The following is a 46,404-nucleotide window of genomic DNA, read 5'->3' on the forward strand; positions in this document are numbered from 1 at the left end:
CCCCCCCCCCGGCCCCCCTCCCCGCGCACACCCCCCCCCCCGCCCCGCCCCCCCCCCCGCCCCCCCCCCCCCCCCCCCCCCCCCCCCCCCCCCCCCACTACCGGCTGGCTTTACTGGTGAAGCCCCTGCCGAGCATGGCTCAGCACTACATTGAGCAGCCTTGGCGGGGCTGGCGTACCATCGCGCCTCCCTCGCATCACCTGCCCCAGCCTGTCCTGATGACCCCGCAATCACACCGCGTGCAAGGCCTCAACAATGATGAAGTGGCTGCCGACTGGCCTGCCATCAATGCGACCGAGCTTGCCTGGCTGAATGATCGCTACCCGCAGTTGGCCCCAGGCAGCACGCTGCTATGGCACAGCCCGCGACCGATGTCGGCCGCCGCCATCGCCGCCGGCCCACACGGCAATATCTTCATCAAACGGCACCACCGACGGGTGCGCAGTGCCGCCTGCCTGCTGGAAGAGCATCAGTTCATCACCCACCTCGCCAAGGCAGGGCTGCCGGTTGCCCAGCTCCTGCATGGCCACGATGGCCAGACTGCCATTGAGCACGGCGACTGGACCTACGAGCTGCATGCCGTAGCCGATGGCCAGGACCTGTACCGGGATGCCCCTTCGTGGACGCTGCTGACCGAAATCGAACGCGCGCAAGCCGCCGGCCGCATGCTGGCCACCGTGCACCGCGCCTCCGCCAGTTATCAGGCCCCCCAGCGCAGCACCCACCTGCTGGTCGCACGTGATGAGTTGATCCGCGCAGAAGACCCCATCACGGCGCTCAAGACCGACCTGCGCAATCGACCCGGTCTTGCCCGCTACCTGTCGCGCATTCCCTGGGAGCAACAACTGCAGCGCAGCGTCCTGCCCTGGCACACCGGACTGGCAGCGCGGCTGCAGGCCGAGCCGCCGTTGTGGGCCCACAACGACTGGCATGTCTCCAACCTGCTGTGGGGCCACGGCGACAACGCGATGCAGGTCAGCAGCGTGCTCGATTTCGGCCTGGCTTCTCCCACCAGCGCCCTGTTCGATCTGGCCACCGCCATCGAACGCAACGCCGTGGCCTGGCTGGAGCTGGAGCGCGGCGCCGAGGCGGTACGTATCGATATCGCATTGGCCCTGCTCGACGGCTACCGCGAGGTGTTGCCCTTGTCTGCCGAACGGGTACACCTGCTGGCCGACCTGCTGCCAATGGTGCATTTCGACTTTGCACTGTCCGAAGTCGAGTATTTCGAAGGTGTCACCGGCTCCACCGCAAATGCCGATGTCGCCTGGCAGCCATTCATGCTTGGCCACCCCGAGTGGTTCGCCAGCCCTCCCGGCCAAGCCCTGCTGCAGGCCCTGCACGCGGCCGCCTGAAGCGGCCCGACTCGCAAATCGTTCGCATTTGTAGTGAAATGCGTCCCTGAAGCGGGGGTGCCTGGCGTTGCCAGGCTGAGAGAGTCCCTTGGAACCTGATCCGGTTTGCACCGGCGTAGGGAGCTTTGAGCAGCAGCCGTAGCGCCGTCATTGGCGCTGCGCATGCGCGCCTTCGCTTCGTCTCCCTTGTTGCCTGAAGACGAATCGAATGAACCGCTGCCTGCGCCCCACGCTGTTGTCTCTCGCCCTGAGCACCGCCCTGCCGCTGTACGCCAGCGACACCGGCCTTGATGCCGCTGCCGCACACTCGCCGACCGAGCTTGCCGCCGTACGCGTGCAGGCCCGTCAGCCGGAAGCGGACAACCCCCGCGTCAACAGCTTCGGCAGCGGCGACTGGAAAAGCACGCCGGCATCGATGAACGTGCTGGACCGCGACTTCCTCGACCACCAGCAGGTGCGCTCACTGTCCGAGCTGGCCAGCAATGACGCTTCGCTGGGCGATGCCTACGCCCCGGTCGGCTATTACCAGAATGTCGCCATCCGCGGCTTCGCGCTGGACACGGCCACCGGCTACCGTTTCAACGGCATGTCGATCGCCGGCGAACAGCGGCTGGCACTGGAGAATCTGCAGGCCGTTGAAGTCCTCAAGGGCGAAGCTGGCCTGGCGGCCGGCGTGATGGCGCCAGGCGGCATCATCAACTACGTCGGCAAGCGGCCAGCCGAAGTACGCACCGTCACCTTGGGTACCGACAACGAAGGCTCGCGCTACGCCGCCATCGACGTCGGCCATTGGCTGACCCCGCGCATCGGCCTGCGCTTCAACGCAGCCTGGGACGACAGCAGTTCCTACATCGAACATGCCGATGGCCGCCGCAACTTCTATTCGCTGGCGACCGACTGGCTGATCGGTGAGCGCGGCAAGCTCGAAGTGGATGCCAACTACCAGACCAGCGCGCAGCGTTCGGCCTCCGGCTACCAGCTGCTGGGCGGACGGGAACTGCCGACCAGCGTGGACCGTGAACAGTTACTTGGCTATCAGCCGTGGCAGAAGCCGGTGGGCATCGCCAGCACCAACATCACCGCGCTGCACACCTATGATTTCAACGCCAATTGGCAGTCACGCGTTGCCCTCAGCCACAGCCACACGGTGATCGATGACAACGTCGCATTCGCCTACGGCTGCTACTACGCCGCGCAATGCGCCGATGGCAGCGTACCCGGCAACTACTTCGCCCCCAACGGCGACTACGACATCTACGACTACCGCAGCCCGGACGATACCCGTCGCAACCAGGAGCTGCGCGCCGAGCTGCGCGGCAGCTTCAACACCGGCAACATCGGCCATCAGCTGACCATGGGTGCCGACCAGTTCCGCCGCACCGTGGACAAGCGCCGCAACGTCAACGAATACGTCGGCACGGTCAATATCCACGACAAGCAGCTACCCGTGTTCGAGCCCTCGCCGCTGATACCTAGCGCGTCCGCACGTCGCCTGGACAGCCGCCAGACCGCTGTATTCGCACTGGACCGCATCCAGCTCAATGAAGACTGGCAGTGGCTGGCCGGCGGCCGCTACGTGCGTCTGGACGAACGCGCCTACGACAAGCGTGGCAACCCACAACGCCGCAGCCGCCTATCGCGCTTCCTGCCGCAGACTGCGGTGATGTGGAAGGCCAGCGACAGCATCAATGCCTACGCCAGCTACGTCGAAGGCATCTCGCTGGGCCAGGAAGCACCGTTCTGGACCGCCAACGCCGACACCTTCCTGCCGGCAGTGCAGTCGCGCCAGCTCGAAATCGGCGTGAAGTATTCCAGCAGCGAGCAGCTGACCCTGGGCGCGGCACTGTTCCGTACCACTCAGCCTTATCAGTACGCTAAGCCCGATGGCAGCGACGTCGGCTATACCTTCGTAGAGGAAGGCAAGCAGGCCCACGCCGGCCTGGAACTGACCGCCAACGGCCAGCTCACCGATGCGTTGCAGATCGTCGCCAGCGCCAGCGTATTGCAGGCACGTGCGCGCGACACCGGCACGCCGAGCTACGAAGGCCACCAACTGGTCAACGTACCCAAGCTGCGGGCCAGCGTGCACCTGAGCTATGCACTGCCCTTCGTTGAAGGGCTGGATCTTACCGGCGGCTGGCGCTACGCATCTGCCAATACCGCGCGCGCTGATGGTGCGGTACGCGCACCGAGCTACAACGTGTTCGACGCCGGGCTGCGCTTCAAGCACCAGCTGCAAGGCCACGCAGTGAGCTGGAACCTGTCGGTGGACAATCTGTTCAACCGCTTCTACTGGCGCGACACCGGCAGCAGCCTGGGCGACTACTACCTGTTCCCGGGCGCACCGCGTCAGGCACGCCTATCGGTGAGCATCGCGCTGTGAGCAGCACCACGCTCGAATGGTCGGCCGCGCTATGCAGCATCCTTGGCGTCTGGTTGATGGCGCAACGGCGAATGGTCGCCTGGCCGGTCGGCCTGTTGTCGGTAGCGCTGTATGCGCTGGTGTTCGCCGAAGCCAAATTGTATTCGGACACGCTGCTGCAGCTCGCATTTGCTGTCTTCCTCGTCTACGGCTGGATCAACTGGCGACGGCACGCCGCCGACGAAGGCAGCGTGCGCATCGTGCCCTTGTCACGCAGCAAGATGCTGCGTGACCTGGGCATCGGCCTGCTTGGTGGCATCGCGCTCGGTGCCGGCATGCACAGCTTCACCGATGCATCACTGCCGTGGCTGGACGCGATGCTGACCGGATTGAGCCTGGTCGCGCAGTGGTGGCAGGCACGCCGCCACACCGCCACCTGGTGGCTATGGATCGTGGTCGACGTGGTGTACGTAGGCGCGTATCTGTTCAAGTCACTGCATGTGACCGCGGCGCTGTACGTGTTCTTCCTCGGTCTTGCCGTGATCGGGTTGCGTGCATGGAGTGCAGCGGCCCACACCACCGCTGCGGAACCTGCAGCGCACGGCGCGCGCTGAGCAGCGTCACGCATTGCCAGCTGCCGCCGATGTCGGCAGCAGCTGGCTGAAGGTAAATCGCGGACAACAAAAAAGCCCCGTCAGGGGCTTTTCTTTACCTGCAGATATCACATGGAATCTGCTGGTCATTATCTGGAGCGGGAAACGAGACTCGAACTCGCGACCTCAACCTTGGCAAGGTTGCGCTCTACCAACTGAGCTATTCCCGCGGATTGAATGCAGCACCTGCGAAACAGAGAACCGACATTCGAGATGGATCGCAAGACTGGAGCGGGAAACGAGACTCGAACTCGCGACCTCAACCTTGGCAAGGTTGCGCTCTACCAACTGAGCTATTCCCGCAGGCTTGCTACATCTATTTACGCATCAAACCACGAGTAAACATGGAGCGATGTTTGAAACTGGAGCGGGAAACGAGACTCGAACTCGCGACCTCAACCTTGGCAAGGTTGCGCTCTACCAACTGAGCTATTCCCGCTTGGGAGGCGAAATTCTACATGCATTGGCCACGGTGTCAACAGCCTGTTCACTTTTTGACTGCACTATTGCGCGCGGCCTTTTCGTCTTCACGCAGGCTCGGCCAGGCCGCACGCAGGTACTGCAGCGCAGACACCAGAGTCAGCAAAGCGGCGATGGCCAACATCCAGTCACCGATGTGGAAAACCGGCTCGCCCATCCAGATGGTTTTGTACGAGGTATTGGGCGACACCGAGTACAGCAGGCACAGCAGCGCCACCATCTGTGCAGTGGTCTTGACCTTGCCGATCATCGCCACCCGCACCTTGGCGCGCTGACCAATCTCGGCCATCCACTCGCGCAATGCCGACACCGCGATTTCACGGCCGACGATCACCGCCGCCCAGAACGCCATCCACGGCGTCGGGTGCCCCTGCACGATCAGGAACAAGGCCACTGCCACCATCAACTTGTCCGCCACCGGATCCAGGAACGCACCGAATGCCGAATGCTGCTCGTACTTGCGCGCCACCCAGCCATCCAGCCAATCGGTGATCGCCGCCAGGCCGAAAATCGCCGCCGAGGCGAAATTTGTCCATGCATAGGGCAGATAGAACACCAGCACCAGCACCGGGATCATCATGATCCGCAGCAATGTCAGCCAGGTGGGGATGGTCAATTTCATTACAGCATTACTCCGCCGCCGGATCGGGTACCGACAGACCATGAAGGTTAGCGTAGATACGTGCAGCAAGGGCGGCATTGATGCCTTCCACGCGGGCGATTTCAGCCTCACCAGCCGCCTTCAAACCGGCAATACCGCCAAAATGCTTGAGCAGGCTGGCGCGCCGACGTGGACCGATGCCGGGAATATCTTCGAGTTTGCTGGTCATGCGCGCCTTCTGGCGACGCCCACGATGACCGGTAATGGCGAAGCGATGAGCCTCGTCACGCACCTGCTGGATGAACTGCAGCGCCGGTGACGCGGCGCCAGGGCGCAGCTCGCGCCCATCAGGCAGCACCAGCGCTTCGTGGCCGGCACGGCGCTCCACGCCCTTGGCCACGCCGACCAGCATCACCCCTTCCACGCCCAGGTCAGCCAGCGCTGCCTGTGCCTGTGCCAACTGTCCGGCGCCGCCGTCGATCAGCAATACGTCTGGCAGCACCCCACCCTCTTCCACTACGCGGCGGAAACGCCGGTCGATGGCCTGGCGCATGGCGGCGTAATCGTCGCCCGGCTCGATGCCGCTGATGTTGTAGCGACGGTACTGCGCGCGCACCGGGCCGGCAGCATCGAACACTACGCACGAGGCCACCGTGGCCTCACCCATGGTGTGACTGATATCGAAACACTCCACGCGCTTGACCGGCTCGGCCAGGCCCAGCATCTCGCGCACCGCTTCGCTGCGTGCCTGCTGCGCGCCGGCACTGTCCATCTCGGCGACCAGCGTGATCTGTGCGTTGCGACTTGCCAGTTCCACGTATCCCGCGCGTTCGCCACGCACGTTCCACTTCAGGGCCACCTTGCGCTCGGCCGATGCACTCAGCGCGGCCTCGATCATCTCCGCATCCGGAATCTGCCGATCCAGCAGCACTTCAGCTGGCGGCTCATGTTCGACGTAGTACTGCGAGACAAACGCGGCCAGCACCTCTTCGGCACTGTCCTCGCCGTTGGTGCGCGGGAAGAACGCGCGCGTACCGAGATTGCGGCCATCACGGAAGGCCAGCAGCATCACGCAGGCACTGGCGCCCTGGGTTGCGCAGGCCAGCACGTCCAGATCGGCGGCGCGGCCATCGACATACTGGCGGTTCTGCATGCTGCGCAACGAAGCGACCAGATCACGCAACCGCGCGGCACGCTCGAACTCCAGCGTGTCACTGGCCTGCTGCATGGCCTGCATCAATTCGTCGGCGAGCTGGTCACTCTTGCCCTCCAGGAACATCGCCGCGCGCCGCACCGATTCGTCGTACTCGGCCTGTGGCACCAGTTCCACGCAGGGCGCGCTGCAACGACCAATCTGGTACTGCAGGCAGGGCCGCGAGCGGTTGCGGAACACGCTGTCCTCACAGCTGCGCAGTTTGAACAGTTTGTGCATCAGGTTCAGCGTTTCACGCACCGCGCCGACGCCCGGATACGGCCCGTAATAGCGCCCGGGCACCGCACGCGGACCGCGATGCAGGGCGATCCGTGGCCATTGCTCGCGGGTCAGCAACACCTGCGGATAGGTTTTGTCATCACGCAGCGAAACGTTGTAACGCGGGTTCAGCGACTTGATCAGCTGGTTTTCCAGCAGCAGTGCTTCGGCCTCGGTGCGGGTCACGGTGACATCCATCCGCGCCACCTGCGACAGCATCATCATGATGCGCCGGCTCTTCGGCGAGCCGTTGAAATAGCTGCCTACGCGCTTGCGCAGCGCACCGGCCTTGCCCACGTACAGCAAGGTGTCGTCGGCAGCGTACATCCGGTATACACCAGGCGCGGTACTCAGCGCCGCCGCGAAGGCCTTGCCATCGAACTCATTGGCAACGACGTCGGTCATCCTTCAATCGGCACTTCACTCAGTTCGCCGCTGAGTGGATCAAAGCGCAGTACGGCGTGCGCGTCGGCCTCGGCAATCCAGATTGCGCCGGCGGCCACCGCCAACGCGGTCGGGCCATGCAGACGCCGGGGCAGATTGACCGTGGACAGATCACCACCACCCAGGCGCAGGGTACGCAGCGAGCCATTGCCTGCATCGGCAATCCACAACAGCGGCGAATCCGGCCCCATTGCCAGGCCCAGCGGGTACTGCAGGCGTGCACGCAAGCGCGGGCCATCAACATTACCCGACTCCCACGGCCCCTGCCCGACCAGGGTCTGCACCAGGTCACCACGCAGTTGCACCGAACGGATAGCCGAGCCCAAGGCGTCGCAGACATACAGCGCCTGCTGGACTGCGACCAGGCTGCTGGGCTGTGCAAATGCCGCCAGATGACCGCTGCCATCGCGCACTTCCGCCGCGCCGGCACCGGCCCGCCAGCGCAGCTCGCGACTGCCCAGGTCATAGCTCCAGATGTGGTTGTCACCGGCCATCGCGATATGGACCTGGTTGTCGGCCACCGCAACTGCCGCCGGGTGATTGAGCGGGCTGTCCCAGGGCTGGGCCAACACGCCGGCACGCGGATCACCGGCACGACCGTTGCCACACAAGGTGTCCACCTGGCCGCTGACCAGATTGATACTGCGCAAGGCGTGGTTGCCGGTGTCGGCTACATACAGTATTTCGCGCACCAGGGCCAAACCCTGCGGGCGATTGAAGGCCGCCTCGCCGGTGCCGCCATTGATCAGGTCGGCGCTGCCCAGACCGAACTGACGCAGCACCCGGCCAGCATGGTTGCACTCGAGAATCCGATGATGGCCGGTGTCGGCCACATACAGGCGGTCGGCCGTTGCCACCAGGCCAGCCGGGAACAGCAGCGGCAGGCGCGGCTCGGCGTTGATCTCACGGATGCCGTAGCCGTCGTCGTCCAGCGCACGCATCACGCCTTCGCCCAGGCTGTTCAAGGCCCGCTCCAGGTCGCCAGCTGCGCCGACCAGGCGTTCCTGCTCCTGCCCATAGGCATCGAGCATCAGCAAGGTTGGCCAGGACTGCACCTCGAAGCGGCGCCAGGCGTCCCATTGCGCATCCAGCACGATGGGCGCACTGATGCCCTGGCGGCGCAGCAATTTCAGCGCATGTTGCGGCTCGCGCTCGAATTCGAAGCGCGGCACCTGCACCACCAGCAGCTGCACCCGGCCGGGATTGCGTGCCTGCCAGCGCATGACCTCGGCCAGCCGCTGCATGCACCAAACAGACGCGCCGTTGACGAAGGCCAGCACCAGCGGGCGGCCGCGCATGTCCTGCAGGGTTGCAGGCGCAGCGTTCAGCCAGATAGCGGACGTAGGCAGTTCCGTTACGCGGTTGTCGTTCATGCAGGGATTATGCCGGAGTCATCGCGCCGCGACAGGCGACGCACTGTGGCCTGGGCCGCAGTATCGAGCAGTGCCCAGCTGTGTTCGAAATCTGCCACGTCACCGTAATAGGGGTCCGGCACCACATCGGCCCCGTCAATGCCCGCCCACGGCAGCCACAATACCGCACGCGCCTCGAACCCAGCCGGCGCCAGCTCCCGGGCGTCGCGCAGATTGTCGCCATCAGCGCACAGGATCAGGTCGTATTCCTCGAAGTCCTCGGCCAACAGCTGGCGGGCGCGCTGAGCCGCTATGTCCACGCCGCGCTGGCGCGCGCAGGCAACAGCACGTGGATCGGGACTGCGGCCAGCATGCCAATAGCCCGAAGTACCGGCCGAGTCGACCTGCACCCAACTGCCCAGTCCTGCTTCGGCAATCCGTGCACGCAGGGCTCCTTCGCCCATCGGCGAGCGGCAGATATTGCCCAGGCAGACCACCAGCAACTTCACTGCACCGCCCTCATCTGCGCCTCGGCGCGATGCAGGTCTTCCGGGGTATCGATTCCCGGCGGGAACGGCGCCGGTGACAAGGCCACCGCAATGCGGAAACCAGCCTCCAGCACCCGCAGCTGCTCCAGCGATTCGATCTGCTCCAGATTACCGGGCGGCATGGCGGCAAACTGCTGCAGGAAACCGGCCCGGTAACCGTAGATACCGATATGCCGCAGCCACTGCCCTGCAGGAAGCACATCGCGACTGCTGGCAAAGCCATCGCGGTGCCACGGAATCGGCGCACGGCTGAAGTACAGGGCATCACCCTGCGAGGTCCGTACGAGCTTGACCACATTGGGATCAAACAAGGTCGGCGCATCCTCCACCCGCGTTGCCAGCGTCGACATCGGTGCGCCGCTGTCGGCCAGAATCCTTGCCACGGCCTGGATACCCGCGGCAGGGGCGAAGGGTTCATCCCCCTGCAGGTTCACCACGATCACATCGTCGGCCCAACCGGCCTGCCGCGCGCATTCGGCCAGACGGTCGGTACCGGAGGCATGTGCAGGATCGGTCATCGCCACATGAATGCCGGGCAGCCCCGCCACCGCCTGCGCGATGCGCGCATCATCGGTTGCCACCCAGACCTCGCGGGCACCGGCGGCCAGCGCTCGGCGCGCCACGTGCAGCACCATCGGCTCCCCGGCGATCAGCGCCAAGGGCTTGCCCGGCAAGCGGGTGGAAGCATAGCGGGCTGGAATGGCTACAACGAATTCGGGAACAACGCTCATCTGAACTCCTTTCAACACGCTCGACAACGGCAGCCCTCAGCCGCGGGAAAGCTTACCCAGGCGGTCCAGCAAGGCTACCCAGAATGCCGCCGGCAACTCGGCCTGCAACGGCACCGCGTAATGCCAAGCCGTAGCGAAACGCTGGCATTTGACGGCGTCTTTTTCGGTCATCAATACCGGCAACTCGCTACCGAAGGAAAGATCCTCCGGCGTGTAACGATGATGGTCGGCAAAGGCATGCGGCACCACGCCGATATCGCGCGCGCGCAGCATCTGGAAGAACCGCTGCGGATTGGCGATACCTGCCACCGCGTGCACACGCAGCCCGGCAAATGCCCGCAGAGGCTTGTCGCGGCCGCCCTTCAGCGGCCGTGCGACATCGATGGACAAACGCATCGCCCATTCGCCAAAGCCCGAGTCCTCCGTGGGGATGGTCGCATCACTGGTCTGCCCAAGATTGACCACCCGGAAGTCGCAATGCGCAGCACGCGAGACCGGTTCACGCAGCGGGCCGGCCGGCAGCAACCGCCCGTTGCCATAGCGGCGCACTGCATCCACCACCTCGATTTCGATATCGCGCGCCAGCCGGTAATGCTGCAGACCATCATCGCAGACCACCACATCGCAGCCAGCGTCCAGCAAGGCCTTGGCCGCGGCAACCCGATCCTTGTCCACCCGTACCGGTACGCCGGTTTTCCAGGCAATCAGCACCGGCTCATCGCCGCCCAGGCCCACGTCCATATCGGCGGTGACCCAGCGCGCCGTATCGGCCTGATCACGACCGTAGCCGCGGCTGGCAACACCGGGCTTCCAGCCCGCTGCACGCAGGCGATTGACCAGCTCGATGGTCAACGGCGTCTTGCCGGTACCACCGGCGGTGATGTTGCCAATCACGATCACCGGCAGCGGCACCTGCCGGGCGCGTAGCCAGCCACGGCGGTACAGACTGCGGCGCAGACCGGTTACCGCACCATACAGTGGTGCCAACAACCGCGCCGGCAACGGCACCGGCGCATCGCCATACCAGTAGGCGGGCGTTTGCGGTCCTTGCTTGGCCATCATTCCTGCCTGTCGCGGAACTGCATGCTATGCAGGTGTTCGTACAAGCCACCCATTGCCAGCAATTCGGCATGGGTGCCGCGCTCGACAATGCGCCCCTGGTCCATCACCAGCACCTGATCGGCGTGTTCGATGGTGGACAGGCGATGGGCAATGACCAGCGTGGTGCGATCGGGCATCAACTTCTGCAGTGCGTCCTGCACCAACCGCTCGGACTCGTTGTCCAGCGCAGCGGTGGCTTCGTCCAGGATCAGGATCGGCGCGTCCTTGAGCATTGCGCGGGCAATCGCCAGACGCTGGCGCTGGCCCCCGGACAGGCGACCGCCCTTTGCCCCGACCGGTGCATCCACGCCCTGCGGCAGCTGCTCGACGAACTCGCTGGCATTTGCCCCATCGATCGCCCGCTGCAACTGCTCGGTGCTGCGCTGCTGCAGTTCGCCATAGGCGACGTTCTCGGCAATGCTGCCATTGAACAAGGTGACCTGCTGGCCAACCAATGCGATCTGCCGGCGCAGATCGGCCAGCTTGTAGTCCTGCAGCGGATGGCCATCGAGCAGGATTTCGCCAGCCTCGATTTCATAGAAACGCGGAATCAGCTTGATCAGGGTCGACTTGCCACTGCCCGAACGGCCAACGATGGCGGTGACCGTGCCTGGCTTGGCGATGAAACTGATGTCTTCCAGTGCCGGCTTGGCCTGGCCCGTATAGCGGGCAGTGACGTGCCGGAACTCCAACAGGCCTCTGGCGCGCTGGAGCGGCAGATTGCCCGCATCCACTTCGTCTTTGGCGTCAAGCACATGGAACAGGCGTTGCGCCGAGGCGATGCCACGCTGGGTCATGTTCTGCACGTTGGTCAGCTGCTTGAGCGCCGGAATGATCGCCAGCATCGCCATCAGCAGGCCAACAAAGTCGCCTACCGTCAAACGCCCCGCAGCTGCTTCATGGCCCGCAATAAGCAAGAGTGCAGCCAAGCCGACCGCGCCGATCAACTGCACCATGCTCGACGAAATACTGCGCGTCGCCTCAACCTTCATCGCCAGCCGCAGATTGGTATTGGCCAAGCCGGTATAACGATCCAGCTCAGCCGGTTGCGCACCGTAGATCTTCACTTCCTGATGGCTGGACAGCGCTTGGTCCGCAGCCTGCAGGAGATCAGCACCGCTTTCCTGGATGCGGTGGCTGATACGCCGGTAGCGCTTGGCCACCATGTTCATCACCCAGGCCAGTGGCGGCGCCAGCACGAAGATCGCAAGCGTCACTTGCCAGCTGTAGTACAACATCACCGCCAGCGAACCCAGCGCCTGCAGCGATTGCTGCAGCACTACCTTCATCGCATCAATCGCCGCCTGCGCCACCTGGTCGCTGTCCGAGCCCAGCCGCACCAACATCGATGGCACTGGCTCGGAGTCGAAACGCTGCCCTGGCAGGCGCAGGTACTTGCCCAGCACCAGCACCCGGAAATCACGGGCAATGCTGCGCGCGGCCTTGCCCATGCCCATATCAGTCAGATAACCGGCGACACCGCGCAACAGGAACAACCCGATGACGGCCAACGGCATCCACTGGTTGATGTCCTTCGGATTCACCAGACTATTGGTGATCGGGCTCATCAGGATCAGGAAGCCACTGCCCGCACCAGCCTCGATCAACATGCCCAGGCCGGCCATCAACAACAGCGGCCGATAGGGCTTGGCAAAGCCCAGCAGACGTCTGTAGACCTGCCAGGCCGAATCGTTATCACTCATTGTTTGGTTTCCGGTGCGGTTGCAATCGCGATCCGGCGAAAACCGAGTTGACCCAAGGCATCCTGCGCGGTGACTACAGCCTGGTAGGGCGTGCGTGCGTCAGCGCGCAGCAAGACGCTTTGCTCACGGTCGGCACCGGCCAGTTGCGCGATGATCTGCTTCAGCGACTCGATGTCGGTGCGCAGCACTTCCTGATCGTTGACGAAGTAACGGCCATCGGCATTGACCAGCACGCTCAGCGAACTCTGCGGCGCGCTGGTCTTCTGGTCGCTGGCCGTGGGTAACTGCACCTGCAGCGTGGAGCGCGCATCGAAGGTGGTGGTGACCACAAAGAAAATGATCAATACCAGGATCACATCGATCAACGGCACCAGATCGATATGCGGCTCATCCTGGGTGCGATTGCTACCAATCCGCATGGGCTCAGGCCTTCTCGGTTGCCGCCGGGCGCGGCGCGGCAGCCTTGCTGGCTGCCATTACTGCCGGACGACCATCAAGTGCGTCCAACAGCGCACTGGCTTCCTGCTCCATCTCGATCACATAGCCATCGATCAGGCCACGGAAGTAGCGATGGAACATCAACGCCGGGATCGCGACCATCATGCCGGTTGCGGTACACACCAATGCCTTGCCGATGCCGCCAGCAAGCTGCCCCACATCGCCAACGCCGTGATCGAGGATGCCCAGGAACATCTGGATCATGCCGACCACCGTGCCCAGCAGGCCCAGCAGCGGGCCTGCGGAGGCAATGGTGCCCAAGGCATTGAGGAAACGCCCCATCCGATGTACCAGATGGCGGCCAGTGTCTTCGATGCGCTCGCGGATCTGGTCACGCGGGCGGTTACGTGCCTCAAGCGCGGCCGCAAGCAACGCACCCAGCGGTGAGTTGGCGCGCAGGGAATCAATATGCGAGGCATCCAGCTTGCCGCGCGCGGCCCAGTTGCGGACCTCCTGGCCCAGCCCCGGCGGCAGTACTTCGTTGCGGCGCAGACTCCAGAAACGCTCCAGGACGATCGCCAACGCCAGCACGCCCAACAACAGCAACGGCACCATCGGCCATCCGCCGGCTTTGACCAATTCCCACACGTTTCAACCCTCCGGCGCCGTGGCCGCGTATTTGATGTCAGATAGGATAGCAGCCGCCCGCACCCGCTCAGCGGCGTCCCATAGCCTTGAACGCCAGATTCTGCGCTCCCGCAGCTGTAAACCCTCCCTGCCCAGCCATACCTGCAGCGCCCCGCTCCCGGCCGTGTTCAGCACCTCGGCCCCGGAACGCTGCCAGCGCGCCACCACATCCTGGCGCGGGTGACCGAAGCGATTGCCATGACCGTTGGAGATCAACGCCAGACGCGCGTCGGTTGCCGCGACAAAACCGGGGCTGGAAGAGCCGCCGCTGCCATGGTGGGCGACCAGCACCACATCAGCACGCAGCTTTGCCGGCGCCTGTTTGAGCAGGCGCTGCTCGATGACCTCGCCAATGTCGCCGGTCAACAAGGCCGTTCCATATGCGCCCTGCACCCGCAGCACGCAGCTGGACTCATTCCCCAGATAGGGAAAACCCGGTGTGGGGTGCAGAAATTCAAACAGTACCCCATCCCATTGCCAGTTCTGACCTGCCAGGCAGGTCGATTCGGCACCAGCACCCAAGGCCAGCCCCGGCGGCATCAACACCTGCGCAGGAGGCAGAACGCCCTGCACCGCCGCCAACCCACCGGCATGATCATGATCGCCATGGCTGACCACTACCCGATCCAGGCGCGGCACGCCCAAAGCACGCAATGCAGGCACCACCACCCGCTCGCCGGCATCAAAGCCGTCAGCTACCGCCGGCCCGGTATCAAACAGCAAGGCGTGATGGCCGGTGCGCAGCAGCACTGCCAACCCCTGCCCCACATCCAGCGCAACCAGCTCGAACTCCCCCCACTCGGGCCTGTCACGCCATGGCAGGCACAGCGGCAACCACAGCAGTACCGCCAGGCACTTGCCCGGCACCCCAGCCGGCAGCAACAGCCACATTGCAGCCAACAGAGCCAAGGGCAAGGCAAACCACACCGGCTCGGGCAGCCACCACAATGAATAGCCACCACTACCCAGCATCTGGAACAGCGGCCAACTCAGATCGAAGCACCATGCCGAGGCCCGCCAGGCTACGCCGCCGGCGCCACTGCACATCGCCTCCAGTGCAGTACCGACAAGCGCCAGCGGCACCACCACCAGACTCCACCAGGGAATTGCGACCAGGTTGGCCAGCGGACCGATCGCCGAGGCCTGACCGAACAGCATCACCGTCAGCGGCAACAGGCCCAGCGTCGCAACACGTTGCGCCGACAAGAACCCGCGCAGCCAATGTGTGCGCTCGGGCAGACACCATAGCAACCACGCCACCCCGGCGAAGCTGAGCCAGAAGCCAGCGGTCAACACCGACAATGGCGCCAGCCAAAGTACGGCCAAGGCGGCCAACGCCAAAGCGCCGGCAACATCGACCGGCCTGCGACCAAGCCTTGCCAGCACCACCACCGCAACCATCAGCACGGTGCGCACGGTTGGCAAGCCGAACCCAGCCACCGCCGCATACGTCGTTGCCCCGAGCAACGCACCAGTGGCCACAGCTTGCGGGCGCGGACAATAGCGACCGCACCAAGGCAGCAAGCGCCAGAGCCCTGCCACCAACCACGCCGTGCACAGTGCGACCATGCCGACATGAAAGCCCGAGATCGCGATCAGATGGGTCAAGCCGGTCGCGCGCAGCACCTGCCAATCGCCTTCGCCGAGACCGCGTGTATCGCCTAGCGCCAGCGCCTGCACATAGCGCGAAGACGCAGCCGGCACCTGCGCTGCGATCCGCGCGGCCATGCGCTCGCGCCATGCCCCCAGTCCAGCAGCTGTCGCCAACCGTTGCGGTGCAGGCGATTGGCGCACGACCGCGCTGGCGGCAAGGCCCTGCGCCAAGGCGTGTCGCTCGGCGTCGAAGCCACCGGGGTTGACCAGTCCGCGTGGCGCACGCAGACGCAGGTTCAATCGCCAACGTTCACCCGCGTGCACCTGCATTCGCGGACCGGGTTCGGTCGCACCGAAATCGTCGTACCAGGACACCTGTACCGTCTGACCGCGCAGATCCGTCGCCAGATCGGTGCTTGCATCCAGGCGCAGTTGAAAGCGGGTACGGCGGAACTCATGCTGGGGAAGGCTGCTTACAACGCCAGTCAGCATGACTTCCTGCGCCTCCCTGTGAACGGCCAGCTGCTGGTCCAGGCCCCAACCTGCATGCAGGCAAGTCCAGCCCAAGCCGGCCAGCAACGCACCCAGCCAGCGCCAGTGTGGGGCTGCGAGCCACAACAGCAGGCCTGCCAACAATGCTGCCCAGCACAGCAACGCCGGAGGTAACGCCGGCGCCAGAACAGCCATGCAGATACCGGCCAGAAAACACGCGGCCACCGCCTTTCCGGCGAAGGCGACGTTTGGGTGATGTTGTATCGCGTTGCCTGCACTTCGCTGAGTTGCCATATCCACCCCCGCTTGCGCCTTGAGGAATGCTGGCAGGCTGGTGTTCGCACGCCATAGGCAGAAGCGGGTGATGGCGGATCAGGGATAGTGGGCGCCTAATGTAGAGCGCAGCAATGCTGCGCTGGGGCAGGCCCGCAACAGCCCTGTAGGAGCGGCATCAGCCGCGAAGCTGGCAGCAATGAAACAACGGCCATGCCTGCAATCTGGCTTATGCCGCTCCTGCAAAACCCGAGGGATTACCGGGAAGGCCCCTGTCGAGCATGACTCGGCACTACGGCGCTCCCGCGCCACACCCTGTGGGAACGGCGTCAGCCGCGAAGCTGGCAGCAAAGAAGCGCCGGCCATGCCTGCGATCTGATCGACTATCACCTTCGCGGCTGATGCCGCTCCTACAAAACCTGAAAGGCCCTTGCCAAGCATGGCTCGGCACTACATCGCTGATCCGTTGCTGTTTTCCGGGCAAAAGAAAAGCGGGCACGAGGCCCGCTTTTCTTCTCAGCGATAAACCACCACAGCCTTACTCGGCCGGGGTGCCCTCGCCTTCTTCAACGGCCTTCATCGACAGGCGGATACGGCCCTGCTTGTCGACTTCCAGCACCTTGACCTTGACCACATCGCCTTCCTTCAGCACGTCGCCAACCTTCTCGACGCGGTCGCTGGAGATCTGCGACACGTGGACCAGACCGTCCTTGCCCGGCAGGATGGTGACGAATGCACCGAAGTCCATGATCTTGGCGACCTTGCCTTCGTAGATGCGGCCCGGCTCGACGTCCGAGGTGATCTGCTCGATGCGGGCCTTGGCGGCCTGGGCAGCGGCGTTGTTCACCGAAGCGATGGTGATGGTGCCATCGTCCTGGATGTCGATCTGGGTGCCGGTTTCCTTGGTGATGGCCTGGATGGTGGAACCACCCTTGCCGATCACTTCGCGGATCTTGTCCGGGTGGATCTTGATGGTCAGCAGACGCGGCGCGTAATCCGACAGCTCGGCGCGCGGCGAGGTCAGGCCATGGGCCATTTCACCCAGGATGTGCAGACGGCCAGCCTTGGCCTGCTGCAGTGCCTGCTTCATGATCTCTTCGGTGATGCCTTCGATCTTGATATCCATCTGCAGGGCAGAGATGCCCTCGGCGGTACCAGCGACCTTGAAGTCCATGTCGCCCAGGTGATCTTCGTCACCCAGGATGTCGGACAGGACGACGAAACGCTCGCCTTCCTTGACCAGGCCCATGGCGATACCGGCAACCGGCGACTTGACCGGCACGCCGGCGTCCATCAGGGCCAGCGAGGAACCACAGACCGAAGCCATCGACGAGGAGCCGTTGGATTCAGTGATTTCCGACACCACGCGAATGGTGTACGGGAAGGCTTCCAGCGACGGCATCACCGCCAGCACACCACGCTTGGCCAGACGGCCGTGGCCGATTTCACGACGCTTCGGCGCACCGAAACGACCGCACTCACCGACCGAGTAGGGCGGGAAGTTGTAATGGAACAGGAAGTTTTCCTTGTACTCACCGGCAACGGCGTCGATCACCTGGCCATCACGGGCGGTGCCCAGGGTGATGGTCACGATGGCCTGCGTTTCACCACGGGTGAACAGCGAGGAGCCATGGGTTCGCGGCAGCACGCCGGTCTTCACCGCGATCGGGCGGACGGTGTCCAGCGCACGGCCGTCGATGCGGACCTTGGTGTCCAGCACCGCGTTACGCATGGTGCTGTATTCCAGCTCGCCGAACTCCTTCGACAGCTCGGCCGGGTTCCAACCTTCAGCGGCAACGCGGCCAGCCAGGGTCTCGACCACGTCCTTCTTGATCGCCGAGATGGCGTCACGACGCTGCAGCTTGTCACGCACCTGGAAGGCTTCGCCGAGCTTGCCGCCGACGGCTTCCTGCAGGGCGCTGATCAGCGCGGTGTTCTTGGCCGGGGCAACCCAGTCGCTCGGCTTGGTGCCGGCTTCAACGGTCAGCTCGTTGATCGCGTTGATGACCTTCTGCATCTCGCGGTGACCGAAGGTCACGGCGCCCAGCATCACGTCTTCCGACAACAGTGCGGCTTCGGATTCCACCATCAGCACGGCATTGGCGGTACCAGCGACCACCAGCTCCAGCTGCGATTCCTTCAGCTCCGACACGGTCGGGTTGAGGATGTACTGGCCGTCCTTGTAACCGACCTTGGCAGCACCGATCGGGCCCTTGAACGGGGTGCCAGCCAGCGACAGTGCGGCCGAAGCACCGATCAGGGCGGCGATGTCGCCGTCCACTTCCGGGTTCAGCGACATCACCGTGGCGATGATCTGCACTTCGTTCTTGTAGTCTTCCGGGAACAGCGGACGGATCGGACGATCGATCAGGCGCGAAATCAGCGTCTCTTTTTCGGTCGCACGGCCTTCACGCTTGAAGAAGCCACCCGGGATACGGCCACCGGCGTAGAACTTTTCCTGGTAATCGACGGTCAGCGGGAAGAAGTCCTGGCCTTCGCGCGCGCTCTTGGCGGCGACGGCAGTGACCAGCAACACGGTGTCGTCCATCTTGACGATGACTGCGCCGCCGGCCTGACGGGCGATTTCGCCGGTCTCAAGCGTGACGGTGTGTTTGCCGTACTGGAAGGTTTTGGTGATTTTTGCCACGGGGGATCCTTGAAATGCTTTCTTAGATTGGTCCGATGCCAACCCATGCTGGCAGCGGCTGGCCGGGCGGTTCCGGCCGTCTACTACGATTTTGAAGCGCTTAAAACAAAGCCGCGGCGCATCGCTGCGCCGCGGCGGATATCGATTAGCGGCGCAGGCCGAGCTTTTCGATCAATGCTTTATAGCGTGCGACATCCTTGTTCTTCAGGTAGTCGAGCAGGCTACGGCGGCGGTTGACCATCTGCAGCAGACCACGGCGGCTGTGGTGATCCTTCTTGTGTTCCTTGAAGTGGCCGGTCAGCAGTTCAATGCGAGCGGTCAGCAGGGCGACCTGGACTTCCGGGGAGCCGGTATCAGCAGCGCCGCGCTTGTTTTCTTCAATGACTTTCTGGGTGTCGATCGACATGGTTTTTCTCTTCAGATGCGGGGCCGGCAGGAACGTCACATGACGCACCGCGCAGCTCGCCGATTAATAGGCTGCCCACTGATGCGGACAGTTGCCCTTTCAAGGGCCGCAAAATTGTAACGGTCACAACCATCCGGGACAAGGCGGGAGTGCCCTTGAAGGTACTGTCCGCCGTTGCCCGTTCAGAGATTGAAGCGGCGCTGCGGGCCCAGCCGCCCGCCCTCTTCCACCTGGCCCAGGCCCAGCGGTTGGCCACCTTCGCCATAAACCACCACCAGGCCAATCGGCCAGGCCGGATTGCGCAGGCGCTGACCCAGGCAGAACCGGGCCGCCTGGGCAGCATCCAGCTCGACCCGGGCGAACTGGCTCAAGCCCTGTTCGATCGGCAGCAGCCAGTCAAGCAAGGCGGCTTCGTCACCGGATTCAGCCACCGCGCGCAGCGCATCCAGGCCAATCATCTTCGGCGTCATGAACGGCTCTACCCACAACCGGCGCAGCGCGGTGACATGCGCGCCACAGCCCAGCAGTTCGCCGAGGTCGCGGGCGATGCTGCGGATATAGGTGCCCGAGCCACAGGTCACGCGCAACGACAGACACTCGCCCTCACGGGCCAGCACTTCGATTGCCTGCACCTGCACTTTACGCTCGGGCGCTTCGATGGCCTCGCCGCGACGGGCCTTGGCATACAGCGGTTCACCGCCCTGCTTCAATGCCGAATAGATCGGCGCACGCTGCACGATGGTGCCCGTCAGGCTGGCCAAGGCCGCCTGCAACTGCGCATCACTGAATTCAGGCACCGGCCGCTCGCGCAGCACCGCACCATCGGCATCATCGGTATCCGTGGTACTGCCCAGCTTGATCTCAGCGTCATAGGCCTTGGCCGAGCCCAGCAACAACCCTGCGATCTTGGTCGCCTCGCCAAAGCACAGCGGCAACAGACCGGTGGCCAGCGGATCAAGGCTGCCGGTATGGCCACCCTTTTCGGCGCGGAACAGACGACGCGCAACCTGCAGCGCCGTGTTGGAGCTCATGCCGGCCGGCTTGTCGAGCAGAACGATGCCGTCCAGGCGGCGGAATTGGATTCGGGGACGCATGCAACACCATAGGCAGGCTGGCGTGCATTCGGCACACCGGGCAGAAACGGGAACGCCGCCTGCGCCAATGCGCAGGCCAGACATGACAACAGCCCTTTCGGGCTGCTGCGGTTACTCTTTATCGGTGCCTTTGTCGGCGTCGGCCTCAGGCTCCGCCGGCGGCACCAGGTCGCGCAGCAGATTGTCGATGCGCTCACCACGGTCGACCGAATCGTCGTAGTGGAAATGCAGTTCCGGCACGTGCCGCAACTTCATCGCCTTGGCCAGCGACATACGCAGCTCAACCGTCAGCTCACGCAGCCCCTTCATCGCCTCGTCCGCACGTTCCGGCATCAGCGCGGTCACGAAGATCTTGGCATGGGCCATGTCACGGGTGACTTCCACGTCCGACACACTGACCGAAGGCAGGCCGAATTCACGCACGGCAGCATGCACCAGCGTGCCCAGATCACGGCGGATCTGTGCAGAAACACGGTCGGTACGATGGAAAGTCTTAGGCATCAGGCAAGTATCAGCAATAAAGAGTGAATTTCAATGAAACCGGAAGGGAACCACCCGCTGCAGCCGCATTCACGGCCACAACTCGCGATTCCCCGATCCGGCTGCTGGAGGTTCCGCTCGTCAGGACCCGCCTCAGCGAATCCCGACTCCCGACACCTCGATCGCAGCCGTTACAGCGTGCGCGGCACTTCGATACGTTCGAAGCACTCGATCTGGTCGCCCGGCTTGACGTCGTTGTAGGCCTTCACGCCGATACCGCACTCGGTACCGTTGCGAACTTCTTCGACGTTTTCCTTGAAGCGACGCAGCGATTCCAGCTCGCCTTCGAACACCACCACGCTGTCGCGCAGCACGCGGATCGGCTTGTTCCGCTTCACCACGCCTTCGATGATCATGCAGCCTGCAACCGCGCCGAACTTGGAGCTGCGGAACACGTCGCGGACCTGGGCGATACCGATGATCTCTTCGCGGATTTCCACGCCGAGCAGACCGGAAGCCACCTGCTTCACCTGGTCGATCACGTCATAGATGATCGAGAAGTAACGCAGGTCAACGCCGTTGGATTCAATGATGCGACGTGCCGAAGCATCCGCACGCACGTTGAAGCCGATGACGGTGGCCTTGGAAGCCACGGCCGAGTTGGCGTCCGACTCGGTGATGCCGCCAACGCCGGAGTGGATCACGTTGATGCGGATGTCGTCGTTGGACAGTGCGACCAGCGCCTGGCTCAGTGCCTGCACCGAACCCTGCACGTCAGCCTTGATCAACAGGTTCAACACCTGTTGGCCTTCGCCCTTGCCCAGCTGCGCCATGATGTCTTCCATGCGGCTACCCGCAGTGGCGACCAGGCGCGATTCGCGGCGCTTGGTTTCACGGGTCTGTGCAACGTCCTTGGCCAGACGCTCGTCTTCAACCACAACGAAGTCGTCGCCAGCTTCCGGCACACCGGACAGACCCAGCACCTGCACCGGAATCGACGGGCCGGCTTCGCCGACCTGGCTACCGGTTTCGTCGAACAGCGCACGCACGCGGCCATACTGAATGCCGCACACCAGATAGTCGCCCTTCTTCAGGACGCCCTGCTGCACCAGCACCGTCGCGACCGGGCCACGGCCCTTGTCCAGCGAAGATTCGATGACCACACCACTGGCGCGGCCGTCAGCCACGGCCTTGAGTTCAAGCACTTCGGCCTGCAGCGAAATCGCATCCAGCAGGTCGTCGATGCCCAAGCCGGTCTTGGCCGAGATTTCCACCATCTGCACGTCACCACCGAAATCTTCGGCCACGACCTGCTCAGCAAGCAGTTCGTTCTTGACGCGCATCGGGTCGGCCGAAGCCTTGTCGATCTTGTTGATTGCCACCACGATCGGCGCGTTCGCGGCGCGGGCATGCTGGATGGCTTCCTTGGTCTGCGGCATCACGCCATCGTCGGCGGCAACCACCACCACCACGATATCGGTCAGCTGCGCACCGCGGGCACGCATCGAGGTGAACGCGGCGTGGCCTGGGGTATCGAGGAAGCTGATCACACCCTTCGGCGTGGTCACGTGATACGCACCGATGTGCTGGGTAATGCCGCCGGCCTCACCGTTGGCAACCTTGGTGCGGCGGATGTAATCCAGCAGCGAGGTCTTGCCATGATCGACGTGACCCATGATGGTCACCACCGGCGCACGCGGCACGGCTACACGCTCATCAGCATCGCTGATGGCCAGCAGCGCGTCTTCGGCGTCGTTGTCACTGGCACGTACCACCTTGTGGCCGAGCTCCTCGACAACCAGTGCAGCGGTGTCGTGGTCGATCGACTGGGTGATGGTCGCCATCACGCCCATCTTGAACAGCGCCTTCACCACCTCGCCACCCTTGAGCGCGAGCTTCTGCGCCAGATCGGCGACGGTGATGGTGTCGCCAACGGCGACTTCACGCACCACCGGTGCGGTCGGACGTTCGAAGGCATGGCTGCCGCCACCGCTACGCGCTGCGTCATTGCCACGGCGGCCCTGCGGTGCACGCGCACCTGGACGACCGCGCGAATTCGTGTTGCTGCTGTTGCCGCGACGGGCACGATCAGAGGCCGACAGGTGCAGCTGGCCGCCGAAACGGTTGCCATCCCCACCTTCGTTGCGCTTGCCCGACTTTGCATTGGCATTGGCGTTGTTGCCACGCTCTTCGCGGGCAGGCGCGCGGGCCGGTGCAGCAGCGGCCGGGCGTGCGGCGCGCGGCGCCGGCGCTTCAACTTCGGGTGCCGGCTTTGCAGCAGCGGCCTTGGCGGCGGCTTCAGCAGCAGCCTTCTCAGCCTCAATGCGCGCGGCTTCAGCCTCCTCAGCAGCCTTTTTGGCAGCGATGCTTTCGTCGCGAGCGCGATCCTTCTCGGCCAGCATGCGCTGCTCGTCGAGATTGCGCTGACGCGACTCTTCGAGCTTGCGCAGGATGTCCGCACGCTCTTCGTCCGGCGTCATCGCAGGTTTGCCACCTTCCGGCTTGGTGTAGGTGCGCTTCTGGCGCACTTCCACATTGACGGTGGTCTTGCTGCGGCCAGCATTGACGGTCACTTCCTGATGCTTGCGGCGATTCAGGGTGATCTTCTTGGCTGCGGCTTCGGCGTCTTCGACCGGCTGCTCTTCCTTGCCATGCGAACGGCGGAGGAAGCCAAGCAGCTTCACTTTCTCGGTACTGGTCACGACCTGGTCGGGACCGCTGAACTTCATCCCGGCCTGGGACAGCTGTTCAAGCAGTTTCTCGACCGGCGTGTTGACCAGTTCGGCGAGCTTGCGGATGGTGGTTTGCTGCGACATTCGGATCCTATGATCTTGTTTGCGCCCCCTCGTCACGAACGAAGGCAGCGCGGAGTCTACGCCCTGAGCGGCTCAGGGCACTGTTCATCGCTGGCTCATTCGCCGCGCTCCAGGCGGGCGATCTCCTCGGCGCGGGCTGCCAGGACCAACGCCGCGGCGCGCTCCAGATCCATGCCCTCGATGCCGAACTCCAGAACCTCGTCGGCAGCCAGATCCGAAAGGTCCTCACTTGTGCGCACGCCGTGGCCAGCCAGCGCGTACGCGGTCGCCTCATCCATGCCCTTCAATGCCAGCAGGTCTGCTGCCGGCACACCGTCGTCAGCACCCTCTTCCACCGCCAGCGCTTCATTCAGCAGCGCATCGCGGGCGCGGGCGCGGAGTTCCTCGACGATGTCTTCGTCGAAGCCTTCCACCGCCAGCAACTCGCCAACCGGTACGTAGGCGATTTCTTCCACCGTACCAAAACCTTCGGACACCAGGATGCCGGCGATTTCTTCGTCCACTTCCAGCTTGTCCATGAACAGCTGGCGGGCGACGCCCTGCTCGGCTTCCGACTTGGCGGTCACCTGGTCCTGGGTCATCACATTCAGCTGCCAACCGGTCAGGCGACTGGCCAGACGCACGTTCTGGCCGCCCTTGCCGATTGCCTGGGCCAGACGGTCTTCCGCCACGGCCAGGTCCATCGAATGCTTTTCTTCGTCAACGATGATCGACTGCACTTCAGCCGGCGCCATCGCATTGATGACGAAGTTGGCCGGGTTGTCGTTCCACAGCACGATATCCACGCGCTCGCCATTGAGCTCGTTGGACACGGCCTGCACGCGCGAACCGCGCATGCCGATGCAGGCGCCGATAGGATCGGTGCGGCTGTCATGGGCCAGCACGGCGATCTTGGCGCGGTCGCCCGGGTCACGTGCACATGCCTTGATCTCAACCAGGCCCTGGCCGACTTCCGGCACTTCCAGCTTGAACAGCTCGATCATGAACTCCGGCGCGGCACGGCTGATGAACAGCTGCGGGCCACGCGGCTCCGAACGCACTTCGGCCAGGTAACCGCGCACGCGGTCGCCGGCACGCAGTACGTCACGCGGAATGCCCTTGTCCTTCGGAATGAAGGCTTCGGCATTGCCGCCCAGATCGACATAGATGTTGCCGCGCTCAGCGCGTTTGACCACACCGGTGACCAGTTCGCCAACGCGGTCCTTCCATGCATCCACCACCTGCTGGCGCTCGGCTTCGCGCACACGCTGGACGATGACCTGCTTGGCAGCCTGCGCTGCGATACGGCCGAAATCGGGGTTTTCAATCTGCTCTTCGATGTAGTCGCCGACTTCAACGCCGTCGGCTTCATCGATAGCGTCCATCAAACGGATCTGACGGTCCGGCGACTCCATCACCACGTCATCAGCGACCACTTCCCAGCGACGGAAAGTTTCGTAGGTGCCGTCCTTGTGGTTGATCGAAACGCGCGCCAGGACTTCTTCCTCGGCATAACGCTTCTTCGCGGCAGAAGCCAGTGCGGCCTCGATCGCGTCAAAAATGACTTCACGCGGCACGCCCTTCTCGTTGGCGACTGCGTCAACTACCAGCAAAAGTTCCTTGCTCATCGGCTCACTCCGCGCGCGGCTTTTTGGCCGCCGTTTCGTTATTGGAATTATTCTTGGTCTTGCCCTGCTTGGGGGCCGGACCCGTCGGTTTGGTCGGCGCCAGGCCCAAAGCGGCCCAGTCCGGAATGATGCGTGCCTTGTCGATGTTGTCGAACGAAGCCACGAACGGCTTGTTGTCGACCACGAAGGTCACCGTGCCCTGCTCCTGGTCAACCGCGACGATTTCGCCCTGCAGGCGACGACGGTTTTCCTGCGGCAGCTTCAGGCCAACCTTGGCGGATTCACCAATGGCGCGCTCGAACTGCTCCAGCGAGAACAACGGACGGTCCACGCCGGGCGAAGACACTTCCAGCGTGTAATTGCCGCTGATCGGGTCCTCGACGTCCAGCTGCGCGGAAACCTCACGGCTCACCCGCTCGCAGTCCTCGACATTGACCATGCGCTCAGGCTGCTCAGCCAGCGGCACATCGATATACAGGCGCAACGTTGCGCCGCCCGGGGCCGGCAGATATTCGGCGCCAAGCAGCTCGAGCCCCAACGCCTGCACGGTGGGGCCCAGCAGATTCGCGATTTCAGTAGCCTTGTCGCTCACAGCCAGCCTTGATTCGTAAGTTAGAGAACGGTTGTCACCCAACCGGGGTTTCTGATTTCCAGAAACAGCAAAGGGCCCACATGGGCCCTTTGTCCGTTTGGATCCGATGACCGGATCCCGGTTGCAAGAACGGAAGCAGCCGTTCTTGCGAGCCCAACTTTTGCCTCATCAACACATCGTGTTGCAAAGACCGAAGCTGGTAGCGGGGGCAGGATTTGAACCTGCGACCTTCGGGTTATGAGCCCGACGAGCTGCCAGACTGCTCCACCCCGCATCAGAAGCGGAATTATGAAGTAACCAAGCCGATAATGCAAGACTTATTTACTTCGCGTTTCTCTCAAATAGCTAGAGAAACCCGGAAAAACCCTTCCGGTTGAATCACTTATCGGGTGATTCCGACCTCTCCGCTGGGCGGCGAGGTCGTCAACTCAGGAGATGAATAATACACACTTCGCGCAGATTTGTAACGTCTTTTATTACAAATGTGCAAAAGAATTGCGCATCCACTCCATGATCGGGCCCAAACCGAGCGGCAGGAACAGCAGCAGCACGGAATTCACACCCAACACGATACCCAGGATACGGTCGTTGTTGCGCGGCAGCGGCTCGCCTACCGGCTCATCGAAGTACATGACCTTGATGACGCGCAGGTAGTAGAAGCAACCGATCACTGCACACAGCACACCGACCATGGCCAGCCACAGCAGGCCACCGTTGATGGCCGCGCTCAGCACCGACAGCTTGGTCCAGAAGCCCAGGAACGGCGGGATGCCGGCCAGCGAGGCCATGATGCACAGGACCAGGCCCGCCATCCACGGGCTGCGGGCGTTCAAGCCCTTGAAGTCTTCGATGTTCTCGGCCTCAAAACCGGCACGCGACATCGCGATGATCGCGCCGAACGCCGCGGTCGACATGATGGCGTAGGCGATGGCGTAGAACAGCGCGGCCGAATAACCCGCCTCGCCGCCACCGGCGATACCCATCAGCAGGAAGCCAATGTGCGACACGGTCGAGTAGGCCAGCATGCGCTTGAGGTTGGTCTGGGCGATGGCCATCAGGTTGCCGATGACCAACGACAGCGCAGCCAGGCCGGCCAGCACGTACTGCAGTTCGGCCGACAGCGGGCCAACACCCATTTCCAACAGGCGGTAAGCCATGCCGAACGCCGCCAGCTTCGGTGCCGAGCTGATGAACAGCGCGATCGGCGCCGGCGCACCCTGATAGACGTCGGGCAGCCACATGTGGAACGGGGCAGCACCCAGTTTGAAGGCCACGCCGGCAACCATGAACACCGCACCGGTCAACAGCAGCAGGCGCTCATCGGAATGGGCGATGGACGCGTGGATCACATCCAGGTGCAGCGAGCCGGTGGCGCCATAGATCAGCGACATACCGTACAGCAGCAGGCCCGAGGCCAACGAACCCAGCACGATGTACTTCATGCCGGCTTCGGCGGCGAGCTTGTTCTCACGGTTGCTGGCAACCAGCGCGTAGGAGCACAGCGCCAGCAGTTCCAGGCCCAGATAGACCATCAGCAGGCTGCCGGCCGAGACCAGGATCATCATGCCGGCGGTGGCGAACAGGATCAGCACCGGGATTTCGCCCTGGTACAGATTGCGCTCGCGCAGGTAGCTCCAGCCATAGATCAGGCTCAGGCCACTGACCAGCACCACGACGGTCTTCATGACGTCGGCGGCGTTGTCACGGATGAACATCCCGTGGAATACCTCGCCCTGCCCGCCCACGCCGTTCAACAGCATGATGAAGGCGACAGCGAGGATCGCCACCGAAATGAAGTGGGTCCAGACCTTGTGTTTGGTGCTGATGAACAGATCAAGGATCAGCAGGGCAAAGGCACCGCCAATCACTACCAGTTCGGGCAGCAACGGCAGCAGGTCGGTCGTGGTCAACGGCAGAGGCGTCGGCGTGGTCATCATCAAATCCTGGAATCAATACTCTCGACGAGCCGCTTACAGCAGCTTGCTTGAAGCGATCTGCATCGCCAGATGGGCGATGGACGGCTCCATCAGATCGGTCAGCGGCTTGGGATAGAAGCCCAGCACCAGCGTACCGACCGCAAACACGGTCATTACCAGCCACTCGCGACCATTCATGTCCTTCAGCTCGGCGACGTGGGCGTTACCCACTTCACCGAAGAACACGCGCTTGTACAGCCACAGCGAATAAGCAGCACTGATGATCAGCGTGGTCGCGGCGCCCAGGGCAACCAGCGGGTTCCACTGGAATGCAGCCAGCACGATCATGAACTCACCAACGAAGCCACTGGTACCCGGCAGGCCGGAGTTGGCCATGAAGAACAGCAGTGCGAACGCCGCGAACCACGGCATCACATTGACCACGCCGCCGTAATCGGCGATGCGGCGGCTGTGCATGCGGTCATACAGCACGCCCACGCAGGAGAACATCGCGCCGGACACGAAGCCGTGCGAAACCATCTGCACCATGGCGCCCTGCAAACCCAGACGGGCGGCGTCGGCGTTGCCGGCGTCACGCACCAGCCACAGCGCGGTGAAGGTGCCCAGGGTGACGAAACCCATGTGCGCGACCGACGAATAAGCAATCAGCTTCTTCATGTCGTCCTGCACCATCGCCACCAGGCCGACATAGATCACCGCCACCAGCGACAGCGCGATCACCAGCCAGGCCCACTCGTGGCTCGCGTCCGGAACGATCGGCAGGTTGAAGCGCAGGAAGCCATAGCCACCGATCTTCAATGCGATCGCCGCCAGGATCACCGAACCAGCGGTCGGCGCTTCAACGTGCGCGTCCGGCAGCCAAGTGTGCACCGGGAACATCGGCACCTTGACCGCGAAGGCGATCAGGAACGCGAAGAATATCCAGGTCTGTTCCTTGCCCGACAGCTGCAGCTGATACAGGTCGACCAGCTGGAAGCTGCCGCCCTTCATGTACAGGTAGATCAGCGCCACCAGCATCAGCACCGAGCCGAGGAAGGTGTACAGGAAGAACTTCATCGCCGCGTAGATGCGGCGCGGACCGCCCCAGACACCGATGATCAGGAACATCGGGATCAGCATGGCTTCGAAGAACACGTAGAACAGCATCGCGTCGGTGGCGGCAAAAATGCCGACCGTCACGCCTTCCAGGATCAGGAAGGCCGCCACGTACTGATTGACGCGTTTGTCGACCACGCCCCAGGCGCCGATCAGTGCCAGCACGCCGATCAGCGTGGTCAGCAGGATCAGAGCGATGGCGATACCGTCGACGGCCAGGTTGTAGCCGATGTCGAACGCCGGGATCCACGGATGTTGTTCGACGAACTGCATCACATCGGCAGCGCCGCGGTCGTAACCGCTGAGCAAGCCGAGGCTGAGCAGGAAGGTGAGCAGTGCCACCGCCAAGGATGCCCAACGGGCAGCCTGGGCGTTGCGCAAGGCAAGGATCAATGCACCGCCGATGATCGGCAGCCAGATGAGAACACTAAGTAGAGGCCAGTTCGACACGTCTTCTATTCCGTACAGGTCAACGCCAGAAATGCATCAGCACGCCCAACAGGGCAATCAGGCCGATGATCATCGCGAACGCGTAGTGGTAGAGGAAACCGGATTGGGTGCGGCGCAGCAGGTTGGCAGCCAGGTCGACCAGACGCGCCGAACCATTGACCATCACCCCATCAACGACCGTGCTATCAACGGCACGGGCGGCCTTGCCGAGCTGCACACCACCGCCGGCAAAGCCGTCGATCCAGAGCTTGTCGAAGCCGTACTTGTTTTCCAGCACCGAAACCACCGGTGCCAGGGTCTTGCGAGCTTGTCCTGCCAGTTCCGGCTTCCAGATGTAGAACACCCAAGCCAGCGCGAAACCTGCAACCGTCAGCCAGAACGCCGGCATCTGCATGCCGTGTACCGCGTAGGCCACCGAACCGTGCCAGAACTCCTTGCCCACTTCGGCAATGGTGTCACGTGCCGGGTCATAGAAGTCGACGATGCCGGTGAAGAACGACATGGTCTGGCCCGGAATGCCGGCAGCGGCGGCATGGCCGTCCCAACCGGTACCAAACAGCATCGGGCCAATGGTGAAGAAGCCGATGAGGATGGACGGAATAGCCAGCAGGATCAGCGGCACGGTTACTACCAACGGTGATTCATGCGGCTCGTGCGCACCGTGGCCGTGATGATCATCGTGGCCATGGCCATGATCAGCGTGGTGGTCATCGTGCGCGTCACGGAAGCGTTCCTTGCCGAAGAAGGTCAGGAACAGCAGGCGGAAGCTGTAGAAGCTGGTGACGATCACGCCGCCCAGCACCGCCCAGTAACCGTACAGGGCAACCCAGCCAGCATCGGCAGCGTGCGCGTGCATCGCGGCCGCTTCGATGATGGTGTCCTTCGAGTAGAAACCAGCGAAGAACGGGGTACCAACCAGGGCCAACGTACCGATCCACATGGTGATATGGGTGATCGGCATGTATTTGCGCAGGCCGCCCATCTTCATCATGTTCTGCTCATGGTGCATGCCCATGATCACCGAACCGGCACCGAGGAACAGCAGCGCCTTGAAGAAGGCGTGGGTCATCAGGTGGAACACGGCGCCCGAGTAAGCCGACACGCCCAGCGCCACCGTCATGTAGCCCAGCTGCGACAGGGTCGAGTACGCAACCACGCGCTTGATGTCGGTCTGCACGATGCCGATCAGGCCGGTGAAGAACGCAGTGGTGGCACCGATGAACAGGATGAAGTCCAGCGCGGTCTGCGACAGCTCGAACAGCGGCGACATGCGGGTCACCATGAAGATACCCGCGGTGACCATGGTCGCGGCGTGGATCAGTGCCGAGATCGGGGTCGGGCCTTCCATCGAGTCCGGCAGCCAGACGTGCAGCGGCACCTGGGCCGACTTGCCCATTGCACCAATGAACAGGCAGATGCAGATGATGGTCGCAACGCTCCACTGGTGGTCGCCGATCAGCTGCACCATGGCGTGCCCGGTGGTCTCAGTGCCCAGCACGGTGCTGGCATTGGCAAACACAGTGGCGTAATCCAGCGAACCGAAGGCCCACAGGATGCCGGCGATGCCGAGCAGGAAGCCGAAGTCACCAACGCGATTGACCAGGAACGCCTTCATGTTGGCGAAGATGGCCGTCGGCTTCTTGAAGTAGAAACCGATCAGCAGGTACGACACCAGGCCCACCGCTTCCCAGCCGAAGAACAGCTGCAGGAAATTGTTGCTCATCACCAGGGTGAGCATCGAGAAGGTGAACAGCGAGATGTAGCTGAAGAAACGCTGGTAGCCATCGTCTTCGGACATGTAGCCGATCGAGTAGATGTGGACCAGCAGCGACACGAAGGTCACCACCACCATCATCATCGCGGTCATGCGGTCGATCATGAAACCGACGTGGGCCGCGTACTGGCCTACTTCAAAGAAGGTGTAGACGTTCTGGTTGTACGGCTGCGCCCCGCCCCACAACAGCTGGGAGAAGATGTAAGCCGACAGGCCGCAGCTGATGGCCACGCCCAGGATGGTGATGTACTGGGCGCCCTTGCGCCCCACCTGACGACCGAACAGGCCGGCGATGATGCTGCCGAACAGCGGTGCAAGCACCACTGCAATCAACAGACTCTTGGAGAGAGTGATTTCCATCTGCGGATCAGCCCTTCAGCGAATCGACTTCGCCCACGTTGATGGTGTGGCGAGTACGGAACAAGGTCACCAGGATCGCGAGGCCGATTGCAGCTTCGGCCGCGGCCACGGTCAGGATGAAGAACACGAACAGCTGACCGGCGGTGTCGCCCAGCTCACGCGAGAAGGCGATGAAGTTGATGTTCACCGACAACAGCATCAGTTCGATCGACATCAACAACACGATGATGTTCTTGCGGTTGAGGAAGATGCCGGCAACGGAGATGCAGAACATCACCGCGCCCAGCGCGAGCATATGGCCCAGAGAAATCATGGCTTGGCCTCCTCGCCACCGTCATGTTGCGTATCAACCTGCACCACCGGCTTTTCGGCGGCCATCTTGACCATGCGCAGGCGGTCTTTTGCCTTGGTCATGGTCTGCTCGGTCGGGTTCTGCGTCTTCAAGCCTTCACGACGGCGCAGGGTCAGCATCACAGCTGCCACCACGGCGACGGTCAGAATCACGGCAGCGAACTCGAACGGCAGCAGGTACTCAGTGAACAGGCTGCGTGCCAGCCAGGTGACATTGGAGGTGTCAGCAGCGACCGCAGCGGCGTTGTCCGCCGGGAACGGCGCGGTACGTGCCTTGATGCCGATCAAAGTCAGCATCTGCACCAGCATCACCACCGCGACCACCAGGCCGACCGGCAGGTAACGCACCCAGCCTTCACGCAGGTTGGTGGTGTCGATGTCCAGCATCATCACCACGAACAGGAACAACACCATCACCGCACCAACGTAGACCAGCACCAGGGTGACACCGAGGAACTCGGCCCCCACCAGCAGCCATACGCAGGCAATGGAGAAGAAGGTCAGGATCAAGCACAGCACGGCGTATACCGGGTTGCGCACGCTGATCACCGCTGCCGCGGAAATGCCGGCAATGATGGAGAAGAACCAGAAACAAATATTTACCCAATCCATCTCAAGACCTCAGCGGAAGGCGGCGTCGGCGGCGCGGCGCTCGGCGATTTCGGCTTCAAGCCGGTCGCCAATTGCCAGCAGCTGCGGCTTGGTGATGATGTTCTCGCCACGCTTCTCGAAGTGGTACTCGAGAATGTGGGTCTCGACGATCGAGTCCACCGGGCAGCTTTCTTCGCAGAAGCCACAGAAGATGCACTTGAACAGATCGATTTCGTAACGCGTGGTCCGGCGGGTGCCGTCTTCGCGCTTGGCCGAGTCGATGGTGATCGCCAGTGCCGGGCACACCGCTTCGCACAGTTTGCAGGCGATGCAGCGCTCTTCACCGTTGGGATAGCGGCGCAGGGCGTGCAGGCCACGGAAGCGCGGCGACTGCGGGAACTTCTCCATCGGGTACATCACGGTGTACTTGGGCTTGAACGCGTACTTCAGCGTCAGCCACAAGCCGCCGAGCAACTCCAGGAGCAGCAGGCTTTTGAAATAGTGGGTGATCTTATTCATGAATCAAACGCCCTTCTGGATCACGCCGTAGAACACCATCAGTGCCGTCACCGCGATCCAGAAAATGGTCAGCGGGATGAACACCTTCCAGCCCAGACGCATGATCTGGTCATAACGGAAGCGCGGGAAGCTGGCACGGAACCAGATGTACGCACTGGCGAAGAACAGCACCTTGAGCAACAGCCACGGCCAACCGCCGGTCCAGATCCAGTTGATCCACGGCGAGATGTCTGCCGTGATCCAGCCCTGGAGCGGGCTAAGCCAGCCACCGAGGAAGAAGATCGAGATCAGGAAGCTGACCAGGATCATGTTGGCGTACTCGGCCAGGAAGAACAGTGCGAACGCACCGCCGGAGTACTCCACCATGTGGCCGGCAACGATTTCCGACTCGCCTTCCACCACGTCGAACGGCGCGCGGTTGGTTTCGGCAACACCGGACACCCAGTACACGACGAACAGCGGGAACAGCGGCAGCAGGAACCAGTCGAACAGACCCGAATTACCCTTCTGCGCCAGCACGATATCGGTCAGGTTCAGGCTGCCGGCGGCGATCATCACGCCAACCAGGGCGAAGCCCATCGCGATTTCGTAGCTGACCACCTGTGCGGCCGAACGCATCGCACCGAGGAAGGCGTACTTGGAGTTGGAGGCCCAACCGGCGAGGATCACGCCGTACACGCCCAGCGAGGTCATCGCCAGCAGGTACAGCAGGCCGACGTTGGCGTTGGACAACACCAGCTTGTAGTCAAACGGAACCACCGCCCACGCCGCGAACGACGGAGCCAGCACGATCAGCGGCGCGATGACGTACATCGCCTTGTGCGCGCTGGCCGGGGCAATGATTTCCTTGAACAGCAGCTTGGTGACGTCGGCGAAGGCCTGCAGCAGGCCGCCCAGACCGACATACATCGGCCCATGACGGACGTGCATCCAGCCGATCAGCTTGCGCTCCCACAACACGTAGAAGGCAACCGAAATGATCACCGGCATGGCGATCAAGAGGATCTTGATCACCGTCCACAGCACGATGCCGATGTCACCCAGGGACATGAACCACTGGAACAAGGGCTCGATCGCGTTTAACAGCAACTCGTTCATGCAGCCACCACCGTTACCCGAGCGGCACCCAGCGGCGCGGTTGCGCCGTGGCCCGATTCAATCCACACCGTACCGGCGGCGACGCGTGCGTCGACCACGACCGACAGCGTAGCGCGACCAGCATCGGTACCGACCTTGGCCATCTGACCTTCGCTCAGCTGCAGACGCGCAGCGTCATCGGCATTGAGCACGATGCGCGGATCGTTGTTGAGCGGATGCGACTGCAGCGCCTGCGCACGACGCACGACGGCATCGGTGCGGTAGATAGCCGGGGTCGAAGCCACTTCGAAGCCCTCGCCTGCCAGCTGCGGCTGCGCCGAAGCGGCAACCTTGACCGCGACCGGCTGCAGGCCGGCACGCAGGCCTGCCAGATCGGTGAAACCGAAACCGGCCAGCTGCATGTCACCACCCAGGGCGCGCAGCACGCGCCAGCCCTCGCGGGCCTCGCCCTGCAGCTTGCCACCAGCGCGGGCGACCTGCTCGCGACCGTCCAGGTTGGTCAGCGTGCCGTCGATTTCCGGCAGTGCGCCGATCGGTAGGATCACGTCGGCGACATCGCGGGTCGAGGTGCAGGCGAAGTGGCTGAAAGCCACGACCTTGGCACCGGCCAATGCCTTGCGGGCAGCGGCGGTATCGGCGAAGTCCAGGCCCGGCTCGATGCCGTACAGGGCATAGGCCTTGCGCGGCTGCGCCAGCATTGCATTGACGTCCTTGCCGGCCGGCAGCACGCCAGCGCGGGCCAGGCCCAGCGCGTTGGCACCCTGCGGGATACGGCACAGCTTGGCGCCGGTTGCAGCGGCGAACGCGCTGGCAGCGGCACGGATGGCAGCGGCCTGCGGGTGATTCTCGGCAATGGCACCGACGATGATGACGGTGTTGTTGCCACCCTTCACCGCGTCGACCAGCTGCGTGTTGCCCAGCGCTTCGACAAACCGCGACGGTGCAACGATGTGCTTGCCGGCCAGCTTGAACGCGAAGTCGAAATCGACCGGGTTGATCGAATGGATCTTGGCACCGTTGGTGGTCTGCGCCTTGCGCAGGCGAGCGTGCAGCAGCGGCAGTTCGTGGCGGATATTGCTACCCAATACAACGATCTGATCAGCGTGCTCGATCTCGGCCAGCGACATGCCGAATGCTTCGGCAACCGGCGCATCGGAGAAGTCGCGGTTGTTGATGCGGTGGTCGATATTGTTCGAACCCAGGCCAGCGGCCAGGCGGGCCAGCAATGCGCCCTCCTCGTTCGACGTCGCCGGGTGCACCAGCACGCCGAGTTCGTCGCCACGGTTGGCTTCGAAGATTTCGCGGGCAGCAGCCAGACCTTCGGCCCAGCTCACTTCCTTCCACTCGCCATTGACCTTCTGCAGCGGCTTGACCGCGCGGTCGGCCGCATACAGGCCCTGGTGCGAATAACGATCGCGATCGGACAGCCAGCACTCGTTGACCAGCTCGTTGTCACGCGGCACCGCGCGCAGCACTTCGCCGCGACGGGTGTGCAGGAACAGGTTCGAGCCCATCGCGTCGTGGTAACCCAGCGATTCGCGCGCGGTCAGTTCCCACGGGCGCGCCTTGAACTGGAACACCTTGTTGGTCAGCGCGCCGACCGGGCACACGTCGATGACGTTGCCGGACAGCTCGGTGGTCAACGGCTTGCCGTCGTAGGTGCCGATCTGCAGGTTTTCACCACGCGACATGCCACCCAGCTCGTAGGTGCCAGCGACTTCAGCGGTGAAGCGCACGCAACGGGTGCACTGGATGCAGCGGGTCATCTCGGTGGCGACCAGCGGCCCCATGTCCTCGTCGACCACAACGCGCTTGCGCTCGTTGAAGCGGCTGACCGAACGGCCGTAGCCCAGCGACACGTCCTGCAATTCGCACTCGCCGCCCTGATCGCAGATCGGGCAGTCCAGCGGGTGGTTGATGAGCAGGAACTCCATCACCGAACGCTGGTACTTGAGCGCCTTCTCGTTGCGGGTCTGGATCTTCATGCCATCCATGACCGGGGTTGCGCAGGCCGGCGACGGCTTGGGCGACTTTTCAACGTCGACCAGACACATGCGGCAGTTTGCGGCGATCGGCAGCTTCTCGTGGTAGCAGAAGCGCGGAATCGGGATGCCAGCCTTGTCGGCGGCCTGGATGATCATCGAACCCTTGGGTACGACCAGACTCTGACCATCGATATCGATGGTCACATGATCCGGCGGTACATTGGGATTTACCGGTTGCGCGCTCATGCGGCAGCAGTCTCCACCTTCTTGCCGTCAACCATCGAATGACCGTTGACGATGTAGTACTCGAATTCGTTCCAGAACTGGCGCAGGAAGCCTTGAATCGGCCACGCTGCCGCCTCACCGAACGCACAGATGGTGTGGCCTTCAATCTGGCCGGCAACCGTCTTCAGCTGATGCAGGTCTTCCATCGTGGCCTGGCCGGCGACGATGCGCTCCAGCACACGGTGCATCCAGCCGGTGCCTTCGCGGCACGGGGTGCACTGGCCACAGGATTCCTTGTGGAAGAACTGGCTGATGCGGCAGGCGAACTTGACGCAGCAGACGCTGTCATCCAGCACCACGATGGCACCCGAACCCAGGCCCGAGCCCAGTGCACGGATGGTGTCGTAGTCCATCGCCAACCCATTGAGCTGCTCGGCGGTCAGCACCGGCATCGACACGCCGCCCGGGATTGCGCCCTTCAGCTTGCGACCCGGGCGCAGGCCACCGGCCATTGCCAGCAGGTCGTCGAAGGTGGTGCCCAACGGCACTTCGAAGTTGCCGCCCTTTGTCACGCAGCCGGAGACCGAGAAGCACTTCGGGCCGCCGTTGTTGGTCAGGCTCAGGTTCTTGAACCACTCCGCGCCGTTGCGGATGATCGCCGGCACCGAGGCATAGGTCTCGGTGTTGTTGATCGTGGTCGGCTTGCCGTACAGGCCGAAGTTGGCCGGGAACGGCGGCTTGTAACGCGGCTGGCCCTTCTTGCCTTCCAGCGATTCCATCAGTGCGGTTTCTTCGCCGCAGATGTAGGCGCCGGCGCCGAGTGCGCCATAGATGTCGATGTCGCAACCGCTGCCCAGCACGTTCTTGCCCAGCCAGCCGTGCTTGTAGGCATCAGCCAGGGCCTGCTCGAAGTGCTCGAACGGCTCGTGGTGGAACTCACCGCGCAGGTAGTTGTACGCCGCGGTCGAGCCGGTGGCGTAGCAGGCAATCGCCATGCCTTCCACCACCGAATGCGGGTTGTAGCGCAGGATGTCGCGGTCCTTGCAGGTGCCCGGCTCGGATTCATCCGAGTTGCAGAGGATGTACTTCTGCACATCACCCTTGGGCATGAAGGACCACTTCAGGCCGGTCGGGAAGCCCGCGCCGCCGCGGCCGCGCAGGCCGGACTGCTTGACCATCTCGATGACGTCGGCCGGTGGGATCTTCTCTTCGAGGATCTTGCGCAGCGCGGCGTAGCCACCGGTCTTCAGATAGCTTTCGTACGACCACGGGGTGTCGTAATGCAGCGTGGTGTAGACCACGTTGTGCGGAAGCGGCGCCGGTCCGACCGGGCCCTTGGATTCGTGGTGTGCCATGCCTTACTCCAGCCCGTCCAGCAGCGCGTCGACCTGGTCCAGCGTCAGGCGCTCGTGGTAATGACCGTTGATGACCATCATCGGCGCACCGGCGCAACCAGCCAGGCACTCTTCCTCTTTCTTGAGGTAGACGCGGCCATCGGCGGTCGATTCACCGTGCTTGATGCCCAGCTTCTTCTCGCAATGACGGACGATGTCGTCGGCGCCATTGAGCCAGCAGCTGACGTTGGTGCAGATGGCGACGTTGTTGCGGCCAACCTTCTCGGTCTCGAACATCGAGTAGAAGGTTGCAACTTCGTACGCCCACACGAACGGCAGGTCCAGGTACTTGGCCACGCCGGCGATCAGCTCGTCGCTCAGCCAGCCCTGGTTCTGCTCCTGTGCGGCATGCAGGCCCTGCAGCACCGCCGAACGCTTGCGATCGGGCGGGAACTTGGACAGCCAGTGATCGATGTGAGCGCGCGTCTTGTCGCTCAACACCACCATCGGGTCGACGTTGCGCGCCGCCTCGAAATTACCCGTCGCCTTCATCGGCCGACCTCAACGAATACCAAAAGCTGAAAAACCGATGCCTGCGGCGGCAGAACCGCGCAGGCAACGGACGATGTGTGATTGGCCGACATTACCGGTCAACCTCGCCGAACACGAGGTCGTAGGTGCCGATCATTGCCACCACGTCGGCCAGCATGTGGCCGCGCACGACCGAGTCGATCGAGGACAGGTGGGCGAAGCCCGGCGCGCGCAGGTGGGCACGGAACGGTTTGTTGGCACCGTCGGAGACCAGGTAGCAGCCGAACTCGCCCTTGGGCGCTTCAACTGCCGCATAGGTTTCGCCGGCCGGTACGCAGTAGCCTTCACTGAACAGCTTGAAGTGATGGATCAGCGCTTCCATGTCGTCCTTCATCTCGGCGCGAGCCGGCGGGGCAACCTTGAAGTTCTTGACCATCACCGGGCCCGGATTGGCCTTCAGCCACGCCACGCACTGCTTGATGATGCGGTTGGATTCGCGCATCTCGGCAACACGCACCAGGTAACGGTCGTAACAGTCGCCATTGGTACCCAGCGGGATGTCGAAATCGACCGCGTCGTACTTGGCATACGGCTGCTTCTTGCGCAGATCCCAGGCAATGCCCGAACCACGCAACATCACGCCGGTCATGCCCCAGGCCAGCGCATGTTCCGGGGTGATCACGCCGATGCCAACAGTACGCTGCTTCCAGATACGGTTGTCGGTCAGCAGGGTTTCGTATTCGTCAACGCGGCCCGGGAACTCATTGGTGAAGTTTTCCAGGAAGTCGAGCAGCGAGCCCTCGCGCGAAGCGTTCAGACGCTTCAGCGCATTGCCCTTGTGCCAACGCGATTCCTTGTACTTGGGCATGGTGTCCGGCAGGTCGCGGTAGACACCGCCCGGACGGTAGTACGCCGCGTGCATGCGCGCGCCGGAGACTGCTTCGTAGCAGTCCATCAGCTCTTCGCGCTCACGGAAGGCATACAGCATCACCGCCATCGCGCCCAGATCCAGGCCGTTGGAACCCAGCCACATCAAGTGGTTCAGGATACGGGTGACTTCGTCGAACATGGTGCGGATGTACTGCGCACGCTCCGGCACTTCGATACCCACCAGGGTTTCGATGGCACGGACATAGGCGTGCTCGTTGCACATCATCGAGCAGTAATCCAGGCGATCCATGTAACCGATCGACTGGTTGAACGGCTTGGACTCGGCCAGCTTCTCGGTCGCGCGGTGCAGCAGGCCGATATGCGGGTCGGCGCGCATGATGGTTTCGCCGTCCATTTCCAGGATCAGGCGCAGCACACCGTGCGCAGCCGGATGCTGCGGACCGAAGTTCATGGTGTAGTTGCGGATTTCCTGCTTGGCTTCGGCAGGATTGCTCGCAAAGGCCTGCGAGGCCTGGTGGTATTCCTTCTTTACGTCCGCACTCACTTGCTTGCCTCCGTCTGCGCGCGCTCGCCTTCAGCGGTCTGGAAACGGGCATCGTCGCGGATAACACGCGGCACGCCTACGCGCGGCTCGACCGAAGTCACCGGCTCGTAGACCACACGCTTCTTTTCTTCGTCGTAACGCACTTCGACGTTGCCGATCAGCGGGAAATCCTTGCGGAACGGATGACCCACGAAACCGTAGTCGGTCAGGATGCGACGCAGGTCCGGGTGACCTTCGAAGATCACGCCGTACAGATCGAACGCTTCGCGCTCGAACCAGTTCAGGCCCGGATAGATGTCGGTCAGCGAGGCCACCACCGGCAGCGATTCGCTGGGCGCGTAGCAACGGATGCGCAACAGCTGGTTGTGCTGGTAGGAACGCAGCTGGCAGACCACGGCGAAACGCTGTTTCGGCATAGCGTCCGGCTGCGCACCTTCAGCGGTTTCGTGACTGGGAAATTCACCCCAGGCGAAACGACCGGCGCCACTGCCTTCCACGCCACGGCTGAAGCCGTGCGAGGAAACGTCCGAGGTATCCCACTCGTCGCTGCCGTAGCCGAGGTAATCGACGCCACACAGGTCGGTGGCGTGCTCGAAACCGAGTTCATCACGCAGCGCCAGAGCGGTTGCGTGCCAATCGGCAACGGCCACTTCCAGCGTTACTTCGCCGCGCGGTTCGACCACCACAACCTGCGCACCGGCAAAACGGGCGCGAAGTTTATCGATGAGAGAAGGTGCTTGCTGGGCCATGGGGGCTGGCGTGCTCTTGATTTGAAAGGGGGTCAGCGTGCGATGGTCTGGGTACGCCAGATCTTCTTCTGCAGCTGCAAAATGCCGTACACCAGCGCCTCGGCCGTCGGCGGACAGCCCGGGACGTAGACGTCCACCGGCACCACACGATCGCAACCGCGCACCACGGCATAGGAATAATGGTAATAACCGCCACCGTTGGCGCAGCTACCCATCGAGATGACCCACTTCGGGTCCGGCATCTGGTCGTAGACCTTGCGCAGCGCCGGGGCCATCTTGTTGACCAGGGTACCGGCCACGATCATCACGTCGGATTGACGCGGCGAGGGACGGAACACCACACCGTAGCGATCAAGGTCCAGACGCGCCGCACCGGCGTGCATCATTTCCACTGCGCAGCAGGCCAGACCGAAGGTCATGGGCCACATCGAGCCGGTACGTGCCCAGTTCAACAGCGCGTCAACGCTGGTGGTCACATAGCCCTTCTCGAGCAGGGGGTTATCGCCTTCAGGCCGCAGAATGTCATCAACCCGCCCTTCCGGAACGGGGTTGTTCATCAGGCCGTCGAGAGTTTGGATCACTCCCATTCCAGCGCTCCCTTCTTCCACACGTAGATAAAGCCGAGGAACAGCATGCCCACGAACAAGCCCATGGTGACCAGCGAACGGGCGCCGAGCTCCATGAACACCTGGGTCCAGGGCACAATAAAGATGATTTCCAGGTCAAAGACGATGAACTGGATGGCGATGAGGTAGTAGCGCACGTCGAACTTCATGCGCGCGTTCTCGAACGCCTCGAAGCCACACTCGTAGGCGGAGAGTTTCTCGGTGTCCGGCGAACGCGGAGCGAGGAACCGACCGATCAACATCAGCGCAACGCCAATGCCGGTGGCGACGATCAGAAACAGCAGAGACGGCAAATATTCGGCCAGCACAGCGATTCTCTCTTGCCTCTGCCCGGGACACCTGCAGGTGCCAAGGCATGGGGGATGAACGGGACTTGCCACGACGGGAAGCTGCTGCAACCCGTGTACCCGCATAAAACAATGGTGCCCAAGAGGGGACTCGAACCCCTACGACTCTCGTCGCTACCACCTCAAGGTAGTGCGTCTACCAATTCCGCCACCTGGGCTTACGTCAGCGCAGCTGCTTCGCAGTGCGCCGCGTATTGTAACCGTCTTCAGTCTTTCTGTGCGGGTTCAGCGGGCTTTTCTTCACTCTTGGCAGGAATATTTTCCGCCGGAGCCGTTGCCTGCGGCACTTCACCCACGGTCGCAGCAGCCGGAGCTGCCGGAACGGACTGCAACTCACCCGCCGGAGCCGCCGGTGCAGCAGCCGGAGCCGCCGTTTCAACCGCACCCATCAGGCCCATGCCTTGGTCGGCCGGACGCGAACCGTGGCTGGCGTACCACGCCATGAACAAGCTGATGCCGAAAAACACCACGGCCAGCCACTTGGTGCTCTTGGACAGGAAGTTGGACGCGCCACGCGCGCCAAACACCGTACCCGACGCACCGGCACCAAAACCCGAACCAGCGGCAGCACCAGAGCCACGCTGCATCAGGATCAGCGCGATCATCGCGAGCGCCACCAGCACATAGACCACATTGAGGATCAACATCAGCATTTTTGAAATCCGTCCCGGACAATTACCCGTTAGCGACTGGCAGCCGCCCTCGCGATGGCCAGAAAATCAGCCGCCACCAGCGAAGCGCCACCTACCAGCCCGCCATCGACGTCAGGCTGTGAAAACAGCTCTGCTGCGTTGTCGGGCTTGACGCTGCCGCCATAAAGGATCGACAACGAATCGGCAATTCTAGCATCGCGCTCGGCGACTACGCCACGAATGAACGCATGCACGGCCTGCGCCTGCTCCGGCGAGGCGGTACGGCCGGTGCCAATTGCCCAGATCGGCTCATAGGCGACAACAGCCTTGGCGAAGGCCTGGACCCCGGCCAGATCCAGCACCGGCGCCAACTGCGCGGCAATCACCGCCTCGGTCTGCCCAGCCTCACGCTGCTCCAGCGTCTCACCAACACATAAGACTGGAATCAGGCCTGCATTGACCGCGGCAACGAACTTGCGCGCCACCAGCTCACTGCTTTCACTGTGGTACTGGCGGCGCTCGGAGTGCCCGACCAGACCATGGGTGGCACCAACATCCACCAGCATGCTGGCCGAAACCTCGCCTGTGTAAGCACCCTTCTCGTTGCTACTGACGTCCTGCGAGCCGAATGCCAGCTCCGTATCTTCGAAATCCTCGACCAGATCGCCCAGATACGGCAGCGGCGGCAGGATCACCAGGCTCACACCGGGCAGCGGCAGGCCAGCGGCCACCTGCCCGACCAAGTCGGTGGCGAATTGACGGCTGCCATGCAGCTTCCAGTTACCAGCAACGATTTTTTGGCGCATTCAGGCATAACTCCCCGGTAAAAGTATCGGCAAAGGATAGCCGATATGCGGACATCAGCAGGACAAACTGCGGACAACGGAAGACAAGATGCAAAAACGCCGCCGGGCCAAGGCCGCGACGGCGTCGATGCGACAACAACCGGAACCAGCGCCGGCTTACTTCAGCTTGATCTCGCGCAGGCGCTGCTCAAGGAAGCCATGGGCGGTGATCGCCTCCGGGTAGCGGCTCGGATTCTCCGCAGTGATGCACGAGGGCAGCACGTCGATCAGGAAATCCGGGTTCGGATGCAGGAAGAACGGCACCGAATAGCGCGGCTTGCGCGCCAGCTCACCCGGGGGATTGACCACGCGATGGATGGTGGACGGGTACACATGGTTGGTCAGGCGCTGCAGCATGTCGCCGATATTGACCACGATGGTGTCGGCGTCAGAGGTGAACGGCACCCACTCACCCTCATGCGACTGCACTTCCAGGCCGGCCGCACTGGCACCGACCAGCAAGGTGATGAAATTGATGTCGCCATGGGCGCCGGCGCGCACATTGGGGATATCGTCGGTGGTGATCGGCGGGTAATGGATCGGACGCAGGATCGAGTTGCCGTTGTTGGTCTTGTCGGCGAAGTAGCTCTCCGGCAGGCCGATGTGCAGGGCCAGTGCCGACAGCACCCGCGAACCCAGCTGGTCGAGCTTCTGGTACAGCCCGTAGCCGTGTTCCTTGAAGCCCGGAACTTCGCTCGGCCACAGGTTCGGCGGCATCACCTCGCGATACTTGGAGTCATCACCAATCTCGCGGCCAATATGCCAGAACTCCTTCAGATCGAAATGCGAGGACCCCTTGGCGGTTTCCACACCGAACTGGGTATAGCCACGCGCACCACCACCACCAGCGATGTGGTACTGCTTCTTCACATCTTCCGGCAGGGCGAAGAACGCCTTGAACACGTCATACGCGGCGTCGATGTCCGCCTGCGGAATGCCGTGGTTGCGAATACCCGCAAAACCCCATTCACGATACGCGGCGCCCAGCTCAGCCACAAAGGCGTCACGGTCAGTATCGAAACGGGTGATGTCGAGGGTGGGAATACGGGAACTCATACAAAACTCCAAAGAAGGGAACGGGACGCCGGCCATTGAAACCGACGTCCCGGCAACACAACCATGATCCAGCTCAAACCTGTGCGGCAGCCGAACGAACCGCCTCGGCCAGTGCCTCAAGGGTAGCGGCCATCAGCCCGGCCTCATCGGCCTCGACCGTGACCCGCACCACCGGCTCGGTACCCGAAGGCCGCAGGAACGCCCTGCCCCGCCCGGCCACTGCCGCCTGTGCGGCTGCAAGTGCGGCCTGTACCGGCGCGCTGGCAACAACTTCGCGCGCCCCGCTTTCCAGGCGCACATTGATCGTCTTCTGCGGCACCATCACCAGCCCCTGCAGCGCCTGCCGCAGGTTCACGCCGGCACCACCAAGCACTTCCAGCACCTGCAATGCACTGACGATGGCATCGCCGGTGGTAGCACGATCCAGGCACAGGATGTGACCGGAGGCTTCGCCACCCAGCACGCCGTTGCCGTCGACCAGCGCCTTGTGTACATAACGGTCGCCGACATTGGCGCGGACGAACGGAATACCCAGACGCTCCAACGCCTGCTCCATCCCGTAATTGGTCATCAGCGTCCCGACTACCGGACCATGCAGGCGCCCATTGGCCTGCCAAGCCTTGGCCAGCACGTACAGCAAACCATCACCATCCACCGCCGCACCGGTGTGATCGACCATCAACACGCGGTCGCCATCGCCATCGAAGGCGATACCGATATCCGCGCCGACCTCGGTCACCTTGCGCGCCAGGCTGTCGATGTGCATCGAGCCCACGCCATCATTGATGTTGATGCCGTTCGGCTCCGCACCGATCGCAGTCACCTCCGCCCCCAGCTCGCGGAACAGCAACGGCGCAACGTGATAGGTGGCGCCGTGGGCGCAGTCAAGCACGACCTTGAGCCCGCGCAGGTAGAAATCACGTGGCACGCTGGCTTTGCAGAACTCGATGTAACGACCGACCGCATCACGCGCACGGACGGCCTTGCCCAGCTGTTCGGATTCCACCGTCGAGAACGGCTGATCCATCGCTGCTTCCAGCGCCAGTTCGGTGGCGTCATCGAGCTTTTCGCCTTCGCCGGAGAAGAACTTGATGCCGTTGTCGTAATGCGGATTGTGCGAGGCACTGATCACGATACCGGCATCGGCGCCCAGCGTGTGCGCCAGGAAAGCCACCGCCGGAGTCGGCATCGGCCCGATCAGCTGCACATTGGCACCTGCGGCAACCAAGCCTGCCTCCAACGCCGACTCGAACATATAGCCGGAGATGCGGGTGTCCTTGCCGATCACCACGGTCGGTTGCTTGCCACCACGCGCAACCAATACGCGGCCCAGCGCATTGCCGACCCGCAGCACGAAATCAGCGGAAATCACGCCCTTGCCGACCCGACCACGGATGCCGTCGGTGCCAAAATACTTGCGCGTACCCATCAGGCTGCCACTTCCTCATGCTGCGGCTGACGACCCAGCATGGCCAGCAGGTCGGCCAGACGATCGCGCATTTCGCGACGGTCGCAGATCTGGTCGATGGCACCATGTTCGAGCAGGAACTCCGAGCGCTGGAAGCCTTCGGGCAGCTTTTCTCGCACGGTCTGCTCAATCACGCGCGGGCCGGCAAAGCCGATCAGCGCCTGCGGTTCGGCAATATTGATATCACCCAGCATCGCGAACGAGGCCGAAACACCACCCGTGGTGGGATGGGTCAGCACCGAGATATAGGGCAGACCAGCTTCACGCAGCTTGGCCAGCGCGGCCGAGGTCTTGGCCATCTGCATGAGCGAGAACAGGCCTTCCTGCATGCGTGCACCGCCAGAGGCGGAGAAGCAGACGTAGGGGGAACCGATTTCCAGTGCGGTTTCGGCAGCAAGCGCGAAACGCTCACCGACCACCGAGCCCATCGACCCGCCCATGAAGGCAAAATCGAATGAGGAGGCAACCAGCGGGCGCCCCTTCAGCAGGCCGCGCATGGCAACCAGCGCGTCGTACTCGCCGGTGTTCTTCTGGCTGGCCTTAATGCGCTCGACGTACTTCTTCTGGTCCTTGAACTTGAGCACGTCGGTCGGCCCGAGGCGGGCGGCGATCTCGCTGGTGCTGTCAGCATCAAACAACGAGGCCAGGCGCGCGCGCGCGCGGATGGCCATGTGGTGCCCGCACTTCGGGCAGACCTCAAGGTTTTCTTCCAGCTCCGGGCGGTACAGGGCCGCGCCGCAGCTGCTGCATTTTTCCCACAGCCCCTCGGGGACGCTGCGTTTTTTGGAGGGCGTGTTGTCGGTACGGATGCCGGACGGCATCAACTTGCTGAGCCAACTCATGCGGGATGACAATTCCGTTCAGGGTGGCCTCGCGGCCACGACAGGGCCCACAGTCTAGCTCACCACTGCGACCAAGTCGCAGCACCGGATCTGGCGCAATCCCTACTGCCGCGTATGTTTGCAGCGCAACGCCGGGCCAAGCCAGGCAGAAAGCCGGACCGCTGTAGTGCCGAGCCATGCTCGGCAGAGGCCTTGCCGATAAAGCGTCCTTGTAGTGCCGAGCATGGC

General features: G+C 63.1%; 39 protein-coding genes, 5 tRNA genes and 1 riboswitch. Of the genes, 3 read left to right on the forward strand and 41 right to left on the reverse strand.

Annotation, left to right across the window (positions count from 1 at the left end; all coding sequences use genetic code 11):
- Positions 1–218: 218 nt before the first annotated feature.
- The 3 genes from ACVOL0_RS09105 to pnuC all read left to right on the forward strand — a co-directional run bounded on the left by ACVOL0_RS09105 (position 219) and on the right by pnuC (position 4,331).
- Positions 219–1,355 carry a phosphotransferase enzyme family protein gene (locus tag ACVOL0_RS09105; protein WP_481548817.1) on the forward strand — a complete coding sequence of 379 codons (1,137 nt, stop codon included), beginning with the start codon at positions 219–221 and terminating at the stop codon, positions 1,353–1,355.
- Positions 1,356–1,398: 43 nt separating this feature from the next.
- A riboswitch (TPP riboswitch) is annotated at positions 1,399–1,494 on the forward strand.
- Between the two features lie 69 nt (positions 1,495–1,563).
- A complete protein-coding gene (locus tag ACVOL0_RS09110) occupies positions 1,564–3,738 on the forward strand; it encodes a TonB-dependent siderophore receptor (protein WP_481548818.1) in 2,175 nt (724 codons plus the stop codon).
- Positions 3,735–4,331, forward strand: coding sequence for a nicotinamide riboside transporter PnuC (pnuC, locus tag ACVOL0_RS09115; RefSeq protein WP_481548819.1), 597 nt, complete (start codon positions 3,735–3,737; stop codon positions 4,329–4,331). Before ACVOL0_RS09110 ends, pnuC begins: the two co-directional genes overlap by 4 nt.
- A gap of 133 nt (positions 4,332–4,464) precedes the next feature.
- On the opposite strand, the gene ACVOL0_RS09120 is transcribed toward pnuC, so the two are convergent.
- From ACVOL0_RS09120 to accD, 41 genes are all read right to left on the reverse strand, one after another.
- Positions 4,465–4,540 (reverse strand) — tRNA-Gly (locus tag ACVOL0_RS09120).
- A gap of 57 nt (positions 4,541–4,597) precedes the next feature.
- Positions 4,598–4,673 (reverse strand) — tRNA-Gly (locus tag ACVOL0_RS09125).
- A 60-nt stretch (positions 4,674–4,733) separates the two neighbouring features.
- Positions 4,734–4,809 (reverse strand) — tRNA-Gly (locus ACVOL0_RS09130).
- Between the two features lie 48 nt (positions 4,810–4,857).
- On the reverse strand, positions 4,858–5,472 hold the full coding sequence (gene pgsA, locus ACVOL0_RS09135; protein ID WP_481548820.1) for a CDP-diacylglycerol--glycerol-3-phosphate 3-phosphatidyltransferase: 615 nt from the start codon (positions 5,470–5,472) through the stop codon (positions 4,858–4,860).
- A gap of 7 nt (positions 5,473–5,479) precedes the next feature.
- Positions 5,480–7,327 (reverse strand): excinuclease ABC subunit UvrC, encoded by a 1,848-nt coding sequence (gene uvrC, locus ACVOL0_RS09140; RefSeq protein ID WP_481548821.1) that lies wholly within the window; start codon positions 7,325–7,327, stop codon positions 5,480–5,482.
- Entirely contained in the window at positions 7,324–8,739 is a 1,416-nt protein-coding gene (locus tag ACVOL0_RS09145; RefSeq protein WP_481548822.1) for a hypothetical protein, read from the reverse strand. Before ACVOL0_RS09145 ends, uvrC begins: the two co-directional genes overlap by 4 nt.
- Entirely contained in the window at positions 8,736–9,227 is a 492-nt protein-coding gene (locus tag ACVOL0_RS09150) for a low molecular weight protein-tyrosine-phosphatase (protein WP_481548823.1), read from the reverse strand. Before ACVOL0_RS09150 ends, ACVOL0_RS09145 begins: the two co-directional genes overlap by 4 nt.
- Positions 9,224–9,997 (reverse strand): 3-deoxy-manno-octulosonate cytidylyltransferase, encoded by a 774-nt coding sequence (gene kdsB, locus ACVOL0_RS09155; protein ID WP_481548824.1) that lies wholly within the window; start codon positions 9,995–9,997, stop codon positions 9,224–9,226. Before kdsB ends, ACVOL0_RS09150 begins: the two co-directional genes overlap by 4 nt.
- Before the next feature lie 36 nt (positions 9,998–10,033).
- A complete protein-coding gene (gene lpxK / locus ACVOL0_RS09160; RefSeq protein ID WP_481548825.1) occupies positions 10,034–11,056 on the reverse strand; it encodes a tetraacyldisaccharide 4'-kinase in 1,023 nt (340 codons plus the stop codon).
- Positions 11,056–12,801 carry a lipid A export permease/ATP-binding protein MsbA gene (gene msbA, locus ACVOL0_RS09165; protein ID WP_481548826.1) on the reverse strand — a complete coding sequence of 582 codons (1,746 nt, stop codon included), beginning with the start codon at positions 12,799–12,801 and terminating at the stop codon, positions 11,056–11,058. Before msbA ends, lpxK begins: the two co-directional genes overlap by 1 nt.
- Positions 12,798–13,220, reverse strand: coding sequence for an ExbD/TolR family protein (locus tag ACVOL0_RS09170; protein ID WP_481548827.1), 423 nt, complete (start codon positions 13,218–13,220; stop codon positions 12,798–12,800). The genes msbA and ACVOL0_RS09170 overlap by 4 nt, the downstream gene beginning before the upstream one ends.
- Positions 13,221–13,224: 4 nt before the next feature.
- A complete protein-coding gene (locus ACVOL0_RS09175) occupies positions 13,225–13,887 on the reverse strand; it encodes a MotA/TolQ/ExbB proton channel family protein (protein WP_282270584.1) in 663 nt (220 codons plus the stop codon).
- Between the two features lie 3 nt (positions 13,888–13,890).
- Positions 13,891–16,305 (reverse strand): DNA internalization-related competence protein ComEC/Rec2, encoded by a 2,415-nt coding sequence (locus tag ACVOL0_RS09180; RefSeq protein WP_481548828.1) that lies wholly within the window; start codon positions 16,303–16,305, stop codon positions 13,891–13,893.
- A 517-nt stretch (positions 16,306–16,822) separates the two neighbouring features.
- Positions 16,823–18,931 (reverse strand): polyribonucleotide nucleotidyltransferase, encoded by a 2,109-nt coding sequence (gene pnp, locus ACVOL0_RS09185; RefSeq protein ID WP_313173610.1) that lies wholly within the window; start codon positions 18,929–18,931, stop codon positions 16,823–16,825.
- 145 nt (positions 18,932–19,076) lie between these two features.
- Positions 19,077–19,337, reverse strand: a complete 261-nt coding sequence (rpsO, locus tag ACVOL0_RS09190; RefSeq protein ID WP_057626688.1) for a 30S ribosomal protein S15 — start codon at positions 19,335–19,337, stop codon at positions 19,077–19,079.
- Positions 19,338–19,519: 182 nt separating this feature from the next.
- Positions 19,520–20,431, reverse strand: a complete 912-nt coding sequence (gene truB / locus ACVOL0_RS09195) for a tRNA pseudouridine(55) synthase TruB (RefSeq protein ID WP_481548829.1) — start codon at positions 20,429–20,431, stop codon at positions 19,520–19,522.
- A 111-nt stretch (positions 20,432–20,542) separates the two neighbouring features.
- Positions 20,543–20,932 carry a 30S ribosome-binding factor RbfA gene (gene rbfA, locus ACVOL0_RS09200; RefSeq protein WP_481548830.1) on the reverse strand — a complete coding sequence of 130 codons (390 nt, stop codon included), beginning with the start codon at positions 20,930–20,932 and terminating at the stop codon, positions 20,543–20,545.
- Positions 20,933–21,102: 170 nt separating this feature from the next.
- On the reverse strand, positions 21,103–23,727 hold the full coding sequence (gene infB, locus ACVOL0_RS09205) for a translation initiation factor IF-2 (protein WP_481548831.1): 2,625 nt from the start codon (positions 23,725–23,727) through the stop codon (positions 21,103–21,105).
- 95 nt (positions 23,728–23,822) lie between these two features.
- A complete protein-coding gene (nusA, locus tag ACVOL0_RS09210; protein ID WP_481548832.1) occupies positions 23,823–25,334 on the reverse strand; it encodes a transcription termination factor NusA in 1,512 nt (503 codons plus the stop codon).
- A gap of 4 nt (positions 25,335–25,338) precedes the next feature.
- Positions 25,339–25,926 (reverse strand): ribosome maturation factor RimP, encoded by a 588-nt coding sequence (gene rimP, locus ACVOL0_RS09215; protein WP_481548833.1) that lies wholly within the window; start codon positions 25,924–25,926, stop codon positions 25,339–25,341.
- A gap of 197 nt (positions 25,927–26,123) precedes the next feature.
- Positions 26,124–26,200: transfer RNA gene (locus tag ACVOL0_RS09220), tRNA-Met, on the reverse strand.
- A 202-nt stretch (positions 26,201–26,402) separates the two neighbouring features.
- The gene (gene nuoN / locus ACVOL0_RS09225) at positions 26,403–27,860 is read right to left on the reverse strand and encodes an NADH-quinone oxidoreductase subunit NuoN (RefSeq protein WP_481548834.1); all 1,458 of its coding nucleotides are present in this window, start codon (positions 27,858–27,860) and stop codon (positions 26,403–26,405) included.
- Between the two features lie 36 nt (positions 27,861–27,896).
- Entirely contained in the window at positions 27,897–29,408 is a 1,512-nt protein-coding gene (locus tag ACVOL0_RS09230; protein ID WP_481548835.1) for an NADH-quinone oxidoreductase subunit M, read from the reverse strand.
- A gap of 19 nt (positions 29,409–29,427) precedes the next feature.
- Positions 29,428–31,542 (reverse strand): NADH-quinone oxidoreductase subunit L, encoded by a 2,115-nt coding sequence (nuoL, locus tag ACVOL0_RS09235; RefSeq protein ID WP_481548836.1) that lies wholly within the window; start codon positions 31,540–31,542, stop codon positions 29,428–29,430.
- A 7-nt stretch (positions 31,543–31,549) separates the two neighbouring features.
- A complete protein-coding gene (gene nuoK, locus ACVOL0_RS09240) occupies positions 31,550–31,855 on the reverse strand; it encodes an NADH-quinone oxidoreductase subunit NuoK (protein ID WP_054656949.1) in 306 nt (101 codons plus the stop codon).
- Positions 31,852–32,505, reverse strand: a complete 654-nt coding sequence (locus ACVOL0_RS09245; protein WP_481515243.1) for an NADH-quinone oxidoreductase subunit J — start codon at positions 32,503–32,505, stop codon at positions 31,852–31,854. The genes nuoK and ACVOL0_RS09245 overlap by 4 nt, the downstream gene beginning before the upstream one ends.
- A 9-nt stretch (positions 32,506–32,514) precedes the next feature.
- On the reverse strand, positions 32,515–33,003 hold the full coding sequence (nuoI, locus tag ACVOL0_RS09250) for an NADH-quinone oxidoreductase subunit NuoI (protein WP_481513021.1): 489 nt from the start codon (positions 33,001–33,003) through the stop codon (positions 32,515–32,517).
- 3 nt (positions 33,004–33,006) lie between these two features.
- Complete coding sequence (gene nuoH, locus ACVOL0_RS09255; RefSeq protein WP_481548837.1) at positions 33,007–34,101, reverse strand: NADH-quinone oxidoreductase subunit NuoH; 1,095 nt, start codon at positions 34,099–34,101, stop codon at positions 33,007–33,009.
- The gene (gene nuoG, locus ACVOL0_RS09260) at positions 34,098–36,332 is read right to left on the reverse strand and encodes an NADH-quinone oxidoreductase subunit NuoG (RefSeq protein WP_481548838.1); all 2,235 of its coding nucleotides are present in this window, start codon (positions 36,330–36,332) and stop codon (positions 34,098–34,100) included. The genes nuoH and nuoG overlap by 4 nt, the downstream gene beginning before the upstream one ends.
- Positions 36,329–37,666 (reverse strand): NADH-quinone oxidoreductase subunit NuoF, encoded by a 1,338-nt coding sequence (gene nuoF, locus ACVOL0_RS09265; RefSeq protein ID WP_282268405.1) that lies wholly within the window; start codon positions 37,664–37,666, stop codon positions 36,329–36,331. The genes nuoG and nuoF overlap by 4 nt, the downstream gene beginning before the upstream one ends.
- 3 nt (positions 37,667–37,669) lie before the next feature.
- Positions 37,670–38,197, reverse strand: a complete 528-nt coding sequence (nuoE, locus tag ACVOL0_RS09270) for an NADH-quinone oxidoreductase subunit NuoE (protein WP_282268404.1) — start codon at positions 38,195–38,197, stop codon at positions 37,670–37,672.
- Between the two features lie 91 nt (positions 38,198–38,288).
- Positions 38,289–39,518 carry an NADH-quinone oxidoreductase subunit D gene (locus tag ACVOL0_RS09275; RefSeq protein WP_481548843.1) on the reverse strand — a complete coding sequence of 410 codons (1,230 nt, stop codon included), beginning with the start codon at positions 39,516–39,518 and terminating at the stop codon, positions 38,289–38,291.
- Between the two features lie 89 nt (positions 39,519–39,607).
- On the reverse strand, positions 39,608–40,360 hold the full coding sequence (locus ACVOL0_RS09280; protein ID WP_313173596.1) for an NADH-quinone oxidoreductase subunit C: 753 nt from the start codon (positions 40,358–40,360) through the stop codon (positions 39,608–39,610).
- 32 nt (positions 40,361–40,392) lie between these two features.
- Positions 40,393–40,947: a NuoB/complex I 20 kDa subunit family protein gene (locus ACVOL0_RS09285; protein ID WP_017354657.1), complete on the reverse strand. Its 555-nt coding sequence runs from the start codon at positions 40,945–40,947 to the stop codon at positions 40,393–40,395.
- Positions 40,938–41,294, reverse strand: coding sequence for an NADH-quinone oxidoreductase subunit A (locus tag ACVOL0_RS09290; protein ID WP_282268401.1), 357 nt, complete (start codon positions 41,292–41,294; stop codon positions 40,938–40,940). Before ACVOL0_RS09290 ends, ACVOL0_RS09285 begins: the two co-directional genes overlap by 10 nt.
- 112 nt (positions 41,295–41,406) lie before the next feature.
- A tRNA-Leu gene (locus ACVOL0_RS09295) sits at positions 41,407–41,491 on the reverse strand.
- A gap of 48 nt (positions 41,492–41,539) precedes the next feature.
- Positions 41,540–41,986, reverse strand: coding sequence for a preprotein translocase subunit SecG (secG, locus tag ACVOL0_RS09300; RefSeq protein WP_481548839.1), 447 nt, complete (start codon positions 41,984–41,986; stop codon positions 41,540–41,542).
- Between the two features lie 29 nt (positions 41,987–42,015).
- Complete coding sequence (gene tpiA / locus ACVOL0_RS09305) at positions 42,016–42,771, reverse strand: triose-phosphate isomerase (RefSeq protein ID WP_481548840.1); 756 nt, start codon at positions 42,769–42,771, stop codon at positions 42,016–42,018.
- A 156-nt stretch (positions 42,772–42,927) separates the two neighbouring features.
- Positions 42,928–43,866 carry an isopenicillin N synthase family dioxygenase gene (locus ACVOL0_RS09310; protein ID WP_481548841.1) on the reverse strand — a complete coding sequence of 313 codons (939 nt, stop codon included), beginning with the start codon at positions 43,864–43,866 and terminating at the stop codon, positions 42,928–42,930.
- Between the two features lie 73 nt (positions 43,867–43,939).
- Entirely contained in the window at positions 43,940–45,295 is a 1,356-nt protein-coding gene (gene glmM, locus ACVOL0_RS09315) for a phosphoglucosamine mutase (RefSeq protein WP_481548842.1), read from the reverse strand.
- Complete coding sequence (accD, locus tag ACVOL0_RS09320; RefSeq protein ID WP_481513029.1) at positions 45,295–46,176, reverse strand: acetyl-CoA carboxylase, carboxyltransferase subunit beta; 882 nt, start codon at positions 46,174–46,176, stop codon at positions 45,295–45,297. Before accD ends, glmM begins: the two co-directional genes overlap by 1 nt.
- Positions 46,177–46,404: the final 228 nt, after the last annotated feature.

The sequence above is a fragment of the Stenotrophomonas sp. STEN021 genome, assembly GCF_056760175.1.

Bases quoted from the DNA above. Each gene is read 5' to 3' on its own strand.
- ACVOL0_RS09105 (WP_481548817.1), top strand. From the start codon at position 219: ATGACCCCGCAATCACACCGCGTGCAAGGCCTCAACAATGATGAAGTG.
- ACVOL0_RS09110 (WP_481548818.1), top strand. From the start codon at position 1,564: ATGAACCGCTGCCTGCGCCCCACGCTGTTGTCTCTCGCCCTGAGCACC.
- pgsA (WP_481548820.1), bottom strand. From the start codon at position 5,472: ATGAAATTGACCATCCCCACCTGGCTGACATTGCTGCGGATCATGATG.
- uvrC (WP_481548821.1), bottom strand. From the start codon at position 7,327: ATGACCGACGTCGTTGCCAATGAGTTCGATGGCAAGGCCTTCGCGGCG.
- ACVOL0_RS09145 (WP_481548822.1), bottom strand. From the start codon at position 8,739: ATGAACGACAACCGCGTAACGGAACTGCCTACGTCCGCTATCTGGCTG.
- kdsB (WP_481548824.1), bottom strand. From the start codon at position 9,997: ATGAGCGTTGTTCCCGAATTCGTTGTAGCCATTCCAGCCCGCTATGCT.
- lpxK (WP_481548825.1), bottom strand. From the start codon at position 11,056: ATGGCCAAGCAAGGACCGCAAACGCCCGCCTACTGGTATGGCGATGCG.
- msbA (WP_481548826.1), bottom strand. From the start codon at position 12,801: ATGAGTGATAACGATTCGGCCTGGCAGGTCTACAGACGTCTGCTGGGC.
- ACVOL0_RS09170 (WP_481548827.1), bottom strand. From the start codon at position 13,220: ATGCGGATTGGTAGCAATCGCACCCAGGATGAGCCGCATATCGATCTG.
- ACVOL0_RS09180 (WP_481548828.1), bottom strand. From the start codon at position 16,305: ATGGCAACTCAGCGAAGTGCAGGCAACGCGATACAACATCACCCAAAC.
- rpsO (WP_057626688.1), bottom strand. From the start codon at position 19,337: ATGTCGATCGACACCCAGAAAGTCATTGAAGAAAACAAGCGCGGCGCT.
- truB (WP_481548829.1), bottom strand. From the start codon at position 20,431: ATGCGTCCCCGAATCCAATTCCGCCGCCTGGACGGCATCGTTCTGCTC.
- rbfA (WP_481548830.1), bottom strand. From the start codon at position 20,932: ATGCCTAAGACTTTCCATCGTACCGACCGTGTTTCTGCACAGATCCGC.
- infB (WP_481548831.1), bottom strand. From the start codon at position 23,727: ATGTCGCAGCAAACCACCATCCGCAAGCTCGCCGAACTGGTCAACACG.
- nusA (WP_481548832.1), bottom strand. From the start codon at position 25,334: ATGAGCAAGGAACTTTTGCTGGTAGTTGACGCAGTCGCCAACGAGAAG.
- nuoN (WP_481548834.1), bottom strand. From the start codon at position 27,860: ATGACCACGCCGACGCCTCTGCCGTTGACCACGACCGACCTGCTGCCG.
- nuoL (WP_481548836.1), bottom strand. From the start codon at position 31,542: ATGGAAATCACTCTCTCCAAGAGTCTGTTGATTGCAGTGGTGCTTGCA.
- nuoK (WP_054656949.1), bottom strand. From the start codon at position 31,855: ATGATTTCTCTGGGCCATATGCTCGCGCTGGGCGCGGTGATGTTCTGC.
- ACVOL0_RS09245 (WP_481515243.1), bottom strand. From the start codon at position 32,505: ATGGATTGGGTAAATATTTGTTTCTGGTTCTTCTCCATCATTGCCGGC.
- nuoI (WP_481513021.1), bottom strand. From the start codon at position 33,003: ATGAATAAGATCACCCACTATTTCAAAAGCCTGCTGCTCCTGGAGTTG.
- nuoH (WP_481548837.1), bottom strand. From the start codon at position 34,101: ATGAACGAGTTGCTGTTAAACGCGATCGAGCCCTTGTTCCAGTGGTTC.
- nuoG (WP_481548838.1), bottom strand. From the start codon at position 36,332: ATGAGCGCGCAACCGGTAAATCCCAATGTACCGCCGGATCATGTGACC.
- nuoF (WP_282268405.1), bottom strand. From the start codon at position 37,666: ATGGCACACCACGAATCCAAGGGCCCGGTCGGACCGGCGCCGCTTCCG.
- nuoE (WP_282268404.1), bottom strand. From the start codon at position 38,197: ATGAAGGCGACGGGTAATTTCGAGGCGGCGCGCAACGTCGACCCGATG.
- ACVOL0_RS09275 (WP_481548843.1), bottom strand. From the start codon at position 39,518: ATGAACTTCGGTCCGCAGCATCCGGCTGCGCACGGTGTGCTGCGCCTG.
- ACVOL0_RS09280 (WP_313173596.1), bottom strand. From the start codon at position 40,360: ATGGCCCAGCAAGCACCTTCTCTCATCGATAAACTTCGCGCCCGTTTT.
- ACVOL0_RS09285 (WP_017354657.1), bottom strand. From the start codon at position 40,947: ATGGGAGTGATCCAAACTCTCGACGGCCTGATGAACAACCCCGTTCCG.
- secG (WP_481548839.1), bottom strand. From the start codon at position 41,986: ATGCTGATGTTGATCCTCAATGTGGTCTATGTGCTGGTGGCGCTCGCG.
- tpiA (WP_481548840.1), bottom strand. From the start codon at position 42,771: ATGCGCCAAAAAATCGTTGCTGGTAACTGGAAGCTGCATGGCAGCCGT.
- ACVOL0_RS09310 (WP_481548841.1), bottom strand. From the start codon at position 43,866: ATGAGTTCCCGTATTCCCACCCTCGACATCACCCGTTTCGATACTGAC.
- glmM (WP_481548842.1), bottom strand. From the start codon at position 45,295: ATGGGTACGCGCAAGTATTTTGGCACCGACGGCATCCGTGGTCGGGTC.
- accD (WP_481513029.1), bottom strand. From the start codon at position 46,176: ATGAGTTGGCTCAGCAAGTTGATGCCGTCCGGCATCCGTACCGACAAC.